We start from the raw sequence: 53,429 nt of genomic DNA, 5'->3' as shown, positions 1-53,429 counted from the left end.
TCGGTCATCGTGCAGGTGGCGTCGTTCAAGCTCACGGGCAAGCGCGTCTTCCGGATGGCGCCGCTGCATCATCATTTCGAACAGAAGGGCTGGGCGGAGCCGACCGTCGTCGTGCGCTTCTGGATCATATCCGTCGTGCTCGCCATGGCGGGACTTGCAACGCTGAAACTGAGATAGGGAATGATCGCGGCAACCGGTTTCGAGAAGCGTAACGTGGCGGTGCTGGGGCTCGGCAAGTCGGGCCTCGCGACCGTGCGCGCGCTCGAGGCCGGCGGTGCCAGGGTGTTCGCGTGGGACGACGCGGCGGAGAAGCGCGCGGAGGCGGCGAAGGAAGGCTTCACGCTGACGGATGCGAGCGGGTGGGACTGGAAGAATTTCGCGGCACTCATTCTCAGCCCCGGCATTCCGCTGACGCATCCCGTGCCGCATGCCGCCGTCGGCAAGGCGCGGGCGGCGGGCGTCGAGGTGATCGGCGACATCGAGCTTTTCCAGCGCGCGGTGAAGGGTACGGGTGCGAAGATCGTCGCGATCACGGGCACCAACGGCAAGTCGACCACGACGGCGCTGATCGGGCACATGGTGCGGCGCTGCGGCGGCGACGCGCAGGTGGGCGGCAATATCGGCAAGGCGGTGCTGGAACTCGATGCGCCCTCCGCGACGAGCATTTACGTGGTGGAGGTGTCCTCCTACCAGATCGATCTCGCGCCGGGGCTCGCGCCCAATATCGCGGTGCTGCTCAACATCACGCCGGACCATATCGACCGGCACGGCACGGTGGAGCATTACGCGGAAGTGAAGGCGCGCATCTTCGCGCTGCAGACGGAGAAGGATACGGCGGTCATCGGCATCGACGAGCCGCGCTCGACCGACATCTGCACGCGCGAAAGCGCCAGGCGGATGCAGAAGGTCGTGCCGATCTCGGTTGGCAAGGCGCTGTCGCGCGGCGTCTATGCGCTGGACGGCGTGCTTTACGACAGTACGGGGACGCAGACGGTGAAGGCGGGCGACCTCCGGGTGATCAAGACGCTGGCGGGCGCGCATAATTGGCAGAACGCGGCGGCGGCCTATGCCGTGGGCCGCGCGCTCGGCTATCAGCGCGAACGGATTTTCGCGGCGTTCGAGAGTTTCCCGGGTCTTGCGCACCGGATGGAGATCGTGGGCGAGGTGGACGGTGTGCGCTTCGTCAACGACAGCAAGGCGACCAATGCGGACGCGGCGTCGAAGGCGCTCGCGACTTACGACAACATCTACTGGATCATCGGCGGCAAGGCGAAGGAGGGCGGCATCGAGAGCCTGGAGCCCTGGTTCGACCGCATCCGGCGCGCCTATCTGATCGGCGACGCGGCGAAGAGCTTCGCCGAGACACTGAAGGGCAAGGTCGAATTCATTCAGTGCGGCACGCTCGACCGGGCCGTCGAAGCGGCGACGCGCGACGCCTCGGCCGACGAGAGCGACCTCAAGGTGGTGCTGCTGTCGCCGGCCTGCGCGTCGTTCGACCAGTTCGCGAATTTCGAGGAACGCGGCGATGCGTTCCGCGCGGCCGTGCAGGAGCGGCTGGCAAGCAAGGGGGGCGCGGCAGCATGATCCGTCTCGCCCGCACAAACCGCAGCGTGATCGCCGAATGGTGGTGGACCGTCGACAAGTGGACGCTGCTCGGGCTCCTTTGCCTGATGCTGCTCGGCGGCGTGCTGGCGCTCGCGGCGAGCCCGGCGGTCGCCATGCGCATTCACCTGCCGCCATTCCATTTCGTCTACCGCCAGATGATCTTCTTCCTGCCCGCCATCGGCGTGATGATCGGCGTGTCGCTGCTCAATGTGCGGCAGGTGCGCCGCCTCGCGGCGATCGTGTTCGCCGTCGGCTTCGTGCTGATGGCGCTGACGCTCGTCATCGGGCCGGAAGTGAAGGGCGCGCATCGCTGGCTGCAGATCGGGCCGCTCGCCATCCAGCCGTCCGAATTCGTGAAGCCCGCCTTCATCGTGCTGGTCGCCTGGCTCTTCGCGGAGGCGCAGCGGACGCCGGGCATTCCGGGCACGACGCTCGGCCTCGGGCTTTATGCGATGGTGGTTTCGGTGCTGGCGCTGCAGCCGGATTTCGGCCAGCTCATGCTGGTCACGGCCGTCTTCGGCGCGATGTTCTTCATGGCCGGGCTGTCCTGGGGCTGGATCGGATCGCTCGGCGCGCTCGCCGCTTCCGGCGCGATCACGGCCTATACGCTGATGCCGCATGTGGCGAGCCGCGTGAACCGCTTCCTCGATCCGGAATCGGGCGATACCTACCAGATCGACCGCGCGCTCGACGCCTTCCAAACCGGCGGATTTTTCGGGCGCGGGCCGGGCGAGGGCGAAGTGAAGCGCATCCTTCCCGATGCGCATACGGATTTCATCTTCGCCGTCGCGGCGGAGGAATATGGCGTGCTTGCCGGGCTCATCATCATAGGTCTCTTTGCCTTCATCGTGGTGCGGGCGCTTCGCCATGCGATGGAGGAACAGGACCTCTTCCTGCAATTCGCGACCTGCGGCCTGGTGGCGCTGTTCGGATTGCAGGCGCTCATCAACATGGCGGTGAACGTGAACCTGATGCCGGCCAAGGGCATGACGCTGCCGTTCATTTCCTATGGCGGCTCCTCGCTGCTGGCGCTTGCCTTTGCGATGGGCATGCTGCTCGCGCTGACGCGCCGCCGCGCCGGCAGCCATGTCGCGCCTCCGAGCGGACGGAGGGCGAACGCATGACTCATTATCCGAACGGTCCCATCGTCATCGCCGCAGGCGGCACGGGCGGGCATCTCTTCCCCGGCCAGGCGCTGGCGCAGGAGCTGCGCCGCCGCGGCCGCCGCATCGTGCTGATGACGGACGAGCGCGTGCAGCGCTTCGACAAGCTTTTCCCGGATGCGGATATCTATGCCGTTCCGTCGGCGACTCCTTCAGGCAAAGGCATCGTCGGCCTGCTGCGCGCGGCGCCCGCCATACTCGCGGGTGTCGCGCGTTCCTTCTCGATCCTGCAGCGGGTGAAGCCCGCCGCGCTGATCGGCTTCGGCGGCTACCCGACGCTGCCGCCCGTCCTTGCCGCGATCCTGCGCGGCGTGCCGGCCTGCGTGCATGAGCAGAACGCGGTGCTCGGCCGCGTGAACCGGCTGGTCGGGCCGCATGTCGAGGCGATTGCCTCCACCTTCGACGCACCGAAATTCCTGAAGGCGCGCGATGCGGGCAAGCTCGTCCTGACCGGTAATCCCGTGCGCGACGCCGTGATCGCGCAGGCGGGCGCGCCATACGAAACGCCGCGGGGAGAAGACCGGATAAAGCTCCTCGTATTCGGCGGCAGCCAGGGCGCGCGCGTGATGAGCGACATCGTGCCGGTGGCGCTGGCGCAACTGCCGGAACATCTGCGCCGGCGTCTCGCCGTGGTGCAGCAGTGCCGCGCGGAAGACATCGAGCGCGTCGGCGACATATACAAAGAGGCGGGGATCGACGCCGAACTCAGCGACTTCTTCGACGACATGCCGGAGCGCATCGCGGCGTGCCATCTCGTGATCGGCCGCTCCGGCGCCTCGACGGTGAGCGAACTGGCCGTCATCGGCCGGCCCTCGATCCTGGTGCCGCTGCCGCATTCGCTCGACAACGACCAGAAGGCGAATGCCGAGAAGCTCGCGCAGGCGGGTGCGGCCTGGATGATCGAACAGAAATATTTCACCGCCGACGCGCTCCGCCGTCAGCTCGAACAATTGTTCGGCAATCCTTCCGACCTCGAAGCCGCCGCCGCTGCTGCCCGCCGTCAGGGCCAGCCGAACGCCGTGCGCGACCTCGCCGACCTGGTGGAGGCGCTGGGGCGCGGCGAATACCGCGCGCTGCGCAGCCGCCGCAACGGCGGCAACGGCAATGGCGGCGACGACAAGCTCCTCAAATTCGCGACTGGAGGTGCATGATGCGCCCGGCACCTCTCGACATCGGCAACATCCATTTCGTCGGCATCGGCGGCATCGGCATGAGCGGCATTGCCGAAGTCATGCACAATCTCGGCTACACGGTGCAGGGCAGCGATCTTGCCGACAGCGCCAATGTGAAGCGGCTCAAGGGCCTCGGCATCAAGGTGTTCATCGGCCAGAAGGCGGAGAACGTCGCTGACGCGCAGGTGATCGTGGTTTCGTCGGCAATCAAGGCGGACAATCCCGAACTCATGGAAGCCCGGACGCGCTTCCTGCCGGTGGTGCGCCGCGCGGAAATGCTGGCCGAGCTGATGCGCCTCAAGAGCTGCGTCGCCATTGGCGGCACACATGGCAAGACGACGACAACCTCGCTCGTCGCGGCCATTCTGGACAAGGCGGGCATCGATCCGACCGTCATCAATGGCGGCATCATCAATGCCTATGGCACCAATGCGCGGCTCGGCGGCGGCGAATGGATGGTGGTGGAGGCGGATGAATCCGACGGCACTTTCGTGAAGCTGCCGGCGACCATCGCCATCGTCACCAATATCGACCCCGAGCATCTCGACTATTACGGCAGTTTCGAAGCCGCGAAGGACGCCTTCCTCGCCTTCGTGGAAAACGTACCGTTCTACGGCGCCGCCGTGATGTGCATCGACCATCCGGAAGTGCAGGCGCTGATCGGCCGCGTGCGCGACCGGCGCATCGTCACCTACGGCACCAATCCGCAGGCCGATATCCGCGCGACGAATGCGCGCGTCGAAGGCGGCTTCAACGTGTTCGACGTCGCCATCACCGACCGCAAGACGGGTGCCACGCGCGAGCTGAAGGACGTGCGGCTCGCCATGCACGGCACGCACAACATGCTGAACAGCCTCGCCGCCATCGGCGTCGCGACGCAGATGGGCATCGCCGACGACAAGATCCGTGCGGCACTGGAAGGCTTCGGCGGCGTGAAGCGGCGCTTCACGTTTGTGGGAAACTGGAACGGCGTCAACATCTACGACGATTACGGCCATCATCCGGTCGAGATCGCGGCGGTGCTGCAGGCAGCGCGCTCGGCGACGCAGGGGCGCACCATCGCCGTGGTGCAGCCGCACCGCTATACGCGTCTCCACAATCTCTTCGACGAATTCTGTTCCTGCTTCAACGACGCCGACACGGTGATCGTGGCCGATGTCTACGAGGCGGGCGAGAAGCCCATCGAGGGCGCGAACCGCGACGCACTTGTGGAAGGCCTGCGCGCGCGCGGCCACCGCAACGTGATGCCGCTGCCGGGGCCGGAAGCGCTGCCGGGCCTGATCGCGCAAGTGGCGCAGCCGGGTGATCTCGTCGTCTGTCTCGGCGCGGGCAGCATCACTTATTGGGCGAATGCGCTGCCGGACGATCTGGCGAAGCTCGGCGGGAAGAAGAAGCCTGCGCCGAAAGCCGCACCGAAGGCAAAGGCGAAGCCGAAAAAGGGGAGGGGGAGATGATGGCTGCAGAAGCCACCGCCGCTCTCATCGACCGGCTGCCGAAGGTTCGCGGTGAAATCGTGGCCGACGCACCCCTCGCGCCGCTCACCTGGTTCCGCGCGGGCGGCAATGCGGAAGTCCTGTTCCGCCCGGCGGATGCGGAAGATCTTGGCAATTTCCTCGCGGGCGTGCCCGCCGACGTACCCGTCACGGTGATCGGCGTCGGCTCCAACCTGCTGGTGCGCGAGGGCGGCGTACCGGGCATCGTCATCCGGCTCGGGCGGGGGTTCATGAATATCGAGATCGAGGGGACCTGTGTTCGCGCGGGAACCGCGGCGCTCGACGTTGCGGTTTCCCGCGCGGCGCAGGAAGCAGGGCTCGCCGGCCTCGAATTCTATCGCGGCATTCCGGGCTCCATCGGCGGCGCGCTGCGCATGAATGGCGGCGCCTATGGCCGCGAGACGAAGGATGTGCTGGTGGAAGCCGTCGCCATCGACCGGGTGGGCAAGCGGCATGTGCTTTCCAATGCCGACATGCACTACACCTATCGCCATTGCGGCGCGCCGGACGATCTCATTTTCGTCGAGGCGCTGTTCCAGGGCACGCCGGGCAATGCCGAGGAAATCCTGCGGCGCATGAACGAAATCACGTCCTCGCGCGAGGCGACGCAGCCGATCCGCACGCGCACGGGCGGCTCGACCTTCAAGAACCCCGAAGGCCACAAGTCCTGGCAGTTGATCGACGCGGCGGGCTGCCGCGGGCTTCGCAAGGGCGGGGCGCAGGTGTCGGAACTGCATTGCAACTTCCTCATCAATACGGGCGATGCAAGCGCCAGCGACATCGAAGACCTCGGCGAGGAAGTGCGCGCGCGCGTGAAGGCGACGAGCGGCGTGACGCTGGAATGGGAAATCCGCCGCATCGGCGTTCGTGAAAAGAGGAGCGGCGCATGAGCGAAGCAAAGCATGTCGCCGTGCTGAAGGGCGGATGGAGCGCCGAGCGCGAGGTGAGCCTCGTCTCCGGCAAGGGCTGCGCCGAGGCGCTGCGCAAGCATGGCTACCGCGTGACCGAGATCGACGCGGGGCGCGATCTTGCCGACCAGATTCTGAAAGTGAAGCCGGACGTCGCCTTCAACGCGCTGCATGGCCGCTGGGGCGAGGATGGCTGCGTGCAGGGGCTGCTCGAAATTCTCCGCGTGCCCTACACGCATTCGGGCGTGCTGGCCTCCGCGCTTGCTATGCACAAGGAGCGGGCGAAGTTCATTTTCCGCGCGGCGGGGCTTCCGGTCGCCGAGAGCGTCGTCGTGCCGCGCGAGCAGGCGGCGCATGGCCATGTGATGGAGCCGCCCTACGTCATCAAGCCGGTGAGCGAGGGCTCGTCCGTCGGCGTCTTCATCGTGCGCGCGGGCGACAACCGGCCGCCGGCCGAACTCACCTCGGCGGAATGGAACCTCGGCGACGAGGTGATGGCGGAACGCTACATCGCGGGCCGCGAACTCACCTGCGCCGTGATGGGCACGGAAGTGCTGGGCGTGACCGAGATCATCGCCAACACGACCTTCTACGACTATGAGGCGAAATATCAGACGGGCGGGTCGCGGCACATCATTCCCGCGCCGGTCGATGCCGATGTCTATGCCGAGGTGCAGCGTGTGACGCTGGCCGCGCACAAGGCGCTCGGCTGCCGGGGTGTGAGCCGCGCCGATTTCCGTTTCGACGACACGCGGCCGGGCAAGCCCGAACTCATTCTTCTCGAAGTGAACACGCAGCCCGGCATGACGCCGACGTCGCTGGTGCCCGAACTTGCCAATCTCGCCGGCTATTCCTACGGCGAGCTGGTGAGCTGGATGGTGGAGGAGGCGTCATGCGACAGGTGAAGAAAGTTTCGCGCACGGGCGTCCGCGCGGCGCCGCGCAAGAAGGGCTCCAAGATCGCGCCGGGCAAGCGCCGCAACGGCGCAGCGAACCGGACGTTCGGCCGCCGCACGGAGCGGCCCGCCGGGCCCATCGGTGCGTGGATCGAGCGGATGCGCGAGGGCAATTTCGGGATGCAGCCTTTCGCTTATGGCGCGCTGGTGCTGATCGCCTGCGTCGCCGTCTATGGCGTGGTGATCGGCGGCCATGCGGAGAACGGCGTCAATGCCGTTACGCATCAGGCGAACCGGCTGCTCGCGCTTTCCGGCTTCAGCATTCAGGACGTGACGGTGACGGGCCGCGCGCAGACGCGGAAAGACGATCTCCTTGCCGCCGTCGGCACGAAGCGCGGCGATCCGATTTTCGGCTTCGACACGGAAGCGGCGCGGCAGCGGATCGAGCGGCTCGACTGGGTGCGCTCGGCGACGGTGACGCGGCTTCTGCCGGACACGATCCGCATCGAGGTGAGCGAACGCCAGCCTTTCGCGCTGTGGCAACGCGGCGGCGAGCTTTCCATCGTCGATGCGGAAGGGCGTCCGATCACGGATGAAGGCGTTCAGGACTTCGCGCATCTGCCTTTCATCGTCGGCTTCGGCGCGCCGCGCGCGGCGCCGGAACTGCTGACGCTGATGCAGAAGGAGCGGCCCGAACTGCTGCAGCGCGTGCGCGCCTTCGTGCGGGTGAGCGACAGGCGCTGGAACTTGCGGCTTGAGAACGGCGTCGACGTGAAGCTGCCGGAAACGGGTGTTGCGAAGGCGCTCGCCGATCTTGCGGCTTACGACACGAAATACAGGGTTCTGTCGCGCGACATCGTCGCCGTCGATCTCCGGCTTCCCGACCGTGTTTCGGTGGAGCTGACCGAGAACGCGGCGAACGGCACGGGTATCGCGACCGACGCAACATTGAAGAAGAACGGGGTCCGGCCGGGGCAGGCCGGTCGTGGAGGCAATACATGAATATGGTCAGTCTCGGGTCGAGAAGTTTTCAGGGCAGGCCCGTCGCGGCGGGGCGGTCCGGCACGATCGCCGCGCTCGATGTGGGGTCGAGCAAGATTTCGTGCTTCATCGCGAAGATCGAGCCGGGGCGGCTCGCGAATGGCCATGCGCCGATACGCGTGATCGGCATCGGGCACCAGGTGTCGCGCGGTATCCGCGCGGGCGCGGTGGTCGACATGGATGCGGCGGAAGAAGCGATCCGCGTCGCGGTCGATGCGGCGGAGCGGATGGCGGGCGTCACGATCCGCGATGTGGTGGTCGGCTTTTCCGGCGCCGAGCCGAAGAGCCAGACGGTCGGCGTGCGCGCCTCGATCACGGGCGGCGAGGTCGGCGACGCGGATGTGTCGCGGCTCATCCATCATGCGCAGGCGAATTTTCAGCCGGAGGGGCGCGACGTTCTCCACGCGATCCCCACGAATTACAGCGTTGACGGCAGCCGGGGGGTGCGCGATCCGCGCGGCATGTTCGGCGAAAAGCTCGGCGTCGAGGTGCATATGGTGAGCGTGCTGCGCGGGCCGCTCCGGAACCTCGAGCTTTGCATCGAGCGCTGCCATCTGAGCGTGGCGGGGATCGCCGTGTCGCCTTACGCGAGCGGGCTTGCCTGCCTGGTCGAGGACGAGATGGACCTCGGCGTCGCAATGATCGACATGGGCGGCGGCACCACTTCACTGTCCATCTTCTTCGAAGGGGCGATGGTTTACTGCGATTCCGTGTCAATTGGCGGGAATCACATTACTAATGATATTGCGCGGGGGCTCTCCACACCGCTCTCACATGCAGAGCGGATGAAGACGCTATACGGGAGCGCACTTGCGAGCCCCTCGGATGAGAGAGAGATGATCGACGTGCCTCAGGTGGGCGAAAGCGATGCCGATTCGGCCAACCATATTCCGAGGTCGATGCTGACCGGCATCATCCAGCCGCGGCTGGAGGAAACGTTCGAACTCGTGCGGGACAGGATGGAGGCGAGCGGCTATGGCCGGCTCGCCGGCCGGCGCGTGGTGCTGACGGGCGGCGCGGCGCAGCTCAACGGTGCGCGCGAACTCGCGGCCCGCATGCTCGACAAGCAGGTGAGGGTGGGCCAGCCGGTCCGCCTGACGGGCCTTGCCGAAGCAACGGGCGGGCCCGCCTTCTCGACCTGCGCCGGACTTCTCGCCTATTCGCAAATCTCTCCCCTCGACGCCGCCGGCAGCGACGACGGCGACGAGGCGGCCATGCCGCGCGGACAGATCCGCCGGTTCGGCCGCTGGCTGAAGGAGAACTTCTGATGCAACGCGCAATCCGAGGCAGACGCAGGGGCGGTCAGCCGGAACGGGCACGAAGCCGGTGGAAATCAGGCCGGCTCGCAGGCCCCCCCCGGCAGACGGGGCACCGAACCCCCGCCGCGAAAAGCGGCAACACCGACCCCGTTATTCCAATTCGCTCCCAGGAGGCAGACATGAGCATCAAACTTTCGGTTCCGCAGGCACAGGAACTCAAGCCCCGCATCACGGTGTTCGGCGTTGGCGGCGCCGGCGGCAATGCGGTCAACAACATGATCGAAGCGGGCCTCGAAGGCGTCGAGTTCGTGGTGGCGAATACCGACGCGCAGGCGCTCGCGCTTTCCTCCGCCGACCGGCGCATCCAGCTCGGCGCGTCGATCACCGAGGGGCTCGGCGCCGGTTCGCGCCCCGAAGTCGGTTGCGCGGCGGCCGAAGAGGCGCTGCATGAGATCGCGGAGCACCTGCAGGGCGCTCACATGGTCTTCATCACCGCCGGCATGGGCGGCGGCACGGGCACGGGCGCTGCGCCCGTCATCGCCCGCGCGGCCCGCGAAAACGGCATCCTCACCGTCGGCGTGGTGACGAAGCCGTTCCAGTTCGAAGGCTCGCGCCGGATGCGGCTGGCGGAAGAGGGCATCCGCGACCTGCAGCAATATGTCGACACGCTCATCATCATCCCGAATCAAAACCTGTTCCGGGTCGCGAACGAGAACACGACCTTCGCCGATGCTTTCGGTATGGCCGATCAGGTGCTGCATTCGGGCGTGGCGGGCATCACCGACCTCATGATGAAGCCCGGCCTCATCAATCTCGACTTCGCGGACGTTCGTACCGTGATGAACGAGATGGGCAAGGCCATGATGGGCACGGGCGAGGCGAGCGGCGAAAACCGCGCCATCGAGGCCGCCGAGGCCGCGATCTCCAACCCGCTGCTCGACGAAGTGTCGATGAAGGGCGCCAAGGGCGTACTCATCAACATCACGGGCGGCATGGACCTCACTCTTTATGAGGTGGACGAGGCGGCGAACCGTATCCGCTCCGAAGTCGATCCGGACGCCAACATCATCGTCGGTTCCACCTTCGACAACTCGCTCGACGGCCGCATGCGCGTCTCGGTCGTGGCGACGGGTATCGAAGCGGAAGCCGGCCAGATGCAGCGGCCCGAAACCCAGCCCGCCCAGGTACGGGCGGTGCAGGACCGTGCGCCCGCCGCCCGCAGCGCGGCGGCAACCTTCCCGGCGGTTCGCACCCTCAATCCGGTGCAGGCGCAGGTGGAACGGATCGAGGAACGCCTTGCCCCGGCGACGGAGCAGGCAGAACTCGGCATCGAGACGGCAGAGGCCGCTCCGGCGGCCCGCTCGAACGGCCAGTTCGACCCGAACGACTATGAGGCTGAAGTCATCATCCACAAGCCCGAGCCCCGGCGTCAGCCAGCGCGGGCGGAAGTGGAAGCGCCGGTGGTGCGGGCCGATGCGGTTCGCGCCGAGCCGAGGGCACCGCGCATTCCGGGCGATCTCGACCGGGTGCAGAAGGCCGACATCCCCGGCTTTCTCGGTCAGAAGGCCGCGACGGTCCAGCAGTCCCGCGCACCGAAAAAGGGTCCGACCTTCTTCGAACGCCTGACCGGCAACCGCCGCAAGGAGAACGAGGAGCCGGCGCCCGCGCCGCAGCCGCAGCGCCGCGAACCGACGGTCGCCACGCGTGTCGCGAAGCCGGAGCCGCGGATCCAGTCCGAGGCCCGGACGCCGGAAAGCCTGTCCTCCTCGACCGAGAGCCGCCTCGTGCAGCCCTCCTATGAGGAAGAGCAGCTCGAGATTCCGACTTTCCTGCGCCGCCAGGCCAACTGAGACCCCTTCCGGGGCCTGAAAACACGATTAACCCGCCCTTGCCGGACAGCAATCCGGAAAGGGCGGGTTTCTCTTTTAAATCAATAGCTTGCGATTTGTTTCCAACGGTAACATTCAGTAAAAATCTGTTATTTGTGACCGATTCACGGCACTGCTACATAAGAGGCGGACCAGAGGGGGCGGTCTCGTTTCGGGGGTACGTGGGTGTTCAGAGTGCAGAAATCAGAATTTGAAACCATCATGCTGGAGAATGTCCGGCGGGAACGGCGTATCCGCGCGATCGCCTTTCCGCAGAAGACGCTCGTGCGCCCCGTCGTGATCGACGGTGTCGGCCTGCACAGCGGCGCGGCGATCCACATGGTTCTGCATCCGGCCGAAGCGGACCGGGGCATCATCTTCCGGCGCACCGATCTCGTGACGCAGGGCCGGGACGTTTCCGACATCCCGGCGCGTTTCGACCATGTCGTCGACACCACGCTCTCCACCGCCATCGGCAACGCGGCGGGCACCACCGTCAGCACCGTCGAACACCTCATGTCCGCCTTCTCCGCGCTCGGCATCGACAATGCGCTGGTGGAGATCGACGGCCCGGAAGTGCCGGTGCTGGACGGCAGCTCAGAAGTCTTCATCGACGCGATCGAAGCCGTGGGCATCGAGAAGCTGGACGCGCCCCGCAAGGCGATCCGCATCCTGAAGCCCATCATCGTCGAGGACGGCGCGAAGCGCGCGGCGCTGCTGCCGGGCGACGGTTTCCGCGTTTCCTTCGAGATCGATTTCGACAATCCGCTGATCGGCCGCCAGGCGATCGAAGCCGACCTGCATGACGACTTCTTCATCGAAGACATCATGCATGCCCGCACCTTCTGCCTGCGCCGCGACATCGAGGCGATGTGGGCGGCGGGGCTTGCCAAGGGCGGCTCGCTCGAAAATGCCGTGGTCGTGGACCAGGACCGTATCCTCAACGAGGAGGGCCTGCGCTACGAGGATGAATTCGTGCGCCACAAGGTGCTGGACGCCGTGGGCGACCTGGCCCTGTCCGGCCGGCCGCTGATCGGCCGCTACGAAGGCTCGCGCGCCGGGCACGCCATGAACAACCGCGTGCTGCGGGCGCTCATGGCCGACCGTTCGGCCTGGGAAGTCGTCGATTTCATGGAAGCGCCCGAGGCGGCTTCTTCCGGTCCCGAACTCGTGGCCATTCCGGCCGATTAAGGGTTTACTGTCCTTACCCACCGGGGAAGGCGCGTGCTTTCGGGCCCGCGCCTTTTTCATGTCCGGGGCTCCCGTGGAGCCTTGCGGCGCGAGGGGCGTGGCCGCTATGGTTTCGCGCCGCTTATTGAGATAGAAAAAGGCTCCCGTCGGCCCTTTGCCGGCGAGTCGGCGACGTTTCGGACCGTTTTCGGTCGGGAATCCGCCGGGTCATCGCATGAAATGGACTTTGCCCGCATGAGTGAGGCCAGGCTGCCTACAAGACGTCGTCACGCTTCACGTGGTCACGCTTCTTCGTTTTCGTTCATTCGCGCTGCCCTTGCGGGCGCGCTGGCGCTTGCCGTTACGGGGCTTGCGGGCTGTTCGTCGGACGACGAACTGCCTTACGAAGAACGGCCGGTCGAGCAGATCTACAACAGAGCCATGGACTACATGCAGGAGGGGAAATACAACCCTGCCGCGAAAGAGTTCGACGAGGTGGAGCGCCAGCATCCCTATTCGGAATGGGCGCGGCGGTCGATGCTGATGGGCGCCTATGCCCATTACAAGATCAACGAGTACGACGAGGCGATCCTCGGTGCGCAGCGCTTCATTTCGCTGCATCCGAGCAACAAGGATGTGCCTTACGCCTATTACCTGATCGGGCTCAGCTACTACGAGCGGATTTCCGACGTCGGCCGCGACCAGAAGATGACGGAGAATGCGCTCAACTCGTTCTATGAGCTGACGCGGCGTTTCCCCGCCAGCGAATATTCGCGCGATGCGCGCCTGAAGATCGATCTCACGCTCGATCATCTTGCGGGCAAGGAAATGGAAATCGGCCGCTACTACCTCAACCGCCACGACTACATCGCCGCGATCAACCGCTTCCGCATCGTCATCGAAAAGTATCAGACGACGACGCATACGCCGGAAGCGCTGGAGCGGCTGACCGAAGCCTATCTCGCGCTCGGCATCAAGACGGAAGCGCAGACGGCGGCGGCGATCCTCGGTTACAATTTCCCCGGCAGCGACTGGTACGAGGACAGCTATGCGTTGCTGGCCGGCCAGGGCCTGGAGCCGGTGGAGAGCAAGGATTCCTGGATCAGCAAGGCATGGAATTCCGTTTTCTGATCGTTCGGTCTTCTTCATAGAAGGCGTGTTTCATGCTCGCCGCGCTGTCGATCCGCGATATCGTTCTCATTGACAGGCTTGAACTGGCGCTCGACAGGGGGCTGTGCACCCTCACGGGCGAAACGGGCGCGGGCAAGTCGATCCTTCTCGACGCGCTCGGCCTCGCGCTTGGCGCGCGCGCCGATGCCGGGCTTGTGCGGCAGGGCGCGGAGCAGGGCAGCGTCACGGCCGTCTTCGACATTGCGTCCGCGCACCCGGCCCGGGCGCTTCTCACCGAAAACGAACTCGAAGCCGAGGGCGACCTCATTCTCCGCCGCGTGCAGACGCGCGACGGCCGCTCGCGCGCCTTCGTCAACGACCAGCCCGTGAGCATCGGCCTGCTGCGGCAGTTGGGCGATGTGCTGGTGGAAGTGCATGGCCAGCACGACGAGCGCGGGCTGCTCGACGCCTCCGGCCACCGCGCGATCCTCGATGCCTTTGGCGGGCTCGAGGCGGATGTCGCGAAGGCGCGGCGGCTCTGGGCGGCGGCGGCGGCGGCGCGGGAGGCGCTTGCCGCGCATGAAGCGATGCTCGCGCGGGCAAAGGCGGAGCAGGACTATCTCACCCACGTGGTCGCCGAACTGGACGAGCTCGCGCCGGAGCCCGGCGAGGAAACCGCGCTCGCCGAAGAGCGCACGCTGATGATGCATTCGGAAAAGATCGCGGCCGATCTCGCCGAGGCGGAAGAGGCATTGTCCGGCGATGGCGGGCTCGACGCGCGGCTCACCGTGGCGCTGCGCCGTCTCGCCCGCGTGGCGGAGCAGGCGGCGGGACGGCTCGACGGCGCCATTGCCGCGCTCGACCGCACGCTGAACGAGGCGGCGGAAGCGCGCGACCAGGTGGCGCTGGCGATGCGGGCTCTGGAGTTCGATCCGCGCCGTCTGGAACAGGCGGAGACGCGGCTCTTCGCGCTCCGGGCCGCGGGCCGAAAGCATAATGTCGCGGTCGACAGTCTCGCCGAGCTTGCGGACAAGCTGCGCGGGCAGCTTGCAGAAATCGAAGGCGGCGAGGCGACGCAGGCGAGGCTGCGCAAGGAGGCTGACGACGCGGCGGCGGCCTATCTCCTCCACGCGAAGGCGCTGTCCGCCTCGCGCGCGAAGGCGGCGGCGAAGCTCGACCGGGAAGTGATGAAGGAATTGAAGCCGCTGAAGCTCGACAAGGCGACCTTCAAGACCCAGATCGATGTGCTGCCGGAAAACCAGAACGGAGGGCAGGGCGGACCGGACGGCATCGACCGCGTCTCCTTCCTCATCTCGACCAATCCGGGCGCGCCGCTCGGACCGCTCATCAAGATCGCGTCGGGCGGCGAGCTGTCGCGTTTCGTGCTGGCGCTGAAAGTGGCGCTCGCCTCGCGCGGCAGCGCGCCGACGCTGATTTTCGACGAAGTGGATTCCGGCGTCGGCGGCGCGGTGGCGGAAGCCGTCGGCCTGCGGCTCGCGGAACTGGCGAAGGCCGCGCAGGTGATCGTCGTCACGCATTCGCCGCAGGTGGCGGCGCGGGCGCAGCATCACTTCCGCATTTCCAAGGGCGGCGAGGCGAAGGCCGCGAAGATCGCGACGCGCGTCGAAACGCTCGATGCCCCCGCGCGGCGCGAGGAAATCGCGCGTATGCTGGCAGGCGCGACGGTGACGGACGAGGCGCGCGCCGCCGCGGACCGGCTGATCGGTAGTCATCCGTGAGTGAGACGATATGAATGCGAAACGGAAAAGCGCGGATGAGGCGCTGGCGCAGAAGGAAGCGGAACATCTGACGCTCGAGGAAGCGGCGGAGGAACTCGCGCGTCTCGCCGGCGAAATCGAAAAGCACGACAAGCTTTATTACCAGAAGGACGCGCCGCGCATTTCGGATGCGGAATACGACGCGCTGCGCCGCCGCAACGATGCCATCGAGGCGCGCTATCCCGAACTCGTGCGCGAGGACAGTCCGAGCCACCGCGTCGGCGCACAGCCGGCGGACGGCTTCGGCAAGGTCGTGCACCGCGTGCCGATGCTGTCGCTGTCGAATGCCTTCGACGATGACGACGTGCGCGACTTCGCCTTGCGCATCAGGCGCTTCCTCAACCTGAAGGAAGACGACATCCTGCCCATCACGGCGGAGCCGAAGATCGACGGGCTGTCGGCGGCGCTGCGCTACGAGAAGGGCGAATTCGTGCTGGGCGCCACGCGCGGCGATGGCCGCGAGGGCGAGAACGTCACGGCGAACCTCAAGACCATCGGCGATATTCCGGCGACGCTGAAGGGGAAGGACATTCCCGATGTCGTCGAGGTGCGTGGCGAAGTCTACATGTCTCACGAGGATTTCGCGGCGCTGAACGAGCGGCAGCGCGAGGCGGGCAAGCCCGTCTTCGCCAACCCGCGCAACGCGGCGGCGGGGTCGCTCCGCCAGCTCGACGCGAAGATCACCGCGAGCAGGCCGCTCCGTTTCTTCGCCTATACATGGGGCGAAATGTCGGAGATGCCGGCGGAGACGCAGTCGGGCGTCATGGAGGCCTTCCGCAAATGGGGCTTCACGGTCAATCCGTTGTTCGGCCGCTGCGACAGCGTGGAAGCGCTGATCGATTTCTATCACGACATCGAGGAACGCCGCGCGACGCTCGGCTACGACATCGACGGTGTCGTCTACAAGGTGGACCGGCTCGACTGGCAGAACCGCCTCGGCTTCGTGTCGCGTTCGCCCCGCTGGGCGCTGGCGCACAAGTTTCCCGCCGAGCAGGCGATGACCGTGCTGGAAAAGATCGAGATCCAGGTCGGCCGCACCGGCGCGCTGACGCCTGTGGCGCGGCTGACGCCGGTGACGGTCGGCGGCGTCGTGGTCTCGAACGCGACGCTCCACAATGCCGACGAGATCGAGCGGCTCGGCGTCCGCCCCGGCGACACGGTGGTGGTGCAGCGCGCCGGCGACGTCATCCCGCAGATCGTGCGCGTGGTGGAGGATCGCCCGCGCGGGAAAAAGAAGTTCGTGTTTCCCGACACTTGCCCGGAATGCGGCAGCCATGCGGTGCGCGAGACGAACCCGAAGACGGGCAAACTCGACGCGGTGGCGCGTTGCACGGGCGGCCTCGTCTGCCCGGCGCAGGCGGTGGAGCGGCTGCGTCACTTCGTATCGCGCAATGCCTTCGACATCGAGGGACTGGGCGAGAAGCAGATCGCGGCTTTCTACGAGGACGAGCTCATCAGGCGGCCCGACGATATTTTCACGCTGGAGGCGCGCGACGCGAAAAGCCTCAAGAAGCTCAAGGACCGCGAAGGCTGGGGCTCGACTTCCGCGCGGAAACTTTTCGACGCCATCGACACGCGCCGCGAGGTGGAGCTCGACCGTTTCATCTTCGCCCTCGGCATCCGCCATGTCGGCGAGACCAATGCGAGGCTGTTGGCGCGGAGCTACGGCACGCTCGATCATTTCGAGGAGCAGATGCGCGCGGCGGCGGACCGCGAGAGCGATGCGTGGAGCGAGCTTCTCTCCATCGACGGCGTCGGCGAGGTTCTGGCGGAATCGATCGTCGATTTCTTCGCGGAAGCGCATAACCGCGAGGTTGTCGAAGGCTTGCGGAAGGCGGGCGTGAAGGCGGTGCCGCTGCCCGAGCAGGAAAAGAGTTCGCCCATCGCCGGCAAGACGGTCGTCTTCACCGGCTCGCTGGAACGGATGACGCGGTCCGAGGCGAAGGCGCGGGCGGAGCAGATGGGCGCCAAGGTGGCGGGCAGCGTTTCGGCGAAGACCGATCTCATCGTGGCGGGGCCCGGCGCGGGCTCGAAGCTCGCCAAGGCGGCGGAACTCGGCATCGAGGTCATCGACGAGGATGCCTGGATGGAAATGGCCGGCGCGTGACGCTTTTCGCCCTCACGGTTAGCCGATTTTAACGATCTCCCCGGGATAATGACCCGTTAACGCCGGCGCCGCCGGGTCGCCGGTCTATCGGGGGTGTGATGGAAGCCGCGCTTTTCCTTCAGGAGACGCTCGTTCTCGACCAGTTGCTCTATGCGGCTGGCGCGCTGCTGTCCCGTGGCAGGAGGAAAAATGCGGCCGAAGGCGTCGATGTCGATACGCATCGGCGCTTCGGCGAGGTGCGGGCGCTCACGGATGAATGGCGTGCGCTCGAGGCCCGTGCCTGCGGCGCGGCGACGGCCTTTCAGGCGTGCGATTTTCATCTCGTCTGGGCGCGGCATTTCTGCGACGAGCGGACGGAGCTTCGCCTCGTCACCGTGCGCCGGCAGGGCAGGCTCGTGTTGCTCTGGCCGCTCGCCATATCCGCGACGCCGTTCGGCCGCGTCGCCTCATGGGCGGGCGATCCCGTCGGGCAATATGGCGATGTGGTTGCCGAGGATGCGCCCGGCCGGGACGACTGGATCGAGGCGGCGTTTCTCGAAATCGCCGGCTGGGGCGATGTCGATTTCCTGAATTTGCGCGGCGTGCGCGCCGACGGCGCCATTGCGCGCTGGGCGGCGTGGCGGGGCCGCGTGCTCGGCCCGGCGGCGGAAGCGCCCGCGCTCGATCATTCCGCCTATGAGACGGCGGCCGATTTCATCGAGGCCGGCTGGCCGGAAGCGAAGCGCAATGCGAAGCGGATGAAGAAGCTCCGCGCGCAGGGCAAAGTCGGCTTCGAGATCGTCCAGCCCGGCCCGCGTGCCGTCGAGCTGATGCGGACGGCATTCTCCTTCAAGCGTCAGTGGCTCGAAAGGCGCGGGCATTACGGCCGCGCCTTCATCGATGGGCGCGTCGAGAACTGCCTGATGGAACTCGCCGCGGATGGCGGTGGCTCCGGCCTCGTCGTCACGCATCTTTCGGTCGGCGGCGAAACGGCGGCCATCGAGGTCGGTTTCCGCCAGCGCGGCTGCCACTACGCCTATATGGGCGCCTTCTCGCCCGCCTTCGCGAAGCAGAGCCCCGGCTTCGTTGCGACGGAACTCACCATCCGCGCCTGCATCGAGGACGGCCTCGGCGAATACGATCCGCTGCCGCCCGCCGACGACTACAAGCTCGCCTGGTCGAACCGCCGCGTCGCGGTGCGCGACTACGGCGTGGTGTTGTCATGGAGGGGCTACACGGCCTGCGCCTTCGCCCTGGCGCGCCCCGCCGCCAAGGCGATCTATGCGCGCCTGCCGCTGAAGGTGAGGCAGGGCTTGCGGCTTTCCAGCGTTAAATAAGCGCATTCATCTTTCCACCCTCCCCCTGTGGGAGGGTCAAACCGCTGCAAGCGGTTTGGGGAGGGGATGCAGCGTCGCTGCGGAAGAGTGTTCCCCGATTGTAGTAACAATTTCTACCGCAACCCCTCCCCAAAATTTGTTCGCTGACGCTCGCAAATTTTGACCCTCCCACAGGGGGAGGGTGGAGAAGAGAGAAAATCAAATCGCCCGCGTCGCCGTCTCCAGCCAGGCTTTCGTCTCTGCATCCAGCCCCGGCGACAGCGCCGCGCGGACGCGGGCGTGGTAGGCGTTGAGCCAGGCGACTTCCTCCGCCGTCAGCAGGTCTTTCTCCACCAGCGCGAGATCGATGGGCGCCAGCGTCAGCGTTTCGAAGCCCATCATCATGCGCTCGCCGCCCTCGACGGGCGCGGGGGGCGTCACGACGCAGAGGTTTTCGATGCGGATGCCGTAGCCGCCGGGTTTGTAGTAGCCGGGTTCGTTGGAAACGATCATGCCGGCCTTCAGCGGCTGGTGGCCCATCCTGGAGATGCGTTGCGGGCCCTCATGCACCGAGAGATAGGAGCCGACGCCATGGCCCGTGCCGTGGTCGTAGTCGAGCCCCGACTTCCACAGCGCCATGCGCGCGAAGGCGTCGAGCTGCGCGCCGGACGTGCCTTCGGGGAAGCGCGCGGTGGCGATGCCGATATGGCCTTTCAGCACGCGGGTGAAGCGGTCGCGCTCTTCCGCGCCCGCCGCGCCGATGGCGACCGTGCGCGTCACATCCGTGGTGCCGTCCCGGTATTGCGCGCCGGAATCGACGAGGAAGAGTTCGCCCGGCTTCAGGGGCATGTTGGTGCCCTCGGTGACGCGGTAATGGACGATGGCGCCGTTCGCGCCAGCGCCGGAAATCGTGTCGAAGCTCAGGTCGCGGAGTTCGTTCGTCTCCGCGCGGAAGGCTTCGAGCTTCTTCGCCGCCGCGATCTCGTCGACGCCGCCCTTCGGCGCCTCGCGCCCAAGCCAGGCGAGGAACTTCGTCAGCGCGCGTCCGTCGCGCAGATGCGCGGCGCGGGTGCCGTTCACTTCCGCTTCGTTCTTGCAGGCTTTCGGCAATTCGCACGGGTCGGTGCCCCGCTTCACCTCGGCGCCCGCCGCCTTCAGCCGCGCGTCGATCCATGCGGCGCAGGTTGCAGGGTCCACCAGCACAGTCTTCTTCGCGTGGCCGAGCGCGTTGAGCGCGTCGCCGAGTTCGTCCCGCCCGCGCAGCGTCGCGATGCCGGCGAGATGCGCGCGCGCCTCGCCATCGAGCTTGCGCTCGTCGATGAAGAGGTCGGCATGGCCGTCCTCATGCAGCAGCGCGAAGGAGAGCGGCAGCGGCGTATGCGGCACGTCGGCGCCGCGAATGTTGAAAAGCCATGCAATCGAATCCGGCATGGTCAGCACCACGGCGTCGGCGTCCTCGCTCATCAGCGCCGTCGCGATGCGTTTGATCTTGTCGCTCGCCGCCTCGCCCGCGACGTCGAGCGGGTGGGGCACGACTTTCGCCACCGGCGGCTCGGGCTGGTCGGCCCAGACGGCGTCGAGCGGGTTCGTGTCCACTGCCACCAATTGGCCGCCCGCCTTCTCCGCCGCCTTCCTGTAGCGCGCCGCCGCATCGATGGTGTGCAGCCACGGGTCATAAGCGAGCTTTGCGCCTTTCGGCAGGTTTTCCTCGATCCAGCGCGCGGGCGGTTCCTCGATCAGGTGCTTCGGCTCGAAGGTGTCCATGTCCACCTGGCTGCGCACCTGCAGCGTGTAACGCCCGTCGACGAAGATCGCGGCATGGTCCATCAGCACGATCGCCATGCCGGCCGAGCCGTTGAAGCCGGTCAGCCAGAGAAGCCGTTCCGCATGGGGCGGCACATATTCGCCCTGATGCTCGTCGGCACGGGGAATGAGGAAACCGTCGAGCCCGCGCCGCTTCAGCTCCTCGCGGAGCTTCGCCGCACGTTCGATCCCGAGAGCCGGATTGGCCTTGTCTTCAAAAGTCTGGAACATGGCTTGAATGTAAGGGCAGGCAGGGAAGGCGGCAATGGGGTGAGAGAGGGGAACACCTCTGCCACCCTCCCCCTGTGGGAGGGTCAAACCGCTGCAAGCGGTTTGGGGAGGGGATGCAGCGCTGTCCCGGAAGATGGTCTTTGATTGGAGTTGCGATTTCCGCCGCGACCCCTCCCCAAAATTTGCTTCGCTGCGCTCACAAATTTTGACCCTCCCACAGGGGGAGGGTGGAAGTGCGACTACCGCGCCATTCGCAGCGTCACCCAATCGCCCTTCGGCTTGCGTGCCACCAGCCGCAGGCCCTGCATCCGCATCGCGCTCGTCACCATCGCCTCCTGCGTGGCGAGAAGGCCCGACAGGATCAGCGTGCCGCCGGGCTTCAGATGCGCGGCGAAGGCGGGCGCCAGCGAGACGAGGGGGCGCGCCAGGATGTTCGCGACGATGAGGCCGTAAGGCGCGCGGGCGTGGAGGGCAGGGTGGCCGAAGCCTTTTGCCGTCACCGCCGTGACGAAGGGACCGACGCCGTTCTTGCGCGCGTTCTCTCGCGCGACCTTCACCGAAACGGGATCGATGTCGGAGGCGAGCACGTTCACCCGGGCGAGCTTGGCGATGGCGATGGCGAGCACGCCGGTTCCGGTGCCGATGTCGAGCGCGTTGACCGGGCGGCCCGGCCGCACCAGTTCGGAAATGAATTCGAGGCAGCCCGCCGTCGTCTCGTGATGGCCGGTGCCGAAGGCCTGCGCCGCATCGACAAGGATCGGGATCGCGCCTGCCGGAATTTTATCCGCGTCGTGGCTGCCATGGATGAAGAAGCGCCCGGCGCGCACCGGGTCCAGCCCTTCGAGCGAGCGCGTCACCCAGTCCACTTCCGGCATGGGCTCGATCGCGATATCCGGCACGGCGATGCCGGTTTCCTCCGCCGCATGGGCAATCGCCGCGCGCAGCGTTTCCTTCTCCGGTTCCTCCGCATAAAGAGCTTCGACCCGCCAGAGTCCGTGCGCCTCGACCTCGTTCCAGTCCGACGCCGTCTTCACCAGCGGCGAGGAACCGGGCTCGGCCTCGGTCGTCGAAACGGCCAGCGCCTCGGGCCAGATTGCGGCTTCCAGCGCATCGGAGAACGTCTCCGCCGCTTCGTAGGGCACGATGAAGGCGGCTTTCCAGAGGGGGGTCAATTTCTTGCGCCCCTCAAAACACATGTGTCACCCCGGCGGAAGCCGGGGTCCATGGGCCTCTCCACCAACGGGAGTATGCCGAACCGCTCATGGATCCCGGCTTTCGCCGGGATGACAATTTCTGGTTGGGTTGGCGAGAAGGCCATGCTTGCGGCACTCACGCTCACGCCCGCTCCAGAAAACTGTCGATCACCTTCTTCCGCCCCGCCTTGTCGAAGTCCACCGTCAGCTTGTTGCCGTCGATTTCCGTGACATGGCCATAGCCGAACTTCACGTGGAAGACGCGCTCGCCCTTGCCGTAGCTTTCGGCGGCGGGGTCGCTCGTCGCCACGAGATCGGCATGGACCTCATAGGCGGGCGGCTTGGTGCGGATGTCGGCATTCGCCTGCGCGCGCCGCCAGCCGGGGCTCGAATAATTGCTGTTCTGCGCGAAGTCCTGCGCGAAGCGGCTCTGGCCGTAATTCTGGTAGCTCGCGCCCGCCATCGCGCTTTCCGTCACCTGCACATGATGTTTCGGCAGTTCGTCCACGAAGCGCGACGGGATCGAACTTTGCCACAGCGCATGGATGCGCCGGTTGGCGGCGAAGGAAATATAGGCGCGTTGCTTCGCCCGCGTGATGCCGACATAGGCGAGGCGGCGTTCCTCCTCGAGTCCCGCAAGGCCGTTCTCGTCCAGCGAGCGCTGATGCGGGAACAACCCTTCTTCCCAGCCGGGCAGGAACACGGTCTCGAACTCAAGCCCCTTGGCGCTGTGCAGCGTCATCAGATTGATCTTGTCGGCGGTGTCGTTCTGCTCGATCTCCATTACCAGCGAGATATGTTCGAGATAGCCGGCCAGCGTCTCGTGATGCTCCATCGAGCGGATCAGTTCCTTCAGGTTTTCGAGTTTGCCGGGCGCGTCCGCCGATTTGTCGTTCTGCCACATCTCGGTATAGCCGGACTCGTCGAGAACGATTTCCGCGAGTTCCGTATGCGGCATGCCGGGCACCAGCGCGCGCCAGCGGTCCACCTGCTCGATGAAGGAGACCAGCGCCCGCCGCGCGGCGGGCTTCAGTTCCTCGCTGCCGATCAGCATCTTCGAGGCGCGGAACAGCGATATGCCCTCCGCCCGCGCCAGCCGGTGGATCGTCTGCAGCGCCACGTCGCCGAGGCCCCGGCGCGGCTTGTTCACGATCCGCTCGAAGGCAAGGTCGTCGTCGCCCTGAGCGATCAGGCGCAGATAGGCGTTGGCATCGCGGATTTCGGCGCGCTCATAGAAGCGCGGGCCGCCGACGACGCGGTAGGGGATACCGAGATTGATGAAGCGGTCTTCGAATTCGCGCATCTGGAACGAGGCGCGCACAAGGATCGCCATGTCGCGCAGCAGGTGCCCGTTGCGCTGCAACTGTTCCACTTCCTCGGCAATGGCGCGGGCTTCCTCCTCGCCGTCCCAATAGGAAGCGATCTTGATCGGGTCGCCCTCATTGTCGTTGGCTTCGGTCCAGAGCGTCTTGCCGAGCCGCTGTTCGTTCGCCGCGATGAGGCCGGAAGCCGCGCCCAGAATATTCGAGGTCGAGCGGTAGTTGCGTTCGAGGCGGATCACCTTCGCACCCGGAAAATCCTTTTCGAAACGGAGAATGTTGTCCACCTCCGCGCCGCGCCAGCCATAGATCGACTGATCGTCGTCGCCGACGCAGCAGATGTTCCTGTGCTTCTGCGCCAGCAGGCGGAGCCACAGATATTGCGCCACGTTGGTGTCCTGATACTCGTCCACCAGCATGTATTTGAAGCGGTCCTGATACTCGGCCAGCACTTCCGGGTGCTCCTGGAAGAGGCGCAACACCTCCAGCAGCAGGTCACCGAAGTCGGCCGCGTTCAGCACCTTCAATCGCGCCTGATAGGCCGCGTAGAGTTCGCCGCCCTTGCCGTTCGCGAAGGCATGGGCTTCGCCCGCCGGCACCTTGTCCGGCGTCAGGCCACGGTTCTTCCAGCCGTCGATATGGGCGGCGAGCTGGCGCGCGGGCCAGCGTTTCTCGTCGATGCCTTCCGCCACGATGATCTGCTTCATCAGCCGCATCTGGTCGTCGGCATCGAGAATGGTGAAGTCCGAGCGCAGCCCCGCCAGTTCCGCGTGCCGCCGCAATATCTTCGCGCCCAGCGCATGGAAGGTGCCGAGCCACTGCATGCCCTCCACCACGCCGCCGATCAGCGCGCCGATCCGGTCGCGCATTTCGCGCGCCGCCTTGTTGGTGAAGGTGACGGCAAGGATCTGCCCGGGCCAGGCCTTTCGCGTCGCCAGCAGATGCGCCAGCCGCGTCGTCAGCACGCGCGTCTTGCCGGTGCCGGCGCCTGCGAGCACCAGCACAGGGCCATCCAGCGCCTCCACGGCCTCGCGCTGCTCCGCGTTCAAGCCCTCCAGATAGGGCGCGCGCATGCCGGCCACGGCCTGCTGGCTGGTGGAGCGGGCTGTCGTTTCCTCGGGGATATTCCCCAGATCGAAGGGGTCACTCGTCATTACAAATCCGGTGTGAAATCGGGGAGCCCGTGGCGAATCCCCGCTGCCAGCATAACATGGGGAGCGGGGCCGGGCTTTGCCATGCGGCCCCGGCGCCGGAGGGCCTCGTGCGCTACGCTGGTCATAATACCTAACGTGTTGGAATATCAAGGAAAAGAAGCCGGCGTCCTCGGCGTGATCGGCAAACCGCAAATCGCGGATGCCCTCATCGAAACGCAGATCGGGTGAGGGGTAGATCGGGTAGAAGAGAGAGCTTCTGCAAAAGCCCAAACCAACAGCGTCACCCCGGCGAAAGCCGGGGCCCATGGGCCTTACGGCGAGGGCGCATCTGCAATTGAAAGCACATGGATCCCGGCTTTCGCCGGGATGACATTTATATTTAGCGGTCGCGCGAAATTCCTACTTCCGCTTGATCCCGATAACCCGCCCTGCCTGTTCCGGCCGCGGCATTCCCTCATGCGCCTTCATCAGGTCCGCAATCCTTCCCATCTGCATGTCGGGAAAGGGCGAAGCGCGGCGCGACTTCATGTCGACGTGAATGCACATCTGCTCGCTCGTCGCGGCGAGATAGCCCTTCTCCGCGTGATACATATGGCCGAAGACATGGATGCGTTTTGCGTCCGCGTCGAGCAGTTGATAGGTGACGCGAACGGGATCGCCTTCCTTCAGCTCGTCCAGGTAGCAGACATGCACCTCCGCCGTGAAGCATGAGCCTTCGCCCTGCTTCGTATAGTCCCAGCCGATGCCGAGCCCGGTGAACGCCACATCCAGCGATTCATCGAACAGCACATGGTAATAGGCCATGATCTGTACGTTGTTCCCGCTTGTTCCCGATAGTTCCCGGAAAATCAGTTAAGTGCTTGCGTTATATGCATCTTTTCTGAGGCGTCTTGGTATTATCGGGAGAACAAACGGCTGACGTTTCCACGCGGAAACCACCAGCGTTACCGCCAGCACGAGGACGAAACGATGCAGGTTTACGGTCGATTCAAACGGCTTCCAACAAAAGTTTTGTGCGACACCGGAATTCTTCTCAGTGGGCTCGACGCCGCCACCGAGGAAAAAATAAAAGAAGACGAGGCCGAAATTCATCGCCTTCTTGGAATGTGGGTGTCGGAATCGGACCCCGTCCAAGTCATCTCAATGCGGGGGAGGTTGATTGGTCTCGGGCGCGCTGGCACTGAGTTCTCAGGTTCGGTGCAGGTCGTTCTTCCGGTGGGGCATGCCCAATGATTACTGAATCCCAAATCAAGGCGGCAGTTCGGTCGGCGCCACACACCGGCAAGACGATAGAACTGAAGGACGATGGAGACCGCGGCTCGGGCCGACTCTCGCTCCAGGTTCGGGCGCTCAAGAACAAGGTCGTTGCCGAGTGGTATGCCGTCTACTACCGGATCGGCAAGCGCCGCATGACAAAGATCGGCTCTTACCCGACGATGGGTCTGGCCGAGGCCAGAAAGGCCTTCAGGGAGGATTTCGCGCCGGCCATATCCATTGGCGCGTCGCCGGATGGACGGCTCTCACGGGCAAGCCACAAGCACGCCTATGGAACCGTTGAGGATCTGTTCACGGCTTACGTCGCCAGCCTGCGCTCGGAAGGAAAGCGTTCGGCGGGGATCGCCGATCGGATATTGCTGACGTCGCCCAAAGCAACGCCGGTGGCAGATACCATCGGAAGGCAGCGGCCGGCGTCCGAAATCGGGCCTCAGGACATCGTTGGTCATCTCGCCGAGGTTCACGGCCGAGGGAGCGTGGTCATGGCGTCGATCATCCGCTCATGGGTCTCGGCCGCCTTCGCGTGGGGAATGAAATCCGAGCACAGCTACACCGGCGAGCATGTGGGGACGCGCTGGGGCATCAAGGCGAACCCGGTTTTGCCTATCGCATCGGACCCGGCCGCGAAACGGACCAGCAACCGGTTCCTGAGCCCTCGCCAGTTCCGTGATTTCTGGGAATGGCTGAATCACACGAGGGCGAATAGCCGGGCTAACGAGCCTTTGATGCTCCAGCTCGCGCTCGGTCAGCGAGGCGAGGAGATTCTGCGCATCTCGGCGGACGTGTTCGATCGCCGGCAACGGATGTTGTTCTGGACCGAAACCAAAAACGGAGCGCCGCACGCCGTTCCGCTTACCGACCTGGCGTTCAACCTCCTCGACTCGATGACGCCAAACAAGAAGGGGCTGTACTTTCCCGCGGTCGAAAGACTATCGGAAGCGGCTCCCGCGACGCTGTTGCACCAGCGCACCAAGGCATATGTCGAGGCGACGGGGGCTGAGAAGTTCACGCCGCGCGACATCCGCCGCACATGGAAGACACTGGCCGGGCAGGCTGGTATTCCGAAGGACATGCGCGATCGGCTGCAGAACCATGCCGCCAAGGGCGACATTTCAAGCCGGCACTATGACCGGTACGACTACCTGCCGGAGAAGCGCGCCGCGATGGACGTGTGGGCTGCCTATATGGACAAGATCATCGCCGGCGAGATTGATACCGACGTCGTCAAGCTGCCGGCGGCGGCTGGGTGAGGGTGTCGATCCTCCCCTGGTGACCGAGCTGCATTTTTGTCACAAAGGCGGTCAATTCCGGCGTCATTGGACCGCTCGCCTCGAACGAGATGGTGGACGGATAAATCGCCCACCGAATCTCCATCTGCTGATACGAATGCAGGCCTTCGAACTTACGAAACAACGCCCATAATCTCAGCCTTCGGCTGCGCCTGATCTTCGCGCGTTTTATGATTCTGCGACGGCTCATTCCTGATCACCTCGTATGGTGATGGGTCCATCCGGCGGCGGGGTGATCTTAGCATTCGCCCAATGCGGCATTTCCGGATCGTCGCGTCTGCCAACCCATATGTCGAGACCAAATTCATCATCAAGGCTCTGCCTGGTGGCGAAGGCCATATCAGATTCCCTTGAGCGGTCGAAAGATGAGACGAGCGCATCAATTCTTCGCTCGATGAGGCGCATTGTGTCATCGGTGTACATCATTCCGACAAAGCCGTCGGTCAGGAACTTGAGCGCCTCGGCGAACTGTGCGTCCGTTACCGGAGGCAGCCTGGGGGCTACGTCGACGTCGACGATTACTGGTGTCTTGGGAAATCTCATGCTGCGAGCCTCGCCCGAGCGTCGGCGATACGCTTGTCCAAGTCCGCGACAATCTCTCGGTGGCCCGGAAACGTCTTGACGAGAATCCCAACTGGCCGCCCATATTCAACGTCGGCGCAAGCCGCGCGGTAGGAGTCGTTATCCCGACACGGGAGGACAATGTGGACCGTCGCCGTCGGCAACTCGACGCAAACCGCGCCGACGACGACGGATTCTAGATCGGCTATGGTGGAAAAGGTCATCTCCGTCCTCCGATGAACAATACCCTCTAATTCTTCTCTTTCCCGTAGTCCTTTGTCGAGCCGTAATCGCGCCGCTCCTCGTAGTCCATCACGGCCGAAAGCGAATAAAGGATACGGTTTCCGATGCGCGTGAACCGTGGCCCCGACCCCAAGGAGCGCCAGTTCGCGAGCGTTTTCGTGTTCACGCGATGCTTCCATCTCGCGACCAATTCGTCAGGCGTTAGCCTCTCGTCATTCCGATGCTCCCCCTCGGACGTGGTGTCCGACACAGAAATGACTGCCATCAGAATATGGCTTCTTTGGCGGGAGCGGCTTCCGCATTGACCGGCGCGGCGGGCTCGGGCTCAAGGTTCTCCTCGGCTTCAGGCTCCTCGGGAGCCGCGGCGGGCGCAGCCGTTGCAGGCTTCGGCTCGGGCTTCGCTGCTGGTTTTGCGGCAGGTTTCGCAGCGGGCTTCGTTTCTGCCTTGGCAGCCGGCTTCGCGGTTGCCGCGTTCTCCGTCGGCGCGCCCTCGGCCGACTTTTCGATCGCTGCGGCGACGGGATCCTTCTTCTCCTCGACGGCGTCATCGCCGAAATAGTCTTTGACCTTGGCGCCCTCCTTCAAGGCCGCATGGACGCCGGTCATCTCCGCCAAATCGTCCGCCGTCATTTGGTCGAGCGGCGTCCCTTTGAAATACGCCTCGATGTGATCGACGGTGACGCCGAACTTGCCGAAGGCGGTGACCATCAGCGCAACCCGCTGGCCGATGGTCTTTTCCGCGCCGCCATTGGCGAGCGTCTTCTTGGCGATCGCCTTTCCTTCGGCAACGAGGGCCTTTGGCACCAGCGCCAGAATGCGACCGCGCATCTGCTTCGAGGCGACGTTGGCGATGCGGTTGTCGATGTCCGCCTGATCGACCAGCTTTCTCGGGCCGTTCTTCGTGTCCAGAACGTGGAGCACGGTGATCTGGCGTTTGCTGTGGTTGTTGTTTTCCATGTCCCAGGCAAACACCTCGACCTCGGACTTGCCTGCGCTTCGCGAAAGCTCGCGATGGCCGTACTCGAAGTTCCCGTAACAGCGGGCCACCTCTTCCGCAAAACGGATCGAGGGCCCGCTGCCGCGATTTGGCACCGTGTAGAAGGCCTCTTCCGCGAATTCCAGATTGGCACAGGCTTCGAGAAATTCAGCCCGGCACTGGTGCATATTGCGCGGGAATTTCTTTGCCAGGATCAACTTCCCCTGTGCCTCGGCGATGGCGCGTTCCATCTCGATCTGGACCGCGCCCTGGTTCACGGCGGTCATATCGCCGGACGGCATGCGGGAGAACATGGGTGCTCCGCCGTACTGGTCTGCCGGCACCGTGTTCGCCATCGCCGTGCTGGCGCGGATGGCAACTGCTGTTTCTTCGGACATTTCCCTATCCCGTGATTGGCGGCGGCTCAGGCCTCCGCGATGAGTTCCATATCGCTATCGCCAACCCGCGCCACGAAAAGCTGGAGGTCGGATGCGAGGGCTTGTTCCTTGAAGCTCTCGAAGTGTTTCGCATCGAGAAGTTCGATGCCGTCGACGCAGATAATCCCGAGCGGGCCGGCGCGAAGCTTTGCGATCTCCACCGCTATCTCCACCTGCTGACCCGAATTGAGGCGGTCGAACGGGATTTCGTGGCGGAAAATCTCACCATCCACAACGGAAAGGCCGTCGATCGGCAGGGCGGAAAGCAACTCGGACTTGTACGCCTCCAAGGATTCGAGGGCCGCCGTCTGGCGCTCCGCATCTTCTCGAAGCAAATCCGAGGCCGCGCGCATGGACTTGATGGTATCGCGTGTCTGTTGATGTTTGGTTGCCTGCGCCGCCTGCTCTTCGATCGACTTGATCTTGGCGGCCGTGTCCTCGCGCTCCTCGGCATGGTCCTTCAGCGTTATTTCCCGCTGCTGGCCGGCCTTGCGCTCTATATCGGCGAATTTTTCGTTCTCGGCCGCGACGGCGGCGGCATGGGCGATCTTCTCGTCCGCGATTTTCTGCTGAAGGGCGGCTATCTCCGCCTGCCAGTCGTCGACCTTCTTGTCGGAAACGGCCTTGAGCGCGGCGATACCGTCGTCGCGGCCCTTCCTGAACGTGTCAAGCTTGGTCGCGATACGCTCCAGTTCGGCGTCCTTTTTCCCGTCGATCACATTGAGCGCGGCGAGGAGCCCGCTTTTGTCAGCGGGTGTGTCAACGGTCTCGCCGTCTGGAAGGGTGGCGGAGAGCTGGTTGATCGTCGATTCCTTCTCGCGAACCGCCCGGTTTGTGCCGGTTCGATCATCGAAGATGGATTTGTGCAGTGCGGAAATCTGTTCGAGCGCGTGTACGCCGTCTTCAAGTTTCACTTCATAGCCGACGATCTTGGCGATGCGCTCGGCATCGGCGGTCATTGGCAGGCTTTCGAGCAACGCATTCACCCGAAGCTTCTTGGGCGCGCGAAGGAAGTCGACGGGATTGACGCTCAACATGTCGGTGAGGCCCTTTATGACCTCCGCCGGCCGTTGGACCTTCACACCATTTCGCTCGACCGTGGTGGTGGTCGCCTTCTGCGTGATGCGGCGGCGTATCTCGGTGTTGTCGTCGAGTACCAGAACGATTTCGCCGCGCTCGGCACCGCGGCGCAGCAATGTCGCATCGTCGCCGCCGCGAACGGCGCTCTTGATCGCCTCCAGAAACGATGTCTTGCCGACTCCGTTCTCGCCAGAAATCTCGTTGAATTTGCCAGCGTCGAATTCGAGGTGTTCGATTCCGAGTATCTGGGAAACCCTGATCTTGTTGATATGCATTCTCAGTCGTCCTGTTCGGGCTTCGCCGCCCGGTTACGTAGTGCGTCTCATGTAGCCAGGAATTCGAAGCGGTTGCGCACCTGCCATGCCGGCATAGTCCGGCCAGACGTTTGCCTCACGGCACTTGAGAATCTTGTCGAGGTTGCGGTGCGCGATTTCTCTTCCGATCTGCACGTCTTCGGGTTCCAGATAGTAGACGCCGACGGCGTAGGGCGGGGATTTCTCGACGGCCACAAAAACGAAGGTTTCGATGACTTCGCCGTAAAGCGACTCGATGACGTCAGGATACCACGCGGCTTGTACGTCGTACAAGTACCTACCTGCGGATCGCGCGAAGTTTTCCAGTGACGCGCTCTCCGTCGTCTTCAAATCGACGATCATCGAGAACTGAGACCGGTAGAAATCCGGCTTGCATTTCACCAGTGCGCCCGTCCTGGCGTCCTTCGCAAAGAACGTCGCTTCGGCAAGTCCATCCCGAAACAGGCCCGATGCGAGTGGATGCCGATGGACGGAATCCCTGACTGCAATGGCCGTTTTATAATCGTCAGTGCCGAGCACTGTGCGGTCGCCGGCGTCGGCAAAGAGTGCTGCCAATTGGGCTTTTCCGGCGTTTGTTCGACCATCAATTCCCTTCGGGCGAGCGACGAAACGCGATTCGAAGAGGTCTGGTTCGAGAACCGCCTTGTGGATTGCATCCCCAAGAATAAGGGCTGGCGTCTTCTCCTCTTCCTCGCGGCTCGGATCGAGGTAGCGCGCGAAGTAGTGGGCCGGTGTGATGTCGATCTGGTCGAGGTGGGATTTCGAAATGCCCGGCGCTGCATGGTACTCGTCATTCGTCATTTCCGGATAGAAGCCGGGGGCGATGCTCTGATGGTCCATTTGTACTCGCGCAGGTGTCAGATGGTTTTGGCGTGTCGCGTGCATTAAAGATGCGCTCAATTTGATCCATTGGAAATCGAAATGATTCTTTAATCCGTCGTTTTAACGCCAATGCTTTTTGAGATTGAGACGATCATTCTTGTTCACTGAAGTTCCCGGATATTCCCGCGTCTCCTTGAGACATTGCTGAGACGTGACATGTACAGTGTACAAGTCACGAAACGGGACCAATCAAAAATGACGAGTAAGAGTTTCGGCATCGCCTTCGATGATGCCATTGCTGCACTGCACGCGGATGCCAAGGCGCTCGGCGTTTCCATAAGCCAGATATGCGAGGAGGCCGGGGTTTCTCGGGCGACGCCGCACCGATACCTGAAGGTCAGGCCGACCACGGTCGATACCGTCGAGCGCCTTCAGGCGGCAGTCGACAAGCATCGCGCGCCGGCCGAATAGGCCGCGCCGATGATTTACGGGAGCGTGTGCAGCGGAATAGAGGCGGCTACGGTTGCGTGGCACCCGCTCGGCTGGAAGCCTGCGTTCTTCGCGCAACACGATCCTGACCACAAATACAAGAACGGGCCGGATTTCCCATCCGCCGTGCTCGCTCACCATTACCCGTCCGTGCCGAATCTCGGCGACCTGACGAAATATCGCGAGTGGCAACATGAACCAATTGACCTTCTTGTCGGCGGAACCCCCTGCCAGTCATTCAGCATTGCAGGACTCCGAGGGGGGCTGGATGACCCTCGTGGCAACCTGGCCCTCTCGTTTCTTGGACTTGCTGACCGAGCACGGCCCCGGTGGCTGGTTTGGGAGAACGTCCCCGGCGTCCTGTCAAGCAACAGAGGACGGGATTTTGGTTCCATCATCGGGGCGATGGCGGAACTCGGGTACGGGTGGGCCTACCGTGTCATTGACTCTCAATACGTGCGAGTGGACGGGTTTGGCCGGGCTGTCCCTCAGAGACGACGGCGTGTCATCGTTGTCGGATATATTGGAGACTGGCGCCGTGCCGCCGCGGTTCTATTTGACCGCGAAAGCCTGCTTGGGAATTCTCCGCCGCGCCGCGAAGCGGGGAAAGGCGTTGCCCCGACAATTAGCGCTCGCACTAAGGGCGGCGGCGGGCTTGGGACCGACTTCGACCTCGACGGAGGATTGATTCAATCCTCCGTCGAGGTCGAGCCCATTGTGATGGCCCACGGCCAGGCCGGCGCCGAGATAGCCGAGGGCTACGGGCCGACGCTCACCTGCAATCATGAAGCGCCAATTGTCGCGCATACGCTGCTCGGCAAGCGGAATGACAGTCTCGCGGCCGATATGGACACCTACGTCGCGCACGCGCTTCGCGGGGAGGGATTCGACGCGAGTGAGGACGGCATGGGCAGGGGCACACCGATTGTGCCGGTTGTTACCCCAATTGATATGCGCCAAGCCTCGCGTGGGGCGACAATGACCAACAACCGTCAAGCCGGTTCATCTGGCGGCGCACCAGGTACTGGCATTGGCGAGCCCGGAGACCCGTCGCCTAGTTTGAGTACATCGCACGTTCCAGCCATCGCCTTCGACTGCAAGGCAGGAGGGGAAACCGGATTCGCCATTGGCGATGTCCCCGGAGCGCTGCGGGGCGATGGTCACGGCGGCGGGCACGCGGCAATAGCGTTTTCGTCCAAGGATTCCGGTGCTGACGCCTCCGAAGGGGTCTCGCCGACGCTGCGCGCGATGAACCATTCGGACTCACACGCAAACGGCGGCGGGCAGGTCGCGGTGGCGACGTCTTGGGCCGTCCGCCGCCCTACCCCTCTCGAATGCGAGCGCCTTCAGGGCTTCCCGGACGGGTACACGCGGATACCGATGAAGCTGCTTAAGGGCAAGCCGTTCGGTCTCCATGCCATGCGGTATCCCGATCTCTATGACCAGAATCCGGATGGAAAATGGATTCGCGTTGCTGCGGACGGCCCTAGGTACAAGGCCATCGGCAACAGCATGAGCATCAACACGATGCGCTGGCTCGGCCGCCGAATTGAGATGGTCGAGGCCCTGTCATGAACGGGCCCTGTGCCAAGACCACCGTGCGTTGCACTCTGGTCACACCTTCAGGCGAGCGCATCGTCGGCACCAATGAGTGCGCCAATCCACAAGCGGCATGTCCGCGCGCGCCGGGCGAAGGCTATGAGAAGTGTCAATCAATCTGCCGGCAACTTGGCCATGCCGAAGTGGTCGCTGTCATGCGGGCGGGGGAGAGGGCCCGTGGATCGCGCGCCTATATCGAGGGGCATACCTACGCCTGCATGAATTGCCAGCATGCGTTGTTCGGCGCCGGCGTCAAATCCGTCTCCGTCGGGGCGCCTGAATAATGCCGGTGATCCTCCGCGACTATCAGGAACACGGCGTCACGCGCATCCGGGCGTCTCTCCAGACGCATCAGGCGCCGCTGTTCGTCGCTCCTACCGGCGCCGGAAAGACCGTGCTTTTCAGCTATATCGCGGCGGCGGCCTCCGCCAAGGGCAATCGCGTCACGATCGTCGCGCATCGTTTCGAGCTGCTGGCTCAAATCAGCCTTGCCCTTGGCAGGTTCGGCATTCATCACGGGATAATCGCGCCCGGCATCACGCCGGATCCGCGCGCGCTCGTGCAGGTTGCCAGCGTGCAGGCGCTTGCCAGCCGCCTGAAGAGGTCCAGCTTCACGATTCCGACTGATTTGTTGATCGTCGATGAGGCGCACCACGTCCAGCAATCGAATTCCTGGGGCCGCATCTATGCCGCCCTCGGCGCGCCGCCCACGCTCGGCGTCACGGCGTCGCCCATCCGGAGCGATGGCAAGGGCCTCGGCGTCGAGTGCGGCGGGATTTTCGACGACATCATCGAAGTGATCTCGACCGGCGAATTGATCGATCAGGGGTATCTCGCCAAGCCGATCGTCTATGCGCCGGCCGAACGCCTCGACCTCACCGGCATAAGGTCGCGCGGCGGCGACTATGAAAAGTCGGAACTGGCGGATCGTGTCGACAAGCCACGCATCACGGGTCACGCCGTTGACCATTATCAGGAGATTTGCCGCGGGCTGACCTCCGTCGCCTTCGGGGTGTCGATTGAACACTGCCAGCACATATCCGAGGAATTCCGCTCCGCCGGCCACCGTTTCGAGGTGATCGACGGGGATATGGACAAGGACCGGCGCAAGGACTTGATCGCCGGTCTGGGCAAGGGCATTGACGGTCTCGTTTCCTGCGACTTGATCGGCGAAGGGGTGGACATACCGGCGATCGGTTGCGCGATCATGCTTCGGCCGACGCACTCGACCGGCCTGCATGTCCAGCAAATGGGCCGCCCTCTGCGGCCGATATATGCGGACGGCTTCGATGTCGAAACGATGGAAGGCCGGTTTGGCGCCCTTGCCGCCGCCGGCAAGACCAACGCCTTCATCCTCGATCATGTCGGGAATTCGCTCGTCCACGGCCTGCCGGAGACGCCGCGGGAATGGTCCCTCGCCGGGATAACCCGAAAGCAGAGGAAGGCCGAAGAGTCCGCACTGCCGATCAAGCAGTGCGAAAAATGCTACGCGGTCTACCCGGCAGGCCCGATTTGCTCGATCTGCGGACATGAACAGTCCGTCGCCTCCCGCAAGGTTGAGCAGGTTGAGGGAAAGCTGCGGAAAATCACGCCTGAAGAGGCGGCGGCGATCGCGCTCCAGAAGAAAAAAGAGCGGCGCCAGGTTAACGCGGCGCGCACACTGACCGAACTTCAGAACTATGCGGAGAACAAGGGGTACTCGCCGACTTGGGCGGAGCACGTTTTCAATGCCCGCGAGCGCGCGGCACAGAAGCGCATCGACAATCAGGCCCAATCATTCCTGAGGCTGCCATGATCCGGCGCACCAGGAGCGGTCACGAATTCTGCGAGGTGGTCGCACTCTACGGCCGGATGGTGCCTGCCTGGAGCGAGGAGTACCGCGCTGCCTGCGAGGCGCGCGTCATTCTGGAGAAGCCACGGGAGGAGCGGCCGGAGTTCATGCAGTCGATCGCACGGCGGCGCGGAAGGACGGATGAGGAGCAGAAGATTGTTTTCGACGCGCTGTCCGGCGCCGTGACGGCAGAGTGGGACTGGCGGAAGAAGCAAAGAGAGGCGACATCGTGAGGGCCGCGACTAATTCAACCGCCAGCGAGATACCCCCCCCTCGCCCGGTTCTGCGCTGGCATGGTGGGAAGTGGATACTTGCGCCTTGGATTATTGCGCATTTCCCGCCTCACCGGATTTATGTAGAGCCCTTCGGCGGCGCTGCGAGCGTCCTAATGCGTAAGCCGCGCTCGTATGCCGAGATTTACAACGATCTCGATAGCGACGTCGTCGGCCTGTTTCAGGTGCTGCGCAACCCTGATTTGTCCGCACGGCTGATTGCCGGCCTCAGGTTGACGCCGTTCGCGCGCCTTGAATTCGAAAATGCCTATGAGGTGGTAGACGATCCAGTCGAGTCGGCACGACAACTTTGCATTCGGAGCTTCATGGGGTTTGGAAGTGACGGATTCAATAGAGATGTCAGAACTGGCTTCAGGGCTCAAAGCAATCGCTCCGGGACGACGCCGGCGCACGACTGGTGCAACTATCCGGAATCTCTCCTCGAAGTCGTGAAGCGCTTACGCGGTGTCGTGGTCGAGAACAAGGACGCGATCGAAGTGATGAGGGCGCATGACTGTCCAACAACTCTCCACTATGTCGATCCTCCATATATGCCGGAGACGCGCTCGGAAAAATCACGACGGACTGGCGAAAAATACCATGCCTACCGGCATGAAATGACGTCTGCCGATCATGTGGCGCTTCTCGAATTTCTCGGCGGCGTCGATGGCATGGTCGTTCTCTCTGGGTATCCGAACGATATGTATGAATCAATGCTCGAAGGATGGGTGCGCGTCGAGCGCGCTGCCCTGGCTGACGGCGCGCGAAAGCGGGTGGAAGTTCTCTGGATTAATCCCGCCGCCGCAGCTTTCTTGAACCGCGACCTCTTTTCAGGAAGCGCGGCATGAGCGAGCACAACATCATGCGCGGAATCATGATCGCCGTCTCGAAGGGGGGGGCTCGCTTCTTCCGCAACAATGTCGGCATGGGGTGGGTCGGGAAGTCGAAGCGCTTTTCGGAGCCGACGCAGATACTGGTCAAGCCCGGCGATGTCGTCATTCGGCAGGCTCGGCCCCTCCATGCTGGTCTCTGCGAGGGTTCCGGTGATCTGATCGGATGGACGCCTGTCGTTATTCTCGCTGAGCATGTCGGGATGACGCTCCCCGTATTCAGCTCGATTGAAGTGAAGTCCGAAACTGGATCGACCAGTGAAGAGCAGAATAATTTCTCTGAACAGGTGATCCAGGCCGGCGGCATCGCCGGCGTGGCCCGGAGTGATGCGGAAGCCCTCGCGCTTCTGGAAAAATACAAGCCGTAAGGCGAGATTTCTGGCTTCGGCCGGAAGGGGATAAATGTCGAGTACCGAGCCCACTGCCGACGATCATGTGACTGCGTTTCGCGATGCGATGCAGAAGGACGGAATCACGTTCGCCGGCACGCTGATAGCCGACGGGAAGTTCCATCGCGTTCATGGCGATGCCGACAAGAAGGGGAGGCGCAACACATGGTATGTGCTGTATCTCGACGGGCGCCCGGCGGGTGCTTATGGCTCTCTGAGCCTGTATGGGGAAGAGGTCAGAAAGTGGTCGGCGAAGGGCTCGAAGCCTCTGACGAAAGAGGAACGCCGGGCATTTGCCGAGAAGATGCGGGAGGAGCGAGAGAAAAAGCTGCGGGAGGAGGCTCAGCGTAACGCGAGCGCGGCCATCGCGGCGAATAGCATGTGGAACGCCGCAAAAGATGCGGGGAATGACCATCCCTACCTGAAACGTAAGGGCGTGCCTGGGTTCGGACTGCGCGTCGGCGATTGGGTTAAGGAATCGCCGCCCGACGCCGTGACCAGAGAAGTCCGCACCTACACGGTGAAGGACACTCTCCTCGTGCCGCTGCGTGACGAGATGAAGAACATCGTCTCGCTTCAGGGCATTTTCGCGAAGGAAAGCAAGGTCGGCGGCGAGCAGCGCACGCGCGACTTCGTCTATGGCGGCCGCAAGCGCGGCGCATGGTTCACGATCGGCCGCCCGACTGAGGTCGACGGCAAGATCACAGTCTGCATATGCGAAGGATACGCCACCGGCGCGTCCGTTCATGTCGCTACCGGTATGGCGGTGGTGGTGGCATTCGATATGGGCAATCTCATGCCGGTCGCGCAAACCGTCCGGCGCCTCATGCCGGATGTGCGCATTGTCATAACCGCCGACAATGACCAGTTCACCTTGAAGCCGGTCGAAAATCCCGGACTGACGAAGGCGCGCGACACGGCCGAAGCGGTTGGCGGGATGGTTGCGTTCCCGGTATTCCGCTCACTCGACGGCAAGCCTACCGACTTCAACGATCTGCATCTTGCTGAGGGCGCGGATGAAGTGAAGCGGCAAATCATGAATGTGATCTGCCCGCCGCCGCCTGAGCCATCCGCCGCCGCTCCCGATGAGGAGCCGCCGGCGCATGAGGCCGTTCCGGACCATGCCGACACGTCTGAGGCGGCAAAGCCCTATGAGGAGATGCCACCCGACGTGCCGGTTGAAAAAAAGGACACGGGTGGCTTCTTCACGATACTCGGCCACGATCGCGAAAAGATTTTCATCTACCAGCACGAAACCAAGATGGTGATGGAGCGCGGCATGGCGGACTGGAGCGATTCCGCACTGACCGCGATCGCGCCACTGCAATGGTGGGAGATGAATTTCTCCGGCGAGAAGGGCATGAACAAGAAGATGGCCGTGAACTGGCTCCAGCGCACGGCGTTCTCGCGCGGGTTCTTCGATCCGTCCACGCGCCGCGGGCGTGGCGCCTGGCGGGATGACGGCCGCATTGTCTACCACTTTGGCGATTGCCTCATGGTCGACGGAAAGGAGATGGACGTCTCCAAGGTCGACTCGGCCTACGTCTATGAGCAGGCGCGCCGCCTCCGGCGTCCTTCAGAGACGGCGATGACGGATGAAGACGGGCGTCGCATCGTCGAGGTCGCGAAGCTGTTTCGCTGGAACCGGCCGGCATCCGCCATTCTTCTCTGCGGCTGGGTCGCACTGGCGACGCTTTGTGGCTCGCTCAAATGGCGGCCGCATGTCTGGATCACCGGCGGTGCCGGGTCCGGCAAGAGCACCATCCTGACAGAGTTCGTGCAATTCCTGATGAATGGCGCCTCGATCTACGCGCAAGGCAACTCGACCGAGGCCGGCATCCGGCAAACGCTGAAGGCGGACGCGCTACCGGTTCTGTTCGATGAAAGCGAGCAGAATGACGAGCGTGAACGAAACCGCATCCAGGCGGTAATCGCGCTGATCCGCCAGTCGAGCACCGAGTCCGATGCCCGCACGATGAAGGGCACCACCTTCGGCAATTCGATGGAATTCATCATTCGCTCGATGTTCTGCCTCTCGTCCATCATGGTCGGCATGAAGCATCAGGCGGACTATGAGCGGTTGTGCATCCTGGCGCTGCGGCCGAAACGCGATGACGAGGACGCCTCGGCTGCATGGGAGTCCATCAAGGGGCCGCTCTTCAAGCTGAAGGCTGATACCGACATGCCGGCGCGTCTCATGCGGCGATCTCTGAACCTGCTGCCGATCACGCTCCAGAACATCGAAGTGTTTACGATGGCGGCGGCGCAGAAGTTCGGTTCGCAGCGCGATGGCGACCAGTTCGGCACGATGCTCGCAGGCGCGTGGTCGCTGGTCTCGACTCGCGTTGCGACGCTCGAAGACGCGACGGCGATGATCGGCCGGTATGACTGGTCGGATTATATCGAGAATTCGAAGACTGAGGAGTCGACGAAGGCGCTTGCCGCTCTCCTGAATTCGCTGATCCGGATGCAGAACGGGATACAGGTCTCGACATTCGAGCTGATCGCCGCTGCCGCCGGCCATGCTGTGGAGACGTGCGACGTGTCGATGAGGAATGCCGACGCGGTCCTTCGCCGGCACGGTATGCAGGTGAAGTTCTTCGGGAAGGGTGTGCAGAATGCCGCGCTCCTCCTCGCCAACACGTCGACGGAGCTTCCGAAGCTTCTGGAGGGGACGTCTTACGCCTCGGACATCCTCGGCCAGCTCGCTCGCGTCGATGGCGCGTACAAGGTCGAGCCGCAAAGCTTCAACGGCACGAAGTCTCGCGCGCTCGCGATTCCGCTTCCGCTGATACTCGACGGTGTCGAAGAGCGCCAGCCGGGCGAGGATGACGAGGATCTTCCGTTCTGACTATCTGTTGAGAACGATGAGCGCGCACTGGCACATTTTTATGGCAGTTTCCCTGTCTCCCAGCTCAAGGGCGGTGATCGCCTTCCCGAGCATGATGTAGGGCGTGTCGTGGGTTGACAGTTCATCGTTGAGGATGGCGTCAATATAGGCGTCTTGTGGTGGTGATAGAGGCCGTCGGTCGGCCTCTATGGAGGAGATGGTATAGACGGAAACGCCCAGAAACTCGGCGGCCTGATCCTGCTTCAGGCCCAGGTGTTCCCGAAACCGGCGCAACTTCTTGGCATCTGACATTAATTACTCGCTATGCAACAATACTGAGACGAATCCGGACGCTGATATTTCAACATTTCGGCCCCTCTAGTGGCTGCATCCCAGCAACAGCGGCACAGTCCTAGCAAAGTCCTACGCTCAGCGTCCAGACAATTTACGCGGCTGCCTCCCAGACTCCGTTACGGACGCGACGGAAGGGGCCCTGCTGAAGGGTCTGGCGTATCTTCTCGCGCCAGTGACGATTTTTGGCCGACTTCGGGTGGGTGGACATGGCGCTGTACAGTTCGTCGAGTGCCACCGGGCCGGGGCGGCCGTTGAGCACTTCAAGGATCGCCTGGCACCATGACTGGTCCGCGGCGGCGGCCGTGATGGCGAAGAAACGGGGTAGGCGGAGGGGAACGAATTTGCCGTCCATGCCACTGCAGGCCAGGCGTTCAGCGTCGCCGGCGCCATAGGCCACTAGGACGGAGGGGGCGCCGCAATTGTCCTTCGCTAGCCGTCCGTCGACATGGTGGAAATGGACGCGGCCGCGAAGGAACAGGAGGGCTGAGGCTTCCTCGAAGACGTGCTTGAAGAAGAACGCCGTATCGGTGCGCGCGAAGATCATCGCCGTGCCAGTGCCATGCGTGACGAGCCGCGCGAGCCAGCGGCCGGTCTGGCTGCCATAGGGCGGGTTCAACCAGACGCGGCCGAACCACGGAAGCATCAGGCCGTTGTCCTCGACCGTGTAATGCCGGCCGACGGTCGGCCAGGGCCGGACGATCGGCGAGCATGGGTCAAGGTCGAAGTGGCCCAGCGCCGTGACGATCTCGGGTGGCGTAAGCCATTCGTCGGTGTAGGCGTTGGCTGACTGGTGGCCGCCCATGCCGAGGTCGCCGGTCATGGCTGAACTGCCTGTTTCAAGCTGCCACCGTCGCGCGGGCTGCGAGCGCGATGATGCCGAGTGCGGCGCCCGGCGTCATGGAGATTCTGATCGTGTCTCCAGCCGGCTCTCGCCCCTCAATCCAGAACTCGAAAACGACGTCGGTTCCGTGCGCGATAACGGACGATCCCCCGTGAGTGTTCAGCTTAAGGGGCGGATTCATGTTCTGCCTCCCTCATAGCGGCGTCGATCGTGATCGCCATGTCGTGCTCGATGACCACCTGAACGTCCGGCGCAATCCACGGTGTTCCATCCTCCAGCTTCTCAGGCCCGAGGATCTTGTGCAGTTCGAGCCGGGTGCGTAGCCGCGCCATGATCGACGCGGCCGCCTTTATGGCTTCGGGATGTGGGGCATCGGTCATGCGGGGAGTTCCGGTTTGAAGAAGCCCAAGGCTCCTTTGCAGGGGATGAAGGGGATGGGACGGACGTCTTCGAGGATGAGACCGCAGGGGCCAAAGAACCAAGGCGAGTCTGATTTCGTCACCACGTCGACGATTTTTGCCGTGCCGACGATGCCGCCCCGGAGAAGATCGTCGAAAGCCGGCATGGCGAGTCCGGGCGGGAATGGGTGCGTGTAGCTAATTTGGTGGCATGCGTGAAGGCAGCCTTCATATTCATCTCGCGTCATGCCCTTCGACGCGTGGATCATCACCGGCCCGCGGAACTTCAATCCGGGATTCGACGGCCGCCAGTCGCGGTTCTCGACGTCCTTGCCGGCGTGGATGATCGCCCATGCCCAAGGCTGGCGGATAGAGAGGGCGTGCGTCGTCAGGGTCATGCGTTAACCGCCTTGATGATGTGGTCGACGCCGCCGTTTGAGAAATCGACGTCCTTGCCGTTCACGCGGTAGATGTTCATGGCGCTGCAGTCGGAGACTGTCTTTCCGCAAGCCCAACCACCCTCCCAATGGGTAAACCTGAACGTGCCACTCGCACCTCCGCACATGCGGCGCGAGATGCGGTCGCCAGGCTTCAACGCTTTCTTCGCGCGCTCGGTGGCGGCGCCCCTGACCTGCTGGTATTCCCCACGCTCCGCCGGCGTCATACGGCGGGTCATGATGTGGTCTCCAACGCAAGGTTGGCGCCTTCCGGAATGGAGAGGAACGACTCGCACGTGCCGTCGTCTTCCGGATAGAAGGTCTGATAGGACTGGTGCTCCGCTGCTTTGGCGCGGAACCTCAGGCAATCGTGACGCTTCAGGCACATGAAGTTGGTGCAAAGGGTGATGTCCGGCATCAGTTTCTCCACCAGCTCTTTTTCGTCGGCTTGTCCCCAATCGCCATCGTGGACCGAAGAGTCTTGCACAGGAGAGCCGCGTCATGCGCCTGTGTCACGGCCGCATATCCCCCCTTCGTCGTCGGCGGCTCCGGCTGGGTCGTATACCCGCCGAACGAAGCCTGAAGCGCGATGGAATTGTAGAAGATGTGCGTGCGCTCGCGCTCGACGCGGCGCTTCTGGCGAGCGCTGCGGCCGAACCATCGAACGGCGAGCGCGCCGGCGAAAAGGAGAGGCGCGAGCACCAGGCGGAATATCCTCTGCTCGAAGGCGCCGACGACGTCTATGAAGCGGCGGCGCGGGCGCTGGCGCGGCTGTGTCGGTGTCAGCCAATTATGCTGGTCTCGACCGATTGCCCAGCGGAATGTGTCCACCTCGAAGATGGATTCCCTCTCGGTGAGGGGGATGCGATATTCCATCACTTCCTGCCCACCAACACCGTCTCTCGTTTCGGACATGCTCATTTGACTATCCCGTTCTTCTTCATCGGACGGCGCTTGATCTCGACATAGGCATTTCCGATCCCCGTCCGCTGGACGTGAACGTGGAAGTCCTTCATCGGGAGCCGATGCTTGATCCGGAAGTGACTGCGGATGATCTGGTTCACGTCGCCTGGCCCCAGGCGAAAGGATCGCGGGGTCGGGTTCTTTCCGCTGCTGCGCTTCTTCCTCTCGCGGGCGAGCATCAGATTGCGAATCCACGATTCATCGTAGCCAAATTCCCTGGCGAGAACGCGCAGCTCGGCTGCTGTCCTTGCGGCGGCGATGCGCGCGCGGCGGACGCCGAATTTCTCCGGCTCTGGCATCTGATTGTGTTCTGTGAGACGGCTCATTCACCAAGCTCCTTCAGGATTCTGGCATACTGCGGGTTGTTCATGATCGGCGCGTCCGACATCTCCATGATCCGCTTCTGGTTCTGAAGTTCCTCGCGGCGCGTCGGATAGAGCACGCGGCGGGCCTCCATAAGTTCGGCGACGTAACTGTCTCGGAAGTCGCCATATGAGCTGAATTGCGTGTGACTCTCGGGATGTGCCTTGGAACGGTGGTCGACCATGAAGCATGCCTTCGCTCGTGACCGGAGCGCCGCGAAACGCTTGGTCCGCGCCTGGGTCTCCGTCATCTGAGGTCTGTCGAGCGGATTGCTGTCAAACACGGCTTGCATCCTTCGGTTAAATGAGCCCCGGCGACACGGGGGAGGAGGGGGGTGTGTCGCCGGGGCAGGCATCCGGGAAGGGGGAGGAGGAACCCTCCCGGAATTCGGGGTTAGTCGGTCATAACGTCGACCAGGTCGGAGAGGCTGTATTCGATGGTGTCGTCATTGGCGATTTTCATGACGGTGATCTTGGTGATGTCGATGCCGGCCCTCACGAGGTCGCGCATGATCCTCTGGTAGACGCTCGTCTTGACGTCTGCGAGTTCCCGATTGACGAGGGCGGAAGCGAGCGCCATGCCGGCAATGTTGCGGTTGGGGCTTTCGTCGACCACCGTCACAGCTCTGGCGACCCCACGGAAAACCTCGTCTTTCGCCCCTTGGGCAACGTATTCCTCGATTATCCCCAGAAGGCTTTCTTCGCCTTCTTCAAGGGACATGGTGACGTCGTCCGCGAGGGGGTCGTAGCCGACAATTTCGGAATAGGCGGCACCAATGAGTTTGCGCCTCGTGTCTTCGGGCATCCTCTTCAAGAGAGGTGCGACGGCCTCGCTGAGGGCGCTCATTCGATGCCCTCCAGAACCAGTTGTGTGGCGGCCTTCGCGGCGTCGGCGGCGAGCGCGACGCAGATGCTGTCCAGCGCCTTGGCGTTGTTGGCCTTCCGGTATTCCGTCAACCGGTCCCAAGAGCCTTCACCGTGGTTCGTTTCGAAACCCTTCTTGGCGAGCGCCTTGCCGGCTTCGACTTCGGCCCTGATCTTCGCCACCTGCTTGATTGTCTCAGGCGTGACGATCAGAAAGGGCTCGGTGTTGTGATCGGCCTCAAAAGCCGCTGTGTCGAAAACCCGCGCCCGCTTGAAGGGGACGGTCTCGCAGCAGGCATTCTTGATGAACGCCTTGATCTCGGCGTCGACCTCGTTTTCGGGTATGGCTCCGATCAGGGTGTTGGGAACCTTGGCTCCCTTAACCAGCGTGTGCCGTTCGATGATGATGTGGCAGATTTTCATTTGAATTCCTCCTCCAAGGAATGTGCCCGGCGGGGCTCTGGGATGGGTGGGGGAGCGTCCCCGCCGGGCATCTGGGGGCTACCGTTCGTCCGCCCTTGAATCAAACTGTATTGTACTCGGTACAAGTCCGCAATCGGAAAACGTCTCCGAAGCGATACTTTCTCGATATATTGGCATTTAGTGTCTCTGCCGCCACACCGCCGGCTTGTACGGCGTCCAACCCAAGCCCCGCCCCGTTCCACCTCGCGCGCGGCCAGGCGGCGCTTCCCGCGGGCAGGCGCGAACCATGAAGTGCTTCAGATTTGGAGCAAAAACGGTAACGGCGAAGAAAATCAACGGTAACAATCGACTGTTAATCCGTTGACTGAATATCGCAAGCCCATGATGTACTTGGTACATTTCGGAAGAGTTACGCGGTAACGGCCTCGGTAACGGGGTCCGTTACTGCGTAAGTCATTCAAACTATTAAGCTATTCGTAATTGGTAACGGAAGTAACGGTTTTCCGGAACACACCACCCTATTGCGTGCGCATGCGCATGAGCGCGCACATGAGCGCGCGCATGTGTAACGTCTATATATATATTACCGTTACTCCGTTACTTATATTATATAAGACAACAAAATCAATGACTTAGGCGGTAACGGTCGGGGTAACGCTTTTTTTGTGACCGTCACTCCTTCCAAATTCCCCAATGATTTCAACGGCCCGCGCGGTAACGGTCGGGATTTCATCGCCACCTCCTGAAAATACTTACTATCCCGATTGTTCATCAACAGTCCCGCAAGTATTCGTTAAATCATTTAAGTTCCCGCATGTTCCCGGAAGTTCCCGCGTTGTCGTATTGCTTTGCGATTACTGGTTGTGTCCTTATGTGGGCTCGCGGCTAGGGGGCACCCGAAAAGCCTGGCGTTCGTCCCGCTGGCCTGCCGCGAGTTTTTCCCAAGGGACGAAGGCGGGGCGAAATGAATAATCCAGACTCAGTACAAGCCCAGCCCACTGCCATAGGCGTCGACTACTTCGACATGCCGGGAAGCGACAAGCCCTATTTCAGGTGCTCCGTCCGGAAGGCAACCATCTCCTCTCCAGCATGCGCCCATATGTGGCGCGAAGCGCAGACTGCCGAAGGATTGAAAGCCGAACGGCTGGAAGTCTGCCGCCTCTGCCCGATCGGAGCCGCTCACGCAGGCGAGGTCGTAACCGCAACCTCCCGCCTCTTCGGATCAATGATCTGCCCTCGTTGCCGGCGCGGCACCACCCGCATGATCAACGGAACGCGATGCGTCTCCTGCTACAATCGGGAGCGCGAATTCATGGCCGGCAAGAATGCCAAGGGCACAGCTCCCGTCAAACTCGGCCCGCTCTATCCCATCAGCGTCAGCTACATGATCGATGGAAGAGCCCAACGCTACAGCACAAATCTTGCGCGCGATCTCATGGAACCGATGGTCTCCATCCTTCGCGCCACCCGCGGCAACATCGCCTTCGCGTTCCTCGGCTCGTATCAGCTTCGGCAAGGACGGCTGTTTTGACCGATACGCAAGCCAAACCCAGCACCCCCGCCCGAGATACCGGTCAATTCGCAATTACCGATCACGTCTGCAGGGTTTGTCTCGGCCGCGTCCTCATGAGCAGCGTCGACGGACAACGTGAATTCGTCTGCTCGAATTGCGGCATCAGTGGAATGCGAATCGTTCGGTCCATCTGCTGCTGCGGACTACAGGTTCCAGGCATGGGACGGCACGACTTCCGCGATGCGGGAATCCGATGCGTGGTTAACCCCAACCCAACGCCAGAAGTGCCCGCCCAAATCATCGCGCGCGAGGTCGACTGATGTTCACCATTGCTGAAATCGAAGACGATGCCGGGCCCTGGGAAATCCTTCGGCGAATTCTCGCATACCCGGAGATGGTCGAGCTGAAGGAATTGCTCGATTCCGACGTCACCCTCGCAATCCTCATCCGCACCGGTGAATGGAACGAGGGCGGGCGCGGAATTCTCGGCACCTGCAGCATCCCAACCGTAAGCGGAAAACTCCGCCCGCTGTTCGAGCACATGCTTGAGGACTGGATCGGCTATTTCCCGGATTTCCTGATCACCCTCAATGCGGATTTCTGGGAAGAGGCAAACCCTATCACGCGCGAGGCATTGCTATTCCACGAGGCCAAGCATGCCGGCCATGCCAAGGATCAATTCGGCTCGCCCCGCTTCCATCGTGAGACCGGGCGCCCGATCACATGCATCGTTCCGCACGATCTGGAGGAGTTCAACGCAGTCGTCTCGCGCTACGGCGCATGGAAGGGCGATGTGCAGAGTTTCCTCGACGCGGTGAATCCCTCGCAGAAGCCTCACAGCGCGTTGCTGGAGGGGCATGGAGAAAATTTCCCTCACATAGAGGCCCGGACACGCGAGCGTGCTCCAGCGCCCACAGGAGAGCCGTATGGCGAAGAGACTTTTCAGAGACGATCAAATCATCCGTATCAGGAATGATACACGGTCGCTCAAGGCAATTGCGCATGAATTCGGTGTGTCCAAGGTGGCGATACACATAATCAAGCGCGGCGTGACCTACAAGCACGTCAGTTTTCCGCCAGCGGTGACAGTCAGTGTCAGTGCGGAAAACTCCAGCATTTCCGCCGATTTTTGACGGTAAACGGCCATTCACTGACATGTGAATGGGTCGTGACCATAGGTTGTCAGTGAAGCTTGTCAGTGGACGAAGGGGACGGAACAAAATGGACGATGATCTTCGAGTTCGAGTTGCTGAAGCGATCGGGAGCGCGTTGTGGAGCGGTAATGAACGCGAAGTCTGGCCCGGCTTCCATGACTGCACCGTGACATTGCGGGCCGCCCTTCTCGCGGCGGCCGACGCGGCGATTATCGAACGTGACCGCACGGTTCGGTTTGAGGTCGAACCTGGTCGCATCTCCGATGCTGATCTTCGGACGATCATGGGGTTCCATCGCGAAGCCGTCGATATTGTGTGGGGCGCCGGCGCGCATATCGAGGGGGTGACGTTCGTTGAAGCGCTCAGTCTTTCCGATTTCAATCCGGAGAATGAGGTGGTGACGGAATTCCGCGCGGGCGCCACATACTGGACTGGCGATGGCCCGCGCCTGCGGACGTCGGGGCCGCGATATGAGCTTTGACGCGTCGATCTACCGTCCGCTTGTGCCCGTGCCACTTTTGCCAGACGAGGAGCCTTCGAGCAATCTCGGCACGCCGCCGAAGTTCTTGTGGTTGCCGCCGGCGCGCCTGCTTGTGGATATGCGGTATCAGCGCGAAATCGGAGACCGCGGCCGAAAGAACATCCGCAACATCGTGGAAAATTTCGATTGGGGCCGCTTTACCCCGGTAGTCGTCGCGCCGATCGACGGATGGTATTACGCGATCATCGACGGCCAGCATCGGTCGACCGGCGTGCTGACACATGGCGGTATCCCTGAAGTTCCCTGCATAGAGGTCGATGCGGACTGCGCGATGCAGGCTCGCGCCTTTATCCATATCAACGGATCGGTGACTAAGGTTACGCCGATGCAGATTTACCATGCCGGCATCTCGGCGCGAGACCCTGACGCGCTCAAGATTGACCAAGTGGTGACGGCCGCCGGCATTACGATTCTCAAATATCCGAAACAACAAAATGACCGGAAGCCTGGCGAAACGATGTGCGCCGCCCTGATCGGGCGCCTTATCGGATTGCATGGCGCGCGCGCCGTGCGGCTCGCATTGACCGGATTGAAAAAGGCGGACTTCGGCGGGCTCATTACGGCCCCCGTCATTCGTGGGGCGGTCGAAGTCGCGGTGTCAAACCCCAGCCTTTCTCGGGAGGAGGGGCCATTCATCGACGCTCTCGGCTCGATCCGGCACGACTCCCTGATCATGCAGGCGGAAGCCGAACGGCTGGTCGACCGTCGACCGCAAACCTTGATCTATCGCGATCTCCTCAAGGCGGAGATGGTAAGGCGGATAGCGCCGGCGAAGGTCGCGGCGGTTGTCGAAGCTCATACGCCGGCGGAATTGGCGCTGATCTCCGGACTTGCCGCTTTGGTCGACCTTTCGACCGAAGAGCTGACTGCGGAGACGCGAAAGCCGCTGATTTCCCACAAGCGGTTTCAGGCGTTCTATCTGCTGCACACTGCCATTGGCCGCAGTCTTTCGAGCATTGGCGTCCTGTTCCGGATGGACCGGACGTCGATCGCCCATGCTGTCAAATCCGTAGAGCGCTGGCGCGAGGACGACAAATTCGATGCGCGCATTGAGGGGCTTGCCACGCGGGCGCGGTGCTTGGTCTCGGAAGAGGCCGCCGCATGAAGAAGCCCACAGATACCCAGGCCGCCGCAATTCGCCAAATCGTCGCTTGGTACAAGGGCGGCAAGTCGACTTCGCAGGTGTTCTATCTGGCGGGCTACGCCGGCGTCGGCAAATCCGAGGTCGCGCGCATGGCGATCGAGGAGCTGCAGGAGAAATGCAAGGTCAAGACGATCTGCTCGGCCGCCTATACCGGCAAGGCCGCCCAGGTCATGCGCGACAAGGGCATTGATGACGCGATGACGTTCCACTCTGCCACCTACATTCCGTCAGAAGACGGGAACGGCGGGGTGAAGTACACGCTGGCATGGGGCGGGCCGGCCGCGTCCGCCGATCTGATCGTGCTCGATGAGGTGTCGTTCATCTCGGAAGCCGACGCGAACGATTTGCGCCTCTTCGGCAAGAAGATTCTCGTCATGGGGGATCCAGGCCAGCTCCCGCCCGTCAATGGGCAGGGTGCGTTCACCAACCGGACGCCGGATGTGTTTCTGACGGAAATCTGGCGGCAAGCTGAGGATAGCCCGATCATCCATCTCGCCACGCTGGCGCGCGAGGGGAAGCCTATTCCGGTCGGCGACTATGGCGATGGTGTCCGCGTCGAAATACTGAATCCCGATTCCCAGGTGGCGATTTACCGGGAGGAGACGCAGGCGATCTGCGGCATTCACCGTGTCCGATGGGGTTACACGCAACGCATTCGCCGAATTCGCGGGTTCGATGATCCGCTTCCGCAAGTTGGCGAGCGCCTGATTTGCCGGCGCAACAACAAGGCGCACGCGATCTTCAATGGCGGCATGTGCGAATTGATCGAACCTGTCTCTGAAACGCCTGACGGGTTCGTAAACCTGTCCGTCCAAATGGACCATCTCAAGCATAAATCTCTGAAGCTTTGGACCAACCCGTATCGGTTCGAGGAGCATTTCAAGGGCCCTGCGGAGAAGCCGCCGTATCTGAAGGGCTGCAATGAATTCGATTGGGGCAACGTGCTCACGTGCCATTCCGCGCAGGGTTCGGAATATGACGACGTCACCCTGATCGACGATAGCGGCGCGTTTCGCGAGGATCGCCACAAGTGGTCGTACACCGGCCTCACCCGCGCGAGCAAGCGTCTCGTTTTTCTCAAGAGGTCAGCATGATCGCTCAAGCCTATCCGCTCCAATGGCCGGAGACGTTCCCGCGGCGCCCGGTTCGCGAGGCGGGGCAGTTCAAAACCTCGCTGGCGTCGGCGCTCGAAAACGTCCAACGCAGCATCCGGCTCTTCGCGGCCGATAGCGGCAAAAAGATCGAGGGCATGGTGATTTCCTCGAACGTGACGCTCGGCGCCCAGCGGCCGGATGACCCCGGCGTCGCGGTCTGGTTTACGTGGGACGGGATGTCTGTGTGCTTTGCGGTCGACCGCTATTCCAAGGTCGAGGCGAACCTGCAGGCGATCCACCACATTATCGAGGCGCGCCGGACGGAATTGCGTCACGGGACGTTGGCGCTCGTGCGCGCGACGTTTCAGGGGTTCGTGGCACTGCCCGCGCCGGCGAAGCGGACATGGAAAGAGGTTCTCGGCGTCGGGCAGGATGGTCGGGTTACGCGGGCCGATATCGACGCCGCTTATCGACGCCTTGCGAAAGAGCGTCACCCCGACAAGCCTGGTGGATCGGAAGCGTCGATGGCGGAACTGAACGCCGCTCACGTGGTCGCGCTTGGTGAAACCTCATGATCGGGAGATTCACGAGTTGGATCCTGCGGTCTGCCGCCAGCCGTCTCGGGACGGTCGGCAAGCGCCGTCTCGCCGTTCTGTGTCTGCATCTCCTCTATGTGGGGCTCCCGTTCAAGGCGCTTTCGATAGCGGCCGAGGAATTTCGTGACGCTACCGTTGGACTTCATGTGGACCTGCAGCGGCACATCAAGGCTGTCCGCACGTGGTCTCCGGCGCCTGAAACCGCTGGCAGTACCGCCAGCACGGCGGACGTCGACGAATAGAAAGCAAAGGTTTCTGCGGCTTCGTGCCGCTCACGGCCAGTCATTGTGAATGACCATGCATCGGAAGGACGAAGTAATTTGCCCCGTATCTATCTCGACATGGACGGCGTTCTCGCCGATTTCGACGCCGGCCTCCGGGCGCTCGGCATCGAGCCGAACCAGACGACGAATAAATCCCGCTCGCATATGACGCCGGATGAAATCGTCCTGAAGGACAAGGTTTACGACGCCATTCTGGCGCAACCGTTCTTCAACACCCTGCCGCTCATGCACGATGCCCAAGTGCTCTGGGATTTCTGCGCGCCGTTCGAGCCGGTCATTCTGACGGCGGCGCCAAGCCGGGAGTCGGGTTTCGAGAAGGCCGCGCGCGAGAAGCGGGAGTGGATCGAAGAGCACTTCGGGCCAATTCCGGATGAGCGCTTCATCTGCACGAATTCGTCGAAGAAGCGGAATTACGTCGGGCACCTGCCGGGTTCGAAGCAAGTCCTGGTCGATGACCGCGCGTCGAACGTGACGGACTGGATTGCCGCTGGCGGTACGGGGATTCTGCATCTGTCTGCCGTGTCGAGCCTGAGGGTGCTCAAATTTCTGCTCCACGGCGAGAAGGCGGTTGCTTATGGGGACACCGCCGCATGACACAGAAACCGATAGCCGCATCCGACAAGATGAAGGGCAAGAAGCGACTCGAGTCCCTTCAGAAGGCGCGCCGGAAGGTGAGGCCGGATGGCCTCTACCTTATCAAGCGGCATGGCGGCTGGTTTCGGCCTGGCGCGCACGGCTACACGCGGAAATTGGGCGAGGCCGGCACATTCACCGGGACCGAGGCGCTGACATATCTGGATGCCGAAGGCGTTTCGTTGTGGCCGCTGGTGACCGTCCGCGCCGCCGCGCTGGAAGAGATTGTGGAGATGAGCGCCGAAATGGCGGGTCTCACGGCGCTCCTGAAGCTGGCTTACGAGCAGCGGAGCACTTGATCGATGAGTCGCATGATGGAATTGCTGGCACAGAAGGCCTCCGTGATGGCTGAGCGCGCGAAAGAGCGTGCCGACTCCACTGCCGTTGTGACCGCTATCCGCGCCGCCCGCTGCGACCTGTCCGATGAGAAGCGGACGCAGGCGGACATTGCCGAGGCGCTGACGGCCGCTGGAATTCCATTCGAGCGCGAATTCAGGCTGGCCGCCGGCGATATTGTCGACTTCCTCGCCTATGGGGCGATCGCCGTCGAGGTGAAGCTGAAGGGCGCGGCCAAGCGGTCGATCTTCAGGCAACTCAAGCGGTACGCGGAACACGACGCTGTGCAGGCGATTGTGCTTGTGACGAACCTGAGTATGGGGATGCCTGCCGAGATTGCCGGGAAGCCGGCCTATTACGTTTCGCTCGGGAGGGCGTGGCTGTGAGGTGGCCGCGGGGGCGACATAACGGGAAGAGGATCGTCGGAATCGAATTGAAGGTCCGGATCAATGTCCTCTATTGGCGTCTTCATCTGTCCAACAAATGGGGGACATGTGCCTCTTTGGGGCCGATCAAGCTCTGGCATGCGTGGGCTTACGAGTGACCCGCACCTACGGCTCTCTTCGTCTGACGGCTGAAAACCAATGGGAGGTCTCGAACCTCGAATCCCACGTGGCAATTCGGCTGAAGCAAATCTTCGCGCGGATCCCGAAGCATCAATCGGGCGCGTTTCTCCTGCCGAACGATCTCGCGCACGCGGCCGACATTGAATGGTTTACGGCGCGCTATCCGCTGGCCGTCTCCGATGCCGATCGGGAGGCGCTGCACGGCGGCCGCCTCGCGTTTGAGGGCAATCAGGCGGAAATGGAGCGCATCCTGCAGCCGTCGCATGAGATGCCGGCCTATGTCGGGCTTCGTCCCGGTAAGGCGGTGCGGCACTATCAGGCGCAAGCCGTCGAAGTGCTCATGCGCGCGAAGGGGCTTCTTGTCGGCGATGAGGTCGGCCTTGGCAAGACGTTCATCACGGCGGCCGCCTGTCTGGCGCCAGGCACGCTGCCGGCGGCAATCGTCTGCAAGACGCATCTCCAACGGCAGTGGTTTGATGTTCTGACCGAATTCACGACGTTGCGCGTCCACGAAATCAGGGGCACGCGGCCCTACAAACTGCCGCCGGCCGACGTCTACATCTTCCGGTACAGCCAGATTGCCGGTTGGGTCGATACATACCGGGAGATGCAATTCAAGCTGGTCGCGTTCGATGAGATTCAGGAGTTGCGAACCGGCCGGTCGACGGCCAAGGGCGCTGCGGCTTGGGCGCTGTGCGAATACGCCGACTTCAAGCTCGGGCTGACCGCGACGCCGATCTACAATTACGGCAACGAAATCTGGCATATCGTTGAATTCCTGCGGCCGGGGCTGCTCGGGACGTGGTTTGAATTCACGGTCGAGTGGCTGGCGGGGCGTGTGGTGAAGAACCCCGACGCGCTTGGGATGTTCCTCCGCGAGCAATACGCATTCCTGCGCCGGACAAAGAAAGACGTCGGGCAGGAGCCAGCCACTACGGTAAATGTTGATACTGACAATTCGAACGTCAAATCAATCGGCTAGGCCGGTTTTTCGAGCTAACGCCTTGATACAAGAAGCTTTGCCCCGCAATTCGGTCAAAAGCCCGGTTTGCGGGGCAAACGTAT

At 63.1% G+C, this 53,429-nt stretch carries 58 protein-coding genes and 1 pseudogene; 36 read left to right on the top strand and 23 right to left on the bottom strand.

Annotated elements, in window-relative coordinates:
- From mraY to Q8S60_RS10830, 15 genes and pseudogenes are all read left to right on the top strand, one after another.
- Positions 1–177 (top strand): annotated as a pseudogene (mraY, locus tag Q8S60_RS10900) (phospho-N-acetylmuramoyl-pentapeptide-transferase); the annotation flags it as partial.
- A gap of 3 nt (positions 178–180) precedes the next feature.
- Entirely contained in the window at positions 181–1,584 is a 1,404-nt protein-coding gene (gene murD / locus Q8S60_RS10895) for a UDP-N-acetylmuramoyl-L-alanine--D-glutamate ligase (RefSeq protein WP_305276485.1), read from the top strand.
- The gene (gene ftsW / locus Q8S60_RS10890; protein ID WP_305276486.1) at positions 1,581–2,729 is read left to right on the top strand and encodes a putative lipid II flippase FtsW; all 1,149 of its coding nucleotides are present in this window, start codon (positions 1,581–1,583) and stop codon (positions 2,727–2,729) included. Before murD ends, ftsW begins: the two co-directional genes overlap by 4 nt.
- Complete coding sequence (murG, locus tag Q8S60_RS10885) at positions 2,726–3,919, top strand: undecaprenyldiphospho-muramoylpentapeptide beta-N-acetylglucosaminyltransferase (RefSeq protein ID WP_305276487.1); 1,194 nt, start codon at positions 2,726–2,728, stop codon at positions 3,917–3,919. Before ftsW ends, murG begins: the two co-directional genes overlap by 4 nt.
- On the top strand, positions 3,919–5,394 hold the full coding sequence (gene murC, locus Q8S60_RS10880; protein WP_305276488.1) for a UDP-N-acetylmuramate--L-alanine ligase: 1,476 nt from the start codon (positions 3,919–3,921) through the stop codon (positions 5,392–5,394). Before murG ends, murC begins: the two co-directional genes overlap by 1 nt.
- Positions 5,391–6,323 (top strand): UDP-N-acetylmuramate dehydrogenase, encoded by a 933-nt coding sequence (murB, locus tag Q8S60_RS10875; RefSeq protein WP_305276489.1) that lies wholly within the window; start codon positions 5,391–5,393, stop codon positions 6,321–6,323. Before murC ends, murB begins: the two co-directional genes overlap by 4 nt.
- Positions 6,320–7,246 carry a D-alanine--D-alanine ligase gene (locus Q8S60_RS10870; RefSeq protein WP_305276490.1) on the top strand — a complete coding sequence of 309 codons (927 nt, stop codon included), beginning with the start codon at positions 6,320–6,322 and terminating at the stop codon, positions 7,244–7,246. The genes murB and Q8S60_RS10870 overlap by 4 nt, the downstream gene beginning before the upstream one ends.
- Positions 7,234–8,238, top strand: coding sequence for a cell division protein FtsQ/DivIB (locus Q8S60_RS10865; RefSeq protein WP_305276491.1), 1,005 nt, complete (start codon positions 7,234–7,236; stop codon positions 8,236–8,238). Before Q8S60_RS10870 ends, Q8S60_RS10865 begins: the two co-directional genes overlap by 13 nt.
- Positions 8,235–9,545 (top strand): cell division protein FtsA, encoded by a 1,311-nt coding sequence (gene ftsA, locus Q8S60_RS10860; protein WP_305276492.1) that lies wholly within the window; start codon positions 8,235–8,237, stop codon positions 9,543–9,545. The genes Q8S60_RS10865 and ftsA overlap by 4 nt, the downstream gene beginning before the upstream one ends.
- A 170-nt stretch (positions 9,546–9,715) precedes the next feature.
- Complete coding sequence (gene ftsZ, locus Q8S60_RS10855; protein WP_305276493.1) at positions 9,716–11,386, top strand: cell division protein FtsZ; 1,671 nt, start codon at positions 9,716–9,718, stop codon at positions 11,384–11,386.
- A gap of 240 nt (positions 11,387–11,626) precedes the next feature.
- On the top strand, positions 11,627–12,595 hold the full coding sequence (gene lpxC, locus Q8S60_RS10850; protein WP_370867274.1) for a UDP-3-O-acyl-N-acetylglucosamine deacetylase: 969 nt from the start codon (positions 11,627–11,629) through the stop codon (positions 12,593–12,595).
- Between the two features lie 234 nt (positions 12,596–12,829).
- Positions 12,830–13,705 (top strand): outer membrane protein assembly factor BamD, encoded by an 876-nt coding sequence (locus tag Q8S60_RS10845; protein WP_305276495.1) that lies wholly within the window; start codon positions 12,830–12,832, stop codon positions 13,703–13,705.
- Between the two features lie 32 nt (positions 13,706–13,737).
- Positions 13,738–15,423 carry a DNA repair protein RecN gene (recN, locus tag Q8S60_RS10840; RefSeq protein ID WP_305276496.1) on the top strand — a complete coding sequence of 562 codons (1,686 nt, stop codon included), beginning with the start codon at positions 13,738–13,740 and terminating at the stop codon, positions 15,421–15,423.
- Positions 15,424–15,433: 10 nt separating this feature from the next.
- A complete protein-coding gene (gene ligA, locus Q8S60_RS10835; protein WP_305276497.1) occupies positions 15,434–17,569 on the top strand; it encodes an NAD-dependent DNA ligase LigA in 2,136 nt (711 codons plus the stop codon).
- Between the two features lie 98 nt (positions 17,570–17,667).
- Positions 17,668–18,885 (top strand): GNAT family N-acetyltransferase, encoded by a 1,218-nt coding sequence (locus Q8S60_RS10830; protein ID WP_305276498.1) that lies wholly within the window; start codon positions 17,668–17,670, stop codon positions 18,883–18,885.
- 198 nt (positions 18,886–19,083) lie between these two features.
- On the opposite strand, the gene Q8S60_RS10825 is transcribed toward Q8S60_RS10830, so the two are convergent.
- From Q8S60_RS10825 to Q8S60_RS10810, 4 genes are all read right to left on the bottom strand, one after another.
- Positions 19,084–20,898, bottom strand: a complete 1,815-nt coding sequence (locus Q8S60_RS10825; RefSeq protein WP_305276499.1) for an aminopeptidase P family protein — start codon at positions 20,896–20,898, stop codon at positions 19,084–19,086.
- A 239-nt stretch (positions 20,899–21,137) separates the two neighbouring features.
- Positions 21,138–22,070: a 50S ribosomal protein L11 methyltransferase gene (locus Q8S60_RS10820; RefSeq protein WP_370867272.1), complete on the bottom strand. Its 933-nt coding sequence runs from the start codon at positions 22,068–22,070 to the stop codon at positions 21,138–21,140.
- Positions 22,071–22,233: 163 nt separating this feature from the next.
- Positions 22,234–24,564, bottom strand: coding sequence for an ATP-dependent helicase (locus Q8S60_RS10815; protein WP_305276501.1), 2,331 nt, complete (start codon positions 24,562–24,564; stop codon positions 22,234–22,236).
- A gap of 399 nt (positions 24,565–24,963) precedes the next feature.
- Positions 24,964–25,368 (bottom strand): thioesterase family protein, encoded by a 405-nt coding sequence (locus Q8S60_RS10810; RefSeq protein ID WP_305668554.1) that lies wholly within the window; start codon positions 25,366–25,368, stop codon positions 24,964–24,966.
- A gap of 165 nt (positions 25,369–25,533) precedes the next feature.
- Here Q8S60_RS10810 and Q8S60_RS10805 point away from each other — a divergent pair, with 165 nt between their 5' ends.
- Entirely contained in the window at positions 25,534–25,797 is a 264-nt protein-coding gene (locus Q8S60_RS10805) for a hypothetical protein (protein ID WP_305668553.1), read from the top strand.
- Positions 25,794–27,089, top strand: a complete 1,296-nt coding sequence (locus tag Q8S60_RS10800; protein ID WP_305668552.1) for a site-specific integrase — start codon at positions 25,794–25,796, stop codon at positions 27,087–27,089. Before Q8S60_RS10805 ends, Q8S60_RS10800 begins: the two co-directional genes overlap by 4 nt.
- Here Q8S60_RS10800 and Q8S60_RS10795 read toward each other — a convergent pair.
- From Q8S60_RS10795 to Q8S60_RS10765, 7 genes are all read right to left on the bottom strand, one after another.
- Positions 27,064–27,318, bottom strand: coding sequence for a hypothetical protein (locus tag Q8S60_RS10795; protein WP_305668551.1), 255 nt, complete (start codon positions 27,316–27,318; stop codon positions 27,064–27,066). The genes Q8S60_RS10800 and Q8S60_RS10795 overlap by 26 nt on opposite strands.
- Positions 27,315–27,671 (bottom strand): hypothetical protein, encoded by a 357-nt coding sequence (locus Q8S60_RS10790; RefSeq protein ID WP_305668550.1) that lies wholly within the window; start codon positions 27,669–27,671, stop codon positions 27,315–27,317. The genes Q8S60_RS10795 and Q8S60_RS10790 overlap by 4 nt, the downstream gene beginning before the upstream one ends.
- Entirely contained in the window at positions 27,668–27,913 is a 246-nt protein-coding gene (locus tag Q8S60_RS10785; RefSeq protein ID WP_305668549.1) for a hypothetical protein, read from the bottom strand. The genes Q8S60_RS10790 and Q8S60_RS10785 overlap by 4 nt, the downstream gene beginning before the upstream one ends.
- A 26-nt stretch (positions 27,914–27,939) precedes the next feature.
- A complete protein-coding gene (locus Q8S60_RS10780; protein WP_305668548.1) occupies positions 27,940–28,098 on the bottom strand; it encodes a hypothetical protein in 159 nt (52 codons plus the stop codon).
- A 98-nt stretch (positions 28,099–28,196) separates the two neighbouring features.
- Positions 28,197–29,306, bottom strand: coding sequence for a hypothetical protein (locus Q8S60_RS10775; protein ID WP_305668547.1), 1,110 nt, complete (start codon positions 29,304–29,306; stop codon positions 28,197–28,199).
- Between the two features lie 26 nt (positions 29,307–29,332).
- Positions 29,333–30,700, bottom strand: a complete 1,368-nt coding sequence (locus Q8S60_RS10770) for a hypothetical protein (protein WP_305668546.1) — start codon at positions 30,698–30,700, stop codon at positions 29,333–29,335.
- Positions 30,701–30,733: 33 nt separating this feature from the next.
- On the bottom strand, positions 30,734–31,579 hold the full coding sequence (locus Q8S60_RS10765; protein WP_305668545.1) for a PD-(D/E)XK nuclease-like domain-containing protein: 846 nt from the start codon (positions 31,577–31,579) through the stop codon (positions 30,734–30,736).
- Between the two features lie 237 nt (positions 31,580–31,816).
- Here Q8S60_RS10765 and Q8S60_RS10760 point away from each other — a divergent pair, with 237 nt between their 5' ends.
- From Q8S60_RS10760 to Q8S60_RS10725, 8 genes are read left to right on the top strand one after another with little or no spacing between them, the layout of a single operon-like run.
- Positions 31,817–32,032, top strand: a complete 216-nt coding sequence (locus Q8S60_RS10760; RefSeq protein ID WP_305668544.1) for a hypothetical protein — start codon at positions 31,817–31,819, stop codon at positions 32,030–32,032.
- A gap of 9 nt (positions 32,033–32,041) precedes the next feature.
- Positions 32,042–33,625, top strand: a complete 1,584-nt coding sequence (locus tag Q8S60_RS10755) for a DNA cytosine methyltransferase (protein ID WP_305668543.1) — start codon at positions 32,042–32,044, stop codon at positions 33,623–33,625.
- Positions 33,622–33,933 carry a hypothetical protein gene (locus Q8S60_RS10750; RefSeq protein WP_305668542.1) on the top strand — a complete coding sequence of 104 codons (312 nt, stop codon included), beginning with the start codon at positions 33,622–33,624 and terminating at the stop codon, positions 33,931–33,933. Before Q8S60_RS10755 ends, Q8S60_RS10750 begins: the two co-directional genes overlap by 4 nt.
- Positions 33,933–35,444, top strand: coding sequence for a DEAD/DEAH box helicase (locus Q8S60_RS10745; protein ID WP_305668541.1), 1,512 nt, complete (start codon positions 33,933–33,935; stop codon positions 35,442–35,444). Before Q8S60_RS10750 ends, Q8S60_RS10745 begins: the two co-directional genes overlap by 1 nt.
- A complete protein-coding gene (locus Q8S60_RS10740) occupies positions 35,441–35,713 on the top strand; it encodes a hypothetical protein (protein WP_305668540.1) in 273 nt (90 codons plus the stop codon). The genes Q8S60_RS10745 and Q8S60_RS10740 overlap by 4 nt, the downstream gene beginning before the upstream one ends.
- Complete coding sequence (locus Q8S60_RS10735) at positions 35,674–36,600, top strand: DNA adenine methylase (protein WP_371134381.1); 927 nt, start codon at positions 35,674–35,676, stop codon at positions 36,598–36,600. Before Q8S60_RS10740 ends, Q8S60_RS10735 begins: the two co-directional genes overlap by 40 nt.
- A complete protein-coding gene (locus Q8S60_RS10730) occupies positions 36,597–37,010 on the top strand; it encodes a VRR-NUC domain-containing protein (RefSeq protein ID WP_305668538.1) in 414 nt (137 codons plus the stop codon). The genes Q8S60_RS10735 and Q8S60_RS10730 overlap by 4 nt, the downstream gene beginning before the upstream one ends.
- 34 nt (positions 37,011–37,044) lie before the next feature.
- On the top strand, positions 37,045–39,882 hold the full coding sequence (locus tag Q8S60_RS10725) for a toprim domain-containing protein (protein ID WP_305668537.1): 2,838 nt from the start codon (positions 37,045–37,047) through the stop codon (positions 39,880–39,882).
- Here the strand turns inward: Q8S60_RS10725 and Q8S60_RS10720 are convergent, their stop codons facing one another.
- From Q8S60_RS10720 to Q8S60_RS10665, 12 genes are all read right to left on the bottom strand, one after another.
- The gene (locus Q8S60_RS10720) at positions 39,883–40,173 is read right to left on the bottom strand and encodes a DNA-binding transcriptional regulator (protein ID WP_305668536.1); all 291 of its coding nucleotides are present in this window, start codon (positions 40,171–40,173) and stop codon (positions 39,883–39,885) included.
- Between the two features lie 133 nt (positions 40,174–40,306).
- Positions 40,307–41,035 carry a DNA N-6-adenine-methyltransferase gene (locus tag Q8S60_RS10715; protein WP_305668535.1) on the bottom strand — a complete coding sequence of 243 codons (729 nt, stop codon included), beginning with the start codon at positions 41,033–41,035 and terminating at the stop codon, positions 40,307–40,309.
- 16 nt (positions 41,036–41,051) lie between these two features.
- Positions 41,052–41,237: a hypothetical protein gene (locus tag Q8S60_RS10710; protein ID WP_305668534.1), complete on the bottom strand. Its 186-nt coding sequence runs from the start codon at positions 41,235–41,237 to the stop codon at positions 41,052–41,054.
- Positions 41,221–41,436, bottom strand: a complete 216-nt coding sequence (locus Q8S60_RS10705; protein WP_305668533.1) for a hypothetical protein — start codon at positions 41,434–41,436, stop codon at positions 41,221–41,223. The genes Q8S60_RS10710 and Q8S60_RS10705 overlap by 17 nt, the downstream gene beginning before the upstream one ends.
- Positions 41,433–41,852 (bottom strand): hypothetical protein, encoded by a 420-nt coding sequence (locus tag Q8S60_RS10700; RefSeq protein WP_305668532.1) that lies wholly within the window; start codon positions 41,850–41,852, stop codon positions 41,433–41,435. The genes Q8S60_RS10705 and Q8S60_RS10700 overlap by 4 nt, the downstream gene beginning before the upstream one ends.
- Positions 41,849–42,130, bottom strand: a complete 282-nt coding sequence (locus Q8S60_RS10695) for a hypothetical protein (protein ID WP_305668531.1) — start codon at positions 42,128–42,130, stop codon at positions 41,849–41,851. The genes Q8S60_RS10700 and Q8S60_RS10695 overlap by 4 nt, the downstream gene beginning before the upstream one ends.
- A complete protein-coding gene (locus Q8S60_RS10690) occupies positions 42,127–42,309 on the bottom strand; it encodes a hypothetical protein (RefSeq protein WP_305668530.1) in 183 nt (60 codons plus the stop codon). Before Q8S60_RS10690 ends, Q8S60_RS10695 begins: the two co-directional genes overlap by 4 nt.
- Positions 42,309–42,812: a hypothetical protein gene (locus Q8S60_RS10685; protein WP_305668529.1), complete on the bottom strand. Its 504-nt coding sequence runs from the start codon at positions 42,810–42,812 to the stop codon at positions 42,309–42,311. Before Q8S60_RS10685 ends, Q8S60_RS10690 begins: the two co-directional genes overlap by 1 nt.
- Positions 42,809–43,180: a hypothetical protein gene (locus Q8S60_RS10680; protein ID WP_305668528.1), complete on the bottom strand. Its 372-nt coding sequence runs from the start codon at positions 43,178–43,180 to the stop codon at positions 42,809–42,811. Before Q8S60_RS10680 ends, Q8S60_RS10685 begins: the two co-directional genes overlap by 4 nt.
- Positions 43,177–43,467, bottom strand: coding sequence for a hypothetical protein (locus Q8S60_RS10675; protein WP_305668527.1), 291 nt, complete (start codon positions 43,465–43,467; stop codon positions 43,177–43,179). Before Q8S60_RS10675 ends, Q8S60_RS10680 begins: the two co-directional genes overlap by 4 nt.
- 143 nt (positions 43,468–43,610) lie before the next feature.
- Positions 43,611–44,063, bottom strand: a complete 453-nt coding sequence (locus Q8S60_RS10670; protein WP_305668526.1) for a hypothetical protein — start codon at positions 44,061–44,063, stop codon at positions 43,611–43,613.
- The gene (locus Q8S60_RS10665; RefSeq protein ID WP_305668525.1) at positions 44,060–44,503 is read right to left on the bottom strand and encodes a hypothetical protein; all 444 of its coding nucleotides are present in this window, start codon (positions 44,501–44,503) and stop codon (positions 44,060–44,062) included. Before Q8S60_RS10665 ends, Q8S60_RS10670 begins: the two co-directional genes overlap by 4 nt.
- A 1,099-nt stretch (positions 44,504–45,602) precedes the next feature.
- Between Q8S60_RS10665 and Q8S60_RS10660 the strand changes: the two genes are divergently transcribed.
- The 11 genes from Q8S60_RS10660 to Q8S60_RS10610 all read left to right on the top strand — a co-directional run bounded on the left by Q8S60_RS10660 (position 45,603) and on the right by Q8S60_RS10610 (position 53,346).
- Positions 45,603–46,034: a hypothetical protein gene (locus Q8S60_RS10660; protein WP_305668524.1), complete on the top strand. Its 432-nt coding sequence runs from the start codon at positions 45,603–45,605 to the stop codon at positions 46,032–46,034.
- 301 nt (positions 46,035–46,335) lie between these two features.
- Positions 46,336–46,992, top strand: coding sequence for a putative metallopeptidase (locus Q8S60_RS10655; protein WP_305668523.1), 657 nt, complete (start codon positions 46,336–46,338; stop codon positions 46,990–46,992).
- A 245-nt stretch (positions 46,993–47,237) separates the two neighbouring features.
- Positions 47,238–47,651 carry a hypothetical protein gene (locus Q8S60_RS10650; protein WP_305668522.1) on the top strand — a complete coding sequence of 138 codons (414 nt, stop codon included), beginning with the start codon at positions 47,238–47,240 and terminating at the stop codon, positions 47,649–47,651.
- On the top strand, positions 47,641–48,816 hold the full coding sequence (locus Q8S60_RS10645) for a helix-turn-helix domain-containing protein (RefSeq protein WP_305668521.1): 1,176 nt from the start codon (positions 47,641–47,643) through the stop codon (positions 48,814–48,816). Before Q8S60_RS10650 ends, Q8S60_RS10645 begins: the two co-directional genes overlap by 11 nt.
- A complete protein-coding gene (locus Q8S60_RS10640) occupies positions 48,813–49,949 on the top strand; it encodes an ATP-dependent RecD-like DNA helicase (RefSeq protein ID WP_305668520.1) in 1,137 nt (378 codons plus the stop codon). The genes Q8S60_RS10645 and Q8S60_RS10640 overlap by 4 nt, the downstream gene beginning before the upstream one ends.
- The gene (locus tag Q8S60_RS10635) at positions 49,946–50,524 is read left to right on the top strand and encodes a J domain-containing protein (protein ID WP_305668519.1); all 579 of its coding nucleotides are present in this window, start codon (positions 49,946–49,948) and stop codon (positions 50,522–50,524) included. Before Q8S60_RS10640 ends, Q8S60_RS10635 begins: the two co-directional genes overlap by 4 nt.
- Positions 50,521–50,787, top strand: a complete 267-nt coding sequence (locus Q8S60_RS10630; RefSeq protein ID WP_305668518.1) for a hypothetical protein — start codon at positions 50,521–50,523, stop codon at positions 50,785–50,787. Before Q8S60_RS10635 ends, Q8S60_RS10630 begins: the two co-directional genes overlap by 4 nt.
- Positions 50,788–50,865: 78 nt before the next feature.
- Positions 50,866–51,423, top strand: coding sequence for a hypothetical protein (locus Q8S60_RS10625; protein WP_305668517.1), 558 nt, complete (start codon positions 50,866–50,868; stop codon positions 51,421–51,423).
- Positions 51,420–51,761 carry a hypothetical protein gene (locus Q8S60_RS10620; protein ID WP_305668516.1) on the top strand — a complete coding sequence of 114 codons (342 nt, stop codon included), beginning with the start codon at positions 51,420–51,422 and terminating at the stop codon, positions 51,759–51,761. The genes Q8S60_RS10625 and Q8S60_RS10620 overlap by 4 nt, the downstream gene beginning before the upstream one ends.
- A gap of 12 nt (positions 51,762–51,773) precedes the next feature.
- Positions 51,774–52,184, top strand: coding sequence for a hypothetical protein (locus Q8S60_RS10615; protein ID WP_305668515.1), 411 nt, complete (start codon positions 51,774–51,776; stop codon positions 52,182–52,184).
- 154 nt (positions 52,185–52,338) lie between these two features.
- The gene (locus tag Q8S60_RS10610; protein WP_305668514.1) at positions 52,339–53,346 is read left to right on the top strand and encodes an SNF2-related protein; all 1,008 of its coding nucleotides are present in this window, start codon (positions 52,339–52,341) and stop codon (positions 53,344–53,346) included.
- Positions 53,347–53,429 lie beyond the last annotated feature (83 nt).

It is taken from the genome of Parvibaculum sp., assembly GCF_030694575.1.
GTDB lineage: Bacteria > Pseudomonadota > Alphaproteobacteria > Parvibaculales > Parvibaculaceae > Parvibaculum.
Note: the sequence above shows the minus strand (reverse complement) of the source record. Positions and strands in the feature narration are given on the sequence as shown.

Bases quoted from the DNA above. Each gene is read 5' to 3' on its own strand.
- murD (WP_305276485.1), top strand. From the start codon at position 181: ATGATCGCGGCAACCGGTTTCGAGAAGCGTAACGTGGCGGTGCTGGGG.
- ftsW (WP_305276486.1), top strand. From the start codon at position 1,581: ATGATCCGTCTCGCCCGCACAAACCGCAGCGTGATCGCCGAATGGTGG.
- murG (WP_305276487.1), top strand. From the start codon at position 2,726: ATGACTCATTATCCGAACGGTCCCATCGTCATCGCCGCAGGCGGCACG.
- murC (WP_305276488.1), top strand. From the start codon at position 3,919: ATGCGCCCGGCACCTCTCGACATCGGCAACATCCATTTCGTCGGCATC.
- murB (WP_305276489.1), top strand. From the start codon at position 5,391: ATGATGGCTGCAGAAGCCACCGCCGCTCTCATCGACCGGCTGCCGAAG.
- Q8S60_RS10870 (WP_305276490.1), top strand. From the start codon at position 6,320: ATGAGCGAAGCAAAGCATGTCGCCGTGCTGAAGGGCGGATGGAGCGCC.
- Q8S60_RS10865 (WP_305276491.1), top strand. From the start codon at position 7,234: ATGCGACAGGTGAAGAAAGTTTCGCGCACGGGCGTCCGCGCGGCGCCG.
- ftsA (WP_305276492.1), top strand. From the start codon at position 8,235: ATGAATATGGTCAGTCTCGGGTCGAGAAGTTTTCAGGGCAGGCCCGTC.
- ftsZ (WP_305276493.1), top strand. From the start codon at position 9,716: ATGAGCATCAAACTTTCGGTTCCGCAGGCACAGGAACTCAAGCCCCGC.
- lpxC (WP_370867274.1), top strand. From the start codon at position 11,627: ATGCTGGAGAATGTCCGGCGGGAACGGCGTATCCGCGCGATCGCCTTT.
- Q8S60_RS10845 (WP_305276495.1), top strand. From the start codon at position 12,830: ATGAGTGAGGCCAGGCTGCCTACAAGACGTCGTCACGCTTCACGTGGT.
- recN (WP_305276496.1), top strand. From the start codon at position 13,738: ATGCTCGCCGCGCTGTCGATCCGCGATATCGTTCTCATTGACAGGCTT.
- ligA (WP_305276497.1), top strand. From the start codon at position 15,434: ATGAATGCGAAACGGAAAAGCGCGGATGAGGCGCTGGCGCAGAAGGAA.
- Q8S60_RS10830 (WP_305276498.1), top strand. From the start codon at position 17,668: ATGGAAGCCGCGCTTTTCCTTCAGGAGACGCTCGTTCTCGACCAGTTG.
- Q8S60_RS10825 (WP_305276499.1), bottom strand. From the start codon at position 20,898: ATGTTCCAGACTTTTGAAGACAAGGCCAATCCGGCTCTCGGGATCGAA.
- Q8S60_RS10815 (WP_305276501.1), bottom strand. From the start codon at position 24,564: ATGACGAGTGACCCCTTCGATCTGGGGAATATCCCCGAGGAAACGACA.
- Q8S60_RS10810 (WP_305668554.1), bottom strand. From the start codon at position 25,368: ATGGCCTATTACCATGTGCTGTTCGATGAATCGCTGGATGTGGCGTTC.
- Q8S60_RS10805 (WP_305668553.1), top strand. From the start codon at position 25,534: ATGCAGGTTTACGGTCGATTCAAACGGCTTCCAACAAAAGTTTTGTGC.
- Q8S60_RS10800 (WP_305668552.1), top strand. From the start codon at position 25,794: ATGATTACTGAATCCCAAATCAAGGCGGCAGTTCGGTCGGCGCCACAC.
- Q8S60_RS10795 (WP_305668551.1), bottom strand. From the start codon at position 27,318: ATGAGCCGTCGCAGAATCATAAAACGCGCGAAGATCAGGCGCAGCCGA.
- Q8S60_RS10790 (WP_305668550.1), bottom strand. From the start codon at position 27,671: ATGAGATTTCCCAAGACACCAGTAATCGTCGACGTCGACGTAGCCCCC.
- Q8S60_RS10785 (WP_305668549.1), bottom strand. From the start codon at position 27,913: ATGACCTTTTCCACCATAGCCGATCTAGAATCCGTCGTCGTCGGCGCG.
- Q8S60_RS10775 (WP_305668547.1), bottom strand. From the start codon at position 29,306: ATGTCCGAAGAAACAGCAGTTGCCATCCGCGCCAGCACGGCGATGGCG.
- Q8S60_RS10770 (WP_305668546.1), bottom strand. From the start codon at position 30,700: ATGCATATCAACAAGATCAGGGTTTCCCAGATACTCGGAATCGAACAC.
- Q8S60_RS10765 (WP_305668545.1), bottom strand. From the start codon at position 31,579: ATGGACCATCAGAGCATCGCCCCCGGCTTCTATCCGGAAATGACGAAT.
- Q8S60_RS10760 (WP_305668544.1), top strand. From the start codon at position 31,817: ATGACGAGTAAGAGTTTCGGCATCGCCTTCGATGATGCCATTGCTGCA.
- Q8S60_RS10755 (WP_305668543.1), top strand. From the start codon at position 32,042: ATGATTTACGGGAGCGTGTGCAGCGGAATAGAGGCGGCTACGGTTGCG.
- Q8S60_RS10750 (WP_305668542.1), top strand. From the start codon at position 33,622: ATGAACGGGCCCTGTGCCAAGACCACCGTGCGTTGCACTCTGGTCACA.
- Q8S60_RS10745 (WP_305668541.1), top strand. From the start codon at position 33,933: ATGCCGGTGATCCTCCGCGACTATCAGGAACACGGCGTCACGCGCATC.
- Q8S60_RS10740 (WP_305668540.1), top strand. From the start codon at position 35,441: ATGATCCGGCGCACCAGGAGCGGTCACGAATTCTGCGAGGTGGTCGCA.
- Q8S60_RS10730 (WP_305668538.1), top strand. From the start codon at position 36,597: ATGAGCGAGCACAACATCATGCGCGGAATCATGATCGCCGTCTCGAAG.
- Q8S60_RS10725 (WP_305668537.1), top strand. From the start codon at position 37,045: ATGTCGAGTACCGAGCCCACTGCCGACGATCATGTGACTGCGTTTCGC.
- Q8S60_RS10720 (WP_305668536.1), bottom strand. From the start codon at position 40,173: ATGTCAGATGCCAAGAAGTTGCGCCGGTTTCGGGAACACCTGGGCCTG.
- Q8S60_RS10715 (WP_305668535.1), bottom strand. From the start codon at position 41,035: ATGACCGGCGACCTCGGCATGGGCGGCCACCAGTCAGCCAACGCCTAC.
- Q8S60_RS10710 (WP_305668534.1), bottom strand. From the start codon at position 41,237: ATGAATCCGCCCCTTAAGCTGAACACTCACGGGGGATCGTCCGTTATC.
- Q8S60_RS10705 (WP_305668533.1), bottom strand. From the start codon at position 41,436: ATGACCGATGCCCCACATCCCGAAGCCATAAAGGCGGCCGCGTCGATC.
- Q8S60_RS10700 (WP_305668532.1), bottom strand. From the start codon at position 41,852: ATGACCCTGACGACGCACGCCCTCTCTATCCGCCAGCCTTGGGCATGG.
- Q8S60_RS10695 (WP_305668531.1), bottom strand. From the start codon at position 42,130: ATGACCCGCCGTATGACGCCGGCGGAGCGTGGGGAATACCAGCAGGTC.
- Q8S60_RS10690 (WP_305668530.1), bottom strand. From the start codon at position 42,309: ATGCCGGACATCACCCTTTGCACCAACTTCATGTGCCTGAAGCGTCAC.
- Q8S60_RS10685 (WP_305668529.1), bottom strand. From the start codon at position 42,812: ATGAGCATGTCCGAAACGAGAGACGGTGTTGGTGGGCAGGAAGTGATG.
- Q8S60_RS10680 (WP_305668528.1), bottom strand. From the start codon at position 43,180: ATGAGCCGTCTCACAGAACACAATCAGATGCCAGAGCCGGAGAAATTC.
- Q8S60_RS10675 (WP_305668527.1), bottom strand. From the start codon at position 43,467: ATGACGGAGACCCAGGCGCGGACCAAGCGTTTCGCGGCGCTCCGGTCA.
- Q8S60_RS10670 (WP_305668526.1), bottom strand. From the start codon at position 44,063: ATGAGCGCCCTCAGCGAGGCCGTCGCACCTCTCTTGAAGAGGATGCCC.
- Q8S60_RS10665 (WP_305668525.1), bottom strand. From the start codon at position 44,503: ATGAAAATCTGCCACATCATCATCGAACGGCACACGCTGGTTAAGGGA.
- Q8S60_RS10660 (WP_305668524.1), top strand. From the start codon at position 45,603: ATGTGGCGCGAAGCGCAGACTGCCGAAGGATTGAAAGCCGAACGGCTG.
- Q8S60_RS10655 (WP_305668523.1), top strand. From the start codon at position 46,336: ATGTTCACCATTGCTGAAATCGAAGACGATGCCGGGCCCTGGGAAATC.
- Q8S60_RS10650 (WP_305668522.1), top strand. From the start codon at position 47,238: ATGGACGATGATCTTCGAGTTCGAGTTGCTGAAGCGATCGGGAGCGCG.
- Q8S60_RS10645 (WP_305668521.1), top strand. From the start codon at position 47,641: ATGAGCTTTGACGCGTCGATCTACCGTCCGCTTGTGCCCGTGCCACTT.
- Q8S60_RS10640 (WP_305668520.1), top strand. From the start codon at position 48,813: ATGAAGAAGCCCACAGATACCCAGGCCGCCGCAATTCGCCAAATCGTC.
- Q8S60_RS10635 (WP_305668519.1), top strand. From the start codon at position 49,946: ATGATCGCTCAAGCCTATCCGCTCCAATGGCCGGAGACGTTCCCGCGG.
- Q8S60_RS10630 (WP_305668518.1), top strand. From the start codon at position 50,521: ATGATCGGGAGATTCACGAGTTGGATCCTGCGGTCTGCCGCCAGCCGT.
- Q8S60_RS10620 (WP_305668516.1), top strand. From the start codon at position 51,420: ATGACACAGAAACCGATAGCCGCATCCGACAAGATGAAGGGCAAGAAG.
- Q8S60_RS10615 (WP_305668515.1), top strand. From the start codon at position 51,774: ATGATGGAATTGCTGGCACAGAAGGCCTCCGTGATGGCTGAGCGCGCG.